Annotated in this window: 53 protein-coding genes (2 of these 53 cut by a window edge); 32 read left to right on the top strand and 21 right to left on the bottom strand. The window is 63.2% G+C overall.

Features of this window, described 5'->3' with window-relative positions:
- Positions 1 to 163 carry the end of a glycolate oxidase subunit GlcF gene (gene glcF, locus AC07PQ_RS05600; protein WP_493185177.1) on the top strand. The gene continues 1,088 nt to the left of window position 1, outside the view, so the window shows 163 of its 1,251 coding nt (coding positions 1,089-1,251); its start codon lies beyond the left edge, outside the window; the stop codon is at positions 161 to 163.
- Positions 164 to 175: 12 nt separating this feature from the next.
- Positions 176 to 577 (top strand): heme-binding protein, encoded by a 402-nt coding sequence (locus AC07PQ_RS05595; protein ID WP_493185178.1) that lies wholly within the window; start codon positions 176 to 178, stop codon positions 575 to 577.
- A 121-nt stretch (positions 578 to 698) separates the two neighbouring features.
- Here AC07PQ_RS05595 and AC07PQ_RS05590 read toward each other — a convergent pair whose 3' ends face one another.
- A complete protein-coding gene (locus AC07PQ_RS05590) occupies positions 699 to 2,018 on the bottom strand; it encodes an Nramp family divalent metal transporter (protein WP_493185179.1) in 1,320 nt (439 codons plus the stop codon).
- Between the two features lie 254 nt (positions 2,019 to 2,272).
- Between AC07PQ_RS05590 and AC07PQ_RS05585 the strand changes: the two genes are divergently transcribed.
- From AC07PQ_RS05585 to AC07PQ_RS05575, 3 genes are all read left to right on the top strand, one after another.
- Positions 2,273 to 3,049, top strand: a complete 777-nt coding sequence (locus tag AC07PQ_RS05585) for a helix-turn-helix domain-containing protein (protein WP_493185180.1) — start codon at positions 2,273 to 2,275, stop codon at positions 3,047 to 3,049.
- A 60-nt stretch (positions 3,050 to 3,109) separates the two neighbouring features.
- Positions 3,110 to 4,015: an aromatic amino acid exporter YddG gene (yddG, locus tag AC07PQ_RS05580; protein ID WP_493185181.1), complete on the top strand. Its 906-nt coding sequence runs from the start codon at positions 3,110 to 3,112 to the stop codon at positions 4,013 to 4,015.
- A gap of 138 nt (positions 4,016 to 4,153) precedes the next feature.
- Positions 4,154 to 4,729, top strand: a complete 576-nt coding sequence (locus AC07PQ_RS05575; protein WP_101337418.1) for a DcrB/PsbP domain-containing protein — start codon at positions 4,154 to 4,156, stop codon at positions 4,727 to 4,729.
- 36 nt (positions 4,730 to 4,765) lie between these two features.
- On the opposite strand, the gene AC07PQ_RS05570 is transcribed toward AC07PQ_RS05575, so the two are convergent.
- The 6 genes from AC07PQ_RS05570 to AC07PQ_RS05545 form a co-directional block, all read right to left on the bottom strand.
- Complete coding sequence (locus AC07PQ_RS05570) at positions 4,766 to 5,482, bottom strand: alpha/beta hydrolase (protein ID WP_493185182.1); 717 nt, start codon at positions 5,480 to 5,482, stop codon at positions 4,766 to 4,768.
- A gap of 139 nt (positions 5,483 to 5,621) precedes the next feature.
- The gene (locus AC07PQ_RS05565; RefSeq protein WP_150050075.1) at positions 5,622 to 6,734 is read right to left on the bottom strand and encodes a succinylglutamate desuccinylase/aspartoacylase family protein; all 1,113 of its coding nucleotides are present in this window, start codon (positions 6,732 to 6,734) and stop codon (positions 5,622 to 5,624) included.
- A gap of 295 nt (positions 6,735 to 7,029) precedes the next feature.
- Positions 7,030 to 7,809 carry an ABC transporter substrate-binding protein gene (locus tag AC07PQ_RS05560; RefSeq protein ID WP_007932592.1) on the bottom strand — a complete coding sequence of 260 codons (780 nt, stop codon included), beginning with the start codon at positions 7,807 to 7,809 and terminating at the stop codon, positions 7,030 to 7,032.
- Between the two features lie 365 nt (positions 7,810 to 8,174).
- Complete coding sequence (gene cobF, locus AC07PQ_RS05555) at positions 8,175 to 8,939, bottom strand: precorrin-6A synthase (deacetylating) (protein ID WP_457276044.1); 765 nt, start codon at positions 8,937 to 8,939, stop codon at positions 8,175 to 8,177.
- 170 nt (positions 8,940 to 9,109) lie between these two features.
- Positions 9,110 to 9,673 (bottom strand): histidine phosphatase family protein, encoded by a 564-nt coding sequence (locus AC07PQ_RS05550; RefSeq protein WP_493185183.1) that lies wholly within the window; start codon positions 9,671 to 9,673, stop codon positions 9,110 to 9,112.
- 94 nt (positions 9,674 to 9,767) lie between these two features.
- Positions 9,768 to 10,331: a DUF4865 family protein gene (locus tag AC07PQ_RS05545; protein ID WP_493185184.1), complete on the bottom strand. Its 564-nt coding sequence runs from the start codon at positions 10,329 to 10,331 to the stop codon at positions 9,768 to 9,770.
- A gap of 94 nt (positions 10,332 to 10,425) precedes the next feature.
- On the opposite strand from AC07PQ_RS05545, the gene AC07PQ_RS05540 reads away from it, so the two are divergent.
- The 8 genes from AC07PQ_RS05540 (at position 10,426) to astA (ending at position 18,912) form a co-directional block, all read left to right on the top strand.
- Positions 10,426 to 11,292, top strand: a complete 867-nt coding sequence (locus AC07PQ_RS05540) for a LysR family transcriptional regulator (RefSeq protein WP_007932587.1) — start codon at positions 10,426 to 10,428, stop codon at positions 11,290 to 11,292.
- Between the two features lie 169 nt (positions 11,293 to 11,461).
- A complete protein-coding gene (locus AC07PQ_RS05535) occupies positions 11,462 to 12,316 on the top strand; it encodes a MurR/RpiR family transcriptional regulator (RefSeq protein ID WP_007932586.1) in 855 nt (284 codons plus the stop codon).
- Between the two features lie 2 nt (positions 12,317 to 12,318).
- Positions 12,319 to 12,963: a cysteine hydrolase family protein gene (locus tag AC07PQ_RS05530; protein ID WP_007932585.1), complete on the top strand. Its 645-nt coding sequence runs from the start codon at positions 12,319 to 12,321 to the stop codon at positions 12,961 to 12,963.
- On the top strand, positions 12,960 to 14,306 hold the full coding sequence (locus AC07PQ_RS05525) for a type I glutamate--ammonia ligase (protein ID WP_493185185.1): 1,347 nt from the start codon (positions 12,960 to 12,962) through the stop codon (positions 14,304 to 14,306). The genes AC07PQ_RS05530 and AC07PQ_RS05525 overlap by 4 nt, the downstream gene beginning before the upstream one ends.
- A complete protein-coding gene (locus tag AC07PQ_RS05520; RefSeq protein ID WP_007932583.1) occupies positions 14,290 to 15,042 on the top strand; it encodes an N-formylglutamate amidohydrolase in 753 nt (250 codons plus the stop codon). The genes AC07PQ_RS05525 and AC07PQ_RS05520 overlap by 17 nt, the downstream gene beginning before the upstream one ends.
- 194 nt (positions 15,043 to 15,236) lie before the next feature.
- A complete protein-coding gene (locus AC07PQ_RS05515; protein WP_493185186.1) occupies positions 15,237 to 16,580 on the top strand; it encodes an APC family permease in 1,344 nt (447 codons plus the stop codon).
- A 192-nt stretch (positions 16,581 to 16,772) separates the two neighbouring features.
- Entirely contained in the window at positions 16,773 to 17,789 is a 1,017-nt protein-coding gene (locus AC07PQ_RS05510) for an arginine N-succinyltransferase (protein WP_493185187.1), read from the top strand.
- A gap of 58 nt (positions 17,790 to 17,847) precedes the next feature.
- On the top strand, positions 17,848 to 18,912 hold the full coding sequence (gene astA / locus AC07PQ_RS05505) for an arginine N-succinyltransferase (protein WP_493185188.1): 1,065 nt from the start codon (positions 17,848 to 17,850) through the stop codon (positions 18,910 to 18,912).
- A 24-nt stretch (positions 18,913 to 18,936) separates the two neighbouring features.
- Here astA and AC07PQ_RS05500 read toward each other — a convergent pair whose 3' ends face one another.
- From AC07PQ_RS05500 to AC07PQ_RS05490, 3 genes are all read right to left on the bottom strand, one after another.
- On the bottom strand, positions 18,937 to 19,332 hold the full coding sequence (locus AC07PQ_RS05500) for a carboxymuconolactone decarboxylase family protein (RefSeq protein WP_007932579.1): 396 nt from the start codon (positions 19,330 to 19,332) through the stop codon (positions 18,937 to 18,939).
- 231 nt (positions 19,333 to 19,563) lie between these two features.
- The gene (locus AC07PQ_RS05495; protein WP_493185189.1) at positions 19,564 to 20,808 is read right to left on the bottom strand and encodes a M20/M25/M40 family metallo-hydrolase; all 1,245 of its coding nucleotides are present in this window, start codon (positions 20,806 to 20,808) and stop codon (positions 19,564 to 19,566) included.
- A 93-nt stretch (positions 20,809 to 20,901) separates the two neighbouring features.
- Positions 20,902 to 22,026: a diguanylate cyclase gene (locus AC07PQ_RS05490; RefSeq protein WP_052034467.1), complete on the bottom strand. Its 1,125-nt coding sequence runs from the start codon at positions 22,024 to 22,026 to the stop codon at positions 20,902 to 20,904.
- Positions 22,027 to 22,290: 264 nt separating this feature from the next.
- Here AC07PQ_RS05490 and hglS point away from each other — a divergent pair, with 264 nt between their 5' ends.
- The 3 genes from hglS to AC07PQ_RS05475 all read left to right on the top strand — a co-directional run bounded on the left by hglS (position 22,291) and on the right by AC07PQ_RS05475 (position 24,506).
- Positions 22,291 to 23,685, top strand: a complete 1,395-nt coding sequence (hglS, locus tag AC07PQ_RS05485) for a 2-oxoadipate dioxygenase/decarboxylase HglS (RefSeq protein ID WP_493185190.1) — start codon at positions 22,291 to 22,293, stop codon at positions 23,683 to 23,685.
- A gap of 235 nt (positions 23,686 to 23,920) precedes the next feature.
- Positions 23,921 to 24,214 (top strand): type II toxin-antitoxin system RelE/ParE family toxin, encoded by a 294-nt coding sequence (locus AC07PQ_RS05480; RefSeq protein WP_492571496.1) that lies wholly within the window; start codon positions 23,921 to 23,923, stop codon positions 24,212 to 24,214.
- A 1-nt stretch (position 24,215) separates the two neighbouring features.
- A complete protein-coding gene (locus tag AC07PQ_RS05475) occupies positions 24,216 to 24,506 on the top strand; it encodes an addiction module antidote protein (protein WP_007923531.1) in 291 nt (96 codons plus the stop codon).
- A 396-nt stretch (positions 24,507 to 24,902) separates the two neighbouring features.
- On the opposite strand, the gene AC07PQ_RS05470 is transcribed toward AC07PQ_RS05475, so the two are convergent.
- The 6 genes from AC07PQ_RS05470 to AC07PQ_RS05445 all read right to left on the bottom strand — a co-directional run bounded on the left by AC07PQ_RS05470 (position 24,903) and on the right by AC07PQ_RS05445 (position 33,061).
- Positions 24,903 to 25,490, bottom strand: coding sequence for a hypothetical protein (locus AC07PQ_RS05470; protein WP_007923530.1), 588 nt, complete (start codon positions 25,488 to 25,490; stop codon positions 24,903 to 24,905).
- A gap of 123 nt (positions 25,491 to 25,613) precedes the next feature.
- Entirely contained in the window at positions 25,614 to 26,690 is a 1,077-nt protein-coding gene (locus AC07PQ_RS05465) for a lipocalin-like domain-containing protein (protein WP_493185191.1), read from the bottom strand.
- Positions 26,680 to 29,196, bottom strand: a complete 2,517-nt coding sequence (locus AC07PQ_RS05460; protein ID WP_493185192.1) for an ABC transporter permease — start codon at positions 29,194 to 29,196, stop codon at positions 26,680 to 26,682. Before AC07PQ_RS05460 ends, AC07PQ_RS05465 begins: the two co-directional genes overlap by 11 nt.
- Positions 29,162 to 29,830, bottom strand: coding sequence for an ABC transporter ATP-binding protein (locus tag AC07PQ_RS05455; RefSeq protein ID WP_493185193.1), 669 nt, complete (start codon positions 29,828 to 29,830; stop codon positions 29,162 to 29,164). Before AC07PQ_RS05455 ends, AC07PQ_RS05460 begins: the two co-directional genes overlap by 35 nt.
- 269 nt (positions 29,831 to 30,099) lie before the next feature.
- Positions 30,100 to 30,753 (bottom strand): peroxiredoxin, encoded by a 654-nt coding sequence (locus AC07PQ_RS05450; RefSeq protein WP_493185194.1) that lies wholly within the window; start codon positions 30,751 to 30,753, stop codon positions 30,100 to 30,102.
- A 184-nt stretch (positions 30,754 to 30,937) separates the two neighbouring features.
- Positions 30,938 to 33,061, bottom strand: a complete 2,124-nt coding sequence (locus tag AC07PQ_RS05445; protein ID WP_493185195.1) for a TonB-dependent receptor — start codon at positions 33,059 to 33,061, stop codon at positions 30,938 to 30,940.
- A 362-nt stretch (positions 33,062 to 33,423) separates the two neighbouring features.
- On the opposite strand from AC07PQ_RS05445, the gene AC07PQ_RS05440 reads away from it, so the two are divergent.
- Positions 33,424 to 33,972: a YniB family protein gene (locus AC07PQ_RS05440; protein WP_493185196.1), complete on the top strand. Its 549-nt coding sequence runs from the start codon at positions 33,424 to 33,426 to the stop codon at positions 33,970 to 33,972.
- Between the two features lie 375 nt (positions 33,973 to 34,347).
- Complete coding sequence (locus tag AC07PQ_RS05435; RefSeq protein ID WP_493185197.1) at positions 34,348 to 35,448, top strand: hypothetical protein; 1,101 nt, start codon at positions 34,348 to 34,350, stop codon at positions 35,446 to 35,448.
- A gap of 344 nt (positions 35,449 to 35,792) precedes the next feature.
- On the opposite strand, the gene AC07PQ_RS05430 is transcribed toward AC07PQ_RS05435, so the two are convergent.
- Complete coding sequence (locus tag AC07PQ_RS05430) at positions 35,793 to 38,312, bottom strand: DEAD/DEAH box helicase (protein WP_490620733.1); 2,520 nt, start codon at positions 38,310 to 38,312, stop codon at positions 35,793 to 35,795.
- Between the two features lie 353 nt (positions 38,313 to 38,665).
- Positions 38,666 to 40,039, bottom strand: a complete 1,374-nt coding sequence (locus tag AC07PQ_RS05425) for a transposase (RefSeq protein ID WP_493185198.1) — start codon at positions 40,037 to 40,039, stop codon at positions 38,666 to 38,668.
- Positions 40,040 to 40,602: 563 nt separating this feature from the next.
- Here AC07PQ_RS05425 and AC07PQ_RS05420 point away from each other — a divergent pair.
- Together AC07PQ_RS05420 and AC07PQ_RS05415 are read left to right on the top strand one after the other, a co-directional pair.
- Positions 40,603 to 40,884 (top strand): hypothetical protein, encoded by a 282-nt coding sequence (locus AC07PQ_RS05420; RefSeq protein WP_493185199.1) that lies wholly within the window; start codon positions 40,603 to 40,605, stop codon positions 40,882 to 40,884.
- 240 nt (positions 40,885 to 41,124) lie between these two features.
- Positions 41,125 to 41,526 (top strand): type II toxin-antitoxin system HicB family antitoxin, encoded by a 402-nt coding sequence (locus tag AC07PQ_RS05415; protein ID WP_007923747.1) that lies wholly within the window; start codon positions 41,125 to 41,127, stop codon positions 41,524 to 41,526.
- A 467-nt stretch (positions 41,527 to 41,993) separates the two neighbouring features.
- Here the strand turns inward: AC07PQ_RS05415 and AC07PQ_RS05410 are convergent, their stop codons facing one another.
- Entirely contained in the window at positions 41,994 to 42,758 is a 765-nt protein-coding gene (locus AC07PQ_RS05410; RefSeq protein WP_493185326.1) for a hypothetical protein, read from the bottom strand.
- A gap of 302 nt (positions 42,759 to 43,060) precedes the next feature.
- On the opposite strand from AC07PQ_RS05410, the gene AC07PQ_RS05405 reads away from it, so the two are divergent.
- Positions 43,061 to 43,708, top strand: coding sequence for a hypothetical protein (locus AC07PQ_RS05405; RefSeq protein ID WP_493185200.1), 648 nt, complete (start codon positions 43,061 to 43,063; stop codon positions 43,706 to 43,708).
- A gap of 92 nt (positions 43,709 to 43,800) precedes the next feature.
- Positions 43,801 to 44,424: an HAD family hydrolase gene (locus tag AC07PQ_RS05400; RefSeq protein ID WP_493185201.1), complete on the top strand. Its 624-nt coding sequence runs from the start codon at positions 43,801 to 43,803 to the stop codon at positions 44,422 to 44,424.
- A 23-nt stretch (positions 44,425 to 44,447) separates the two neighbouring features.
- Here the strand turns inward: AC07PQ_RS05400 and AC07PQ_RS05395 are convergent, their stop codons facing one another.
- Positions 44,448 to 45,461, bottom strand: a complete 1,014-nt coding sequence (locus tag AC07PQ_RS05395; RefSeq protein WP_493185327.1) for an AraC family transcriptional regulator — start codon at positions 45,459 to 45,461, stop codon at positions 44,448 to 44,450.
- 171 nt (positions 45,462 to 45,632) lie between these two features.
- On the opposite strand from AC07PQ_RS05395, the gene AC07PQ_RS05390 reads away from it, so the two are divergent.
- The 7 genes from AC07PQ_RS05390 (at position 45,633) to AC07PQ_RS05360 (ending at position 51,263) form a co-directional block, all read left to right on the top strand.
- Complete coding sequence (locus tag AC07PQ_RS05390; RefSeq protein WP_493185202.1) at positions 45,633 to 46,484, top strand: 3-hydroxybutyryl-CoA dehydrogenase; 852 nt, start codon at positions 45,633 to 45,635, stop codon at positions 46,482 to 46,484.
- Positions 46,477 to 47,073: a TetR/AcrR family transcriptional regulator gene (locus tag AC07PQ_RS05385; protein WP_493185203.1), complete on the top strand. Its 597-nt coding sequence runs from the start codon at positions 46,477 to 46,479 to the stop codon at positions 47,071 to 47,073. Before AC07PQ_RS05390 ends, AC07PQ_RS05385 begins: the two co-directional genes overlap by 8 nt.
- Before the next feature lie 450 nt (positions 47,074 to 47,523).
- Entirely contained in the window at positions 47,524 to 47,712 is a 189-nt protein-coding gene (locus AC07PQ_RS05380; RefSeq protein WP_007932306.1) for a DUF1843 domain-containing protein, read from the top strand.
- A gap of 35 nt (positions 47,713 to 47,747) precedes the next feature.
- Positions 47,748 to 48,383: a DUF1842 domain-containing protein gene (locus tag AC07PQ_RS05375; RefSeq protein WP_007932307.1), complete on the top strand. Its 636-nt coding sequence runs from the start codon at positions 47,748 to 47,750 to the stop codon at positions 48,381 to 48,383.
- Between the two features lie 52 nt (positions 48,384 to 48,435).
- Positions 48,436 to 49,017 (top strand): DUF1842 domain-containing protein, encoded by a 582-nt coding sequence (locus AC07PQ_RS05370; RefSeq protein WP_493185204.1) that lies wholly within the window; start codon positions 48,436 to 48,438, stop codon positions 49,015 to 49,017.
- A 152-nt stretch (positions 49,018 to 49,169) separates the two neighbouring features.
- Complete coding sequence (locus AC07PQ_RS05365) at positions 49,170 to 50,633, top strand: GDL motif peptide-associated radical SAM/SPASM maturase (protein ID WP_007932309.1); 1,464 nt, start codon at positions 49,170 to 49,172, stop codon at positions 50,631 to 50,633.
- 216 nt (positions 50,634 to 50,849) lie between these two features.
- On the top strand, positions 50,850 to 51,263 hold the full coding sequence (locus AC07PQ_RS05360) for a VOC family protein (RefSeq protein ID WP_007932310.1): 414 nt from the start codon (positions 50,850 to 50,852) through the stop codon (positions 51,261 to 51,263).
- Between the two features lie 47 nt (positions 51,264 to 51,310).
- Here the strand turns inward: AC07PQ_RS05360 and AC07PQ_RS05355 are convergent, their stop codons facing one another.
- Positions 51,311 to 51,817, bottom strand: a complete 507-nt coding sequence (locus AC07PQ_RS05355) for a winged helix-turn-helix transcriptional regulator (protein WP_493185205.1) — start codon at positions 51,815 to 51,817, stop codon at positions 51,311 to 51,313.
- A gap of 115 nt (positions 51,818 to 51,932) precedes the next feature.
- Between AC07PQ_RS05355 and fabF the strand changes: the two genes are divergently transcribed.
- The 3 genes from fabF to AC07PQ_RS05340 form a co-directional block, all read left to right on the top strand.
- Positions 51,933 to 53,201 carry a beta-ketoacyl-ACP synthase II gene (fabF, locus tag AC07PQ_RS05350; protein WP_101337375.1) on the top strand — a complete coding sequence of 423 codons (1,269 nt, stop codon included), beginning with the start codon at positions 51,933 to 51,935 and terminating at the stop codon, positions 53,199 to 53,201.
- Positions 53,202 to 53,528: 327 nt separating this feature from the next.
- Positions 53,529 to 55,337, top strand: a complete 1,809-nt coding sequence (locus AC07PQ_RS05345; protein ID WP_493185206.1) for a calcium-binding protein — start codon at positions 53,529 to 53,531, stop codon at positions 55,335 to 55,337.
- Positions 55,338 to 55,888: 551 nt separating this feature from the next.
- Positions 55,889 to 56,504, top strand: the 5' end (the start) of a protein-coding gene (locus AC07PQ_RS05340; protein ID WP_493185207.1) for an amino acid adenylation domain-containing protein. The gene runs 6,674 nt beyond the window's last position; 616 of the gene's 7,290 nt are visible here — the first part of the coding sequence; the start codon lies at positions 55,889 to 55,891; its stop codon lies beyond the right edge, outside the window.

Below are 56,504 nucleotides of genomic sequence, written 5' to 3'. Positions count from 1 at the left end.
CAATGCCCTGGAAAGCGGCCGGCCCGAAGTCATAGCCACCGCCAATATCGGCTGCCAGACCCACCTCGACGGTGCCGGGCGCACCCCGGTGCGGCATTGGATCGAGCTGGTCGAGGCCGCCCTGCCACCCCTGAATGTTTCCCATCAATCAGCTACGCCCTGAAAGGAGCACGCCATGCACAGCAAAGCCGTACTGGGTCAGCGCGAAGTCCAACGCATCCTGATCGCCGCGCGGGACGAGGCCGAGCGCAACCAATGGGCGGTGAGCATCGCCATCGTCGACGACGGCGGCCATCCGCTGGCCCTCGAACGCCTGGACGGCGCCTCGCCGGTCAGCGCTTACATCGCCGTGGAAAAAGCCCGCACCGCGGCCCTCGGCCGACGCGAGTCCAAGGGTTATGAAGAGATGGTCAACGGCGGGCGCACGGCGTTTCTCTCAGCGCCCTTGCTGACCTCGCTGGAGGGCGGCGTGCCCGTGGTGTTCGACGGCCAGGTGATCGGCGCGGTCGGGGTGTCCGGGGTCAAGTCCGAGGAGGATGCCCAGGTGGCGCGGTTCGCCGCTCGGGCACTGGATTGAAAATCTGGACCGCTGCGCGGTCCATCGCGAGCAAGCTCGCTCCTACAGCGTTCTGCGCCGTCCATGTAGGAGCGAGCTTGCTCGCGATAGGGCCGGAAAATCCGCCGCCCCGACGCCTGCCTCACATCACCAACTGCGCGATCAACCAGGCATTGGCGCCGCTGATAATCGCGAACAGGCTCCAGGCGAGGACGCGGGTCGGCCAGCGGTTGACGAACACGCCCATCAACTGTGGGTCGCTGGTCATGCGGATCAACGGGTACAGGGCGAACGGCAGTTGCAGGCTGAGCACCACCTGGCTCAGCACCAGCAACTGGCCGACCGCGCCGTCGCCCATCAGCCACACGCCGACGAACGCCGGCACCAGAGCCAGGCCGCGGGTGATCAGGCGCCGCTGCCAGCACGGCAGGCGCAGGTTCAGGTAGCCCTCCATGATCACCTGGCCGGCGATGGTGCCGGTGAAGGTCGAGCTCTGCCCCGAGGCCAGCAAGGCCACGCCGAACAGCACGCTGGCCAGCGCCCCGCCCACCAGCGGGTCGAGCAGGTGATAGGCGTCCTGCAACTCCACCACCTCGGTGTGCCCGGTACCATGGAAGGCCGCGGCGGCGAGGATCAGGATCGCCGCGTTGACCAGCAGCGCCAGGGCCAGGGAGCCGATGGTGTCGATGCGCGCCAGCTTGATCGCATCCCGCCGGCTGGCCTCGTCCCGGCCCACCAGGCGGGTCTGCACGATGGAGGTGTGCAGGTACAGGTTATGCGGCATCACGGTGGCGCCGAGGATACCGATCGCCAGGTACAGCGGCGCGGCCTCGCCGATTGCCGCCAGCGACGGCGTGAAGCCCCGCGCCACGTCCGGCCAGTAGGGCTTGATCAACAGCAACTCGACGAAAAAGCACAGGCCGATGGTGCCCACCAGCACCAGCATGATCGCCTCCAGGCGGCGGAAGCCGCGGTTCTGCAGAGCGAGAATCAACAGGGTGTCGAAGGCGGTGATGACAATCCCGGTGGTCAGCGAAACGCCGAGCAACAGATGGAACGCCAGGGCGCAACCCAGGACCTCGGCCAGGTCGGTGGCGATGATCGACACCTCCGCCAGCAGCCACTGGGTGCGCGCCGTGCGGGTGCTGTAGCGCTGCCGGCAAAGCTGTGCCAGGTCGCGCCCGGTGGCGATGCCCAGGCGCGAGCACAGGCACTGCACGGCCATGCCCGCAAGGCTCGCCAGCAGCACCACGAACAGCAGGTTGTAGCCATAGCGCGAACCGGCCTCGATGGCGGTGGCCCAGTTGCCCGGGTCCATGTAGCCGATGGAAATCAGCAGGCCGGGGCCGGCGAAGCGCAGGATGCGCTTGAACAGTGGCGCCTTGGGATCGACGACGATGGTGCCGGCGACTTCCGGCGGGCAAAAGGGTGCGGTACCGATTTTCGGGAGGGTGAATTTCACGCGGGCATCCGGAAGGCTGGAACGGTGGCCCAGCTTAGACGTTTCAGCGAACCGGCCCAAGCCTTGATAGCGCCCTGCTCCGGCCTTTTGCAGCCTGCCTCTGTAGGTGCGAAGCTTGCTCGCGATAGCGGCATATCAGTCACCACCACAGATGAGCCGGCCCCTTTTCCCAAACCACCCTGCACCGACCGGCCGCTCCTACAGCGCCAGTGTTTTCAGGCATGATGCAGGGCAGCCATCCGCGGAGCCGCGCCATGAACACTCCAGCCCAACCCACTGTCGCCCTGGCGATGCGTTCGTATTCCGGGCAGGTCGAGCTGCACCATCACGATTTTCCGCAGATCGTGCTGCCGCAGTCGGGGGCGATGGAGATCGAGGTGGACGGCCGTGGCGGCAAGGTCGATGCCAGCCAGGGCGTGGTGATTGCACCGGGAGCCCGGCATAGCTTCCTGGCCGAGCGCCGTAACACCTTTCTGGTGCTCGACCTGGATAGCCCCAGCAACGAGGCGCCTCTGGCCGATAGCCGCTTCTTCGCCATCGACCCGCAGATCCGCCACCTGCTCGGCTATGCCAGCCACAGCGGCGCGTTGCTCAGCTCCTCCAGCCCGGTCGCCAGCGCCTGGAGCGCCCTGCTGCTGGCCTGCCTGGCCCGCCCGACGCCGAGCGCGCCGCAACGCCAGACGCTGGTGCGGGCCCTGACCTACATCGAGCAGCACCTGGGCAGCCCGCTGAGCGCCCGCGCCATCGCCCAGGCCGCGGGGGTCAGCGAGCGCAGCCTGTACCTGCTGTTCGAGCGGGACATGCACAGCACGCCTTTCGCCTACATTTCGACCCTGCGCCTGGACCGCGCCATCGACCTGCTCGGCCGTACCCTGCTGCCCATCAGCGAGATCGCCCAGCGGGTCGGCTACGCCGATCAGAGTGCCCTGACCCACGCCTTGAAGAAGGCGCGCAACCAGACCCCGGCCGCCCTGCGCAAAGCCGCTCGCAACGCCCAGGCGCAGGCTGCGACAAGACTTCGGCAGGCCTGATCAATACCGCCGTCGCGGCGACTTCTATGCTGGCCACACCGCCCTTGCCTCGGTGTGCCTATGACCGCGATCCATTCAACCAGCCTCACTCCCTCCCGCAGCGGCGCCGCCACCGCCATCGGCGTGATCGCGGTGTTCCTCTGGTCATGCCTGGCGCTGCTGACCACCCTCACCGCCGGCATTCCCCCCTTCCAGTTGCTAGCCCTGAGCTTTGCCGTGGCCTGCGGTGCCAGCCTGGTATTGCTCGGCTTGCGGGGGCGCGCCGGTTTTCGTGGCTGGCGCCAGCCCTGGCCGGTCTGGGCCCTGGGGTTCGGCGGGATCTTTGCCTACCACGCGCTGTATTTCTTCGCCCTGAAAGCCGCGCCGGCCGCCGAGGCCAGCCTGATCGCCTACCTCTGGCCGTTGCTGATCGTGTTACTGGCGGCCAGGGCCGGCGGCGAACCGCTGCGCGGCCGGCAACTGACCGGTGCCTTGCTGGGGCTGGCCGGCACCGCGTTCATCATGCAGCAGCGCGCTTCCAGCCAGGTCGGCGCGATGCCGGTGGCGGGTTACCTGGCGGCGTTCGGCTGCGCCCTGGTGTGGTCCGGCTACTCGGTGCTCAACCGCCGTTTCAGCAGCGTGCCCAGCAGCCTGATCGGTGGCATCTGCGGGCTGGTGGCGCTGGCCGGGCTGCTCTGCCACCTGATGTTCGAAAACCCGGTGCAACCGGACCTCAAGCAATGGCTGGCGATCCTCGGCCTGGGGCTGGGCCCGGTCGGCCTGGCCTTCTTCGCCTGGGACCACGCCACCAAACACGGCAACCTGGCCACGCTCGGCGCACTGTCGTACCTGGCGCCGTTGATCTCCACCCTGCTGCTGATCGTCATCGGGCAAAGCCCGGCCAGTGTGTGGCTGCTGGTGCCGGCGTTGCTGATTATCGCCGGGGCGGTGCTGGCGACGTCGGGAGCCCGTTCTGCCCAGGGTTGAGGAGCGTCCGATAAGCCCCACGAAGCCGCTCCCGCGCCCTTTTATCCGAAATTTCGTGGCACCGCATATCCCGCTGGAGTGCCCCGCGACAGCCATGGGAAGATGCGCGCCCCAACGCGCTCACTCTGGAGAATCTGCATGTCCCTGTTCGGTAAACACGCCGCGGTCCTGGTCCTCGCGGCGCTGGCCGGTTTCAGCACCCTGGAGGTGTCCGCGGCCCAGCCGACGAACAACAAGGCCAAGGTCGAGACCGTCTCGATGCTTGGCGGCAAGTTCAAGTTCAGCCTGCCCAAGGGCTTCATCGCCAACCCGCTGCCGGCCGGCGACGAAGCCAGCGGCACCGCCGGCGCCACCGGCACTATGTACACCAACGCCAGCACCAAGACCGTGGTCATCGCCGCACAGAACCTGATCCCCGATGCGGTGCAGGCCAAGGACAACGACGCACAGTTCCTCGACAGCGCGGTGTCGGGCTTCCTCTCGCAACAGGCGGCAGCCCTGCCGGATTTCAGCAAGCAGAGCGAAAAAAGCATGACCCGCGGCGGCCTCGGCCTGCGCCAGATCGACAGCACCGCGACCCAGGGCGGCGGCATGACCCAGAGCTCCACCCTGCTGGCCGGCTCGGGCAACCGCATGGCGGTGGTGCAGGTGATTTCGCGGATCGGCGACAAGGCCAATCACGACAAGCTGGTCAGCCAGATCGTCGGCAAGTAAGCGCAGCGGCACAGCGGCCGCGGCGGGTTCACGGCTTCAAGGGTTGAGGCTGAGCAACCAGCGGTTCAGGTCCTGGAGCTCGGTGTCGCTGATGGTATGACCGATGCCCGGGTAGGCATGGAATTGCGGAGCCAGGCCCAGGCCGCGCAACAGGCTGTCGGCCTCGGAGCCGTCGCTGTAAGGCAGGCGCATGTCCGCGGTGCCATGGGCGATGAAGATCGCCAGCCGCTCCAGGCCCGTGCCGCTCTTGAGCTGCGAGCGCAGCACCGGCAGGATCTTCCCGCTCAGGGCGGCAATCCCGCGGACCGCCTGGGGATGGCGCAGGCCCAGCTCGTAGGCCATGATCGCGCCCTGGCTGAAGCCCACCAGGAACACCCGGTCGGCGCGGGTGTGGTACTTGGCGAGCGCCTGCCGCACGAATTCGTCGATCAGCTTCGCACTGTCGGCCAGCTCGGCGGTCACCCCGTCGTAAGCGCCTTCGCCCTGCTTGTGAAACCACTGGTAACTGCCCTCTTCAACGGTCTGCGGCGCCCGTACCGAGAGGTAGGTGTAATCCGCCGGCAACCCATCCTTGAGGCCGAACAGGTCTTCTTCGTTGCTGCCGTAGCCATGGAGGAAAATCACCAAAGGCCGGTCGCGGGAATCGGCCGGGGCCTGTTCCAGATAGCGCAGCGGCAGGTCGTCGTGCAGCACCGTCTGCGCCTGGGCAGTGGCACCCACACACAGCAGCAACAGCGCCAGAAACTTGAACATGGGACGTCCTTGCGGGTGAGAGGAGCTCGCGGTCACCAAGGGCAAAAGCGTTGCCTGATGGTCTGGCCGCGGAGCGGCCATCGCGAGCCAGCTCGCTCCTATAGTGAGGAGCAGTGAGGAGCAGTGAGGAGCGGTTCGCTCAATCGTTGGTCAGCTTGCCGCTGCGGATCGGCTCGCGGCCGGCGACCTTGGCCTGCCAGATGCCCGGCTCGGTGTAGCGGCTGCGGTCCAGGGCGAACAGCACGCCGCTGGTGGCGGCGCGTACCACGCTGACAATGTCGTTCAACGGGTCGACCACCTCGAAGATCGCATCGCCCCGCTCCACCCATTCGCCAGCCTCGCGCAGGAAGCTGACCACCCCATGGTGCGGGGCGAACAGGTATTGGGTGCCTTCGAACGGCATGCCCTCGCAGCAGGCGTCCGGGGTCGCCGGCCATTGGCCGTCGATAAACCCTTGCTCGGCGAGAAAACCGAGGATCGCTTCGCAGTTGGCCTGGGCCTGTTCGACCCGGGTGTCGCCCATGCTGCCCAGCTCCAGGGTGGTGGCGAGGTTGGCCGGGGGAATCGCCGCCCGCGGGAAGTCGCGGGCCAGGCGCAGCCAGGGCGTGGAGCAGGATTCGTCGAACGAGCTGCCGCCGGAGTCTTCGCAGAGCAGCGCCACGCCGGCCTTCAGCCGCGCGGCCAGGGATTGCCAGCGTGGCCAGTGCTGAGGCAGTGCATAGAGGTGGATCGCCGCTTCGAAATCGCAGTGCAGGTCGAGGGTGATCTCGGCGTCGCAGGCATGGCGCAGCAGCAGGCGTTGCAGGGCCTGGAGCTGCGAGGTCGGGGCTGGAAGAGCGTCGAGGACGTCGCCCATGGTCTGGCGGATCAAGGCGACGTTGGCCGCCGCATCGCTGCCCAGGCGGTCACCGATCAGGTCGCCCACCGGGCCACTGAGTTCGACGAAGGCGCGGTTGAAGTTCTTCCCGCTGCCGCTTTCGAAACGTCCCAGGTGGCTGCTTTGCAGGTGCTGGTCGAGGCCGATGGGGTTGGCCACCGGCACCAGCTCGATCACGCCCTTGAGTTGCCCCTGGGCTTCCAGTTCGCTCAGGCGTTTTTTCAGTTCCCAGGCGGTGCGCATGCCCGGCAATTCGTCGGCGTGCAGGCTGGCCTGGATATAGACCTTGCGGCTGCCGCCGCCAAAACGGAACACGCTGAGCTGGCGCTGGGTGCCCAGGTGGCTCCAGGGCAGGGAATGGTCGATGCGTTGCATGAAGGGCTCCGGAAGAAAAATGGAGTTCGGCGGGGGCCGTAGCCTGAGGCATTTGCGCAGCCATGAAAAGGTCGTCGTCCACTGCCGGGTGGCGCGGGCTTCTGTAGCCGCTGCCGCAGGCTGCGATAAGGCCGAAGGTCTTCAGCGATCTCAAGGTCCCTGCGCCCCCTGCGGGGTCGATCACAGCCTCGCGGGCTCGGCAGCGGCTACAGGAGCGCCCCATCGCACGGGGTAAATAGCACTCATGAAAAAGGCGGCCCCGGTAAACGGTAGCCGCCTTTTTCAGCCCGGCGAATTACTCGCCGTAGACGTCGAACTTGAAGTACTTGTCCTGCACGGCCTTGTACTTGCCGTTGGCGCGGATCTCAGTAATGGCAGTGTTGAATTTCTCGGCCAGGGCGGTATCGCCCTTGCGCACGGCGATGCCGGCGCCGCCACCGAAGTACTTCGGATCGTTGTACTCGGGACCGACGAAGGCGAAGCCCTTGCCGGCGTCGGTTTTCAGGAAGCCGTCATCGAGGTTGACCGAGTCGGCCAGCAGCGCGTCGATGCGACCGGACACCATGTCCAGGTTGGCTTCCTGCTGGGAGCCGTAACGCACCAGGTTGATCCCGGCCGGCACCAGCACCTCGGTGGCGAAACGGTCATGGGTACTGGCGCGCAGCACCCCGACTTTCTTGCCCTTGAGCTCGGTCAGCGGGTCCTTGACCTCGGTGCCTTCCTTCATCACGAAGCGCGCTGGGGTGTGGTAGTACTTGATGGTGAAATCGACGTTCTTCTTGCGGTCGTCGGTGATGGTCATGGACGACAGGATGGCGTCGATCTTGCGCACTTTCAGCGCCGGGATCAGGCCGTCGAATTCCTGCTCGACCCAGGTGCATTTGACGTTCATCTGCTCGCACAGCGCGTCGCCGATATCCACGTCGAAACCGGTGAGCTTGCCGTCGGGGGTTTTCATCGAGAATGGCGGATAGCCGGCTTCGATACCGATGCGGATCGGCTTGGCATCGTCAGCCACGGCGGTCAGGGACAGCATGGACAGTGCCAGGGCACCGAACAGTACAAGCTTCTTCATTTATAACTCCCGTAGACGGAGGCTTTTATTGGCAGAAAGGTTCGATTGGGGGAAATCGAAGTGGCCAGCAGTCTAGAGCGGCGTCCGGGAGGCAAATTGTGTTTATGCGACAAATACTTATATAAAATCCACCTCCGCATTCAGGCGTCGGGCAAGCCGCCCTGCTGCCGTCGTCGGCGTACCGCGAACGGTTCGGGCGTGGGGAGAAGGTGGTCGCCGAGTGATGGGCCGAGCGGGAGAACGTCATCGCGGGCCAGCCTCGCGCCTACAGAAGCCTGTTTCGTTGGCGTGACTGAAGGGCTGCTCCCGTAGGAGCGAGCGGGCGGCGATCCGACTTGCCCGCGAAAGGGCCAGCTCAGCCCTCCTCAATCCTCGGGCTTGCGCAGCAGGTAGGTGTCCATGATCCAGCCATTGGCCTGCCGCGCCGCCTTGCGCACTTGCTGGATCTGCCCCGCGACCTCCTTGAGCCGGCCGGCGATCAGGATTTCCTCCGGCGTGCCGAGGTAGGCGCCCCAGTAGATCTCCAGGTCCTGGTCCGCCACCTGGCGATAGGAGTCCTCGGCGTCGAGCATCACCACCAGGCTGTCGGCATCGCTCACCTGCCCCGCCGCCAGGCGCCGGCCGGTGGTGATCTCCACTGAGCGGCCAATGCGGTTCAACGGCACCTTGTGCTGCGCCGCCAGGGCCTGGACGCTGGTGATGCCGGGGATCACCTCGAACTCGAACGCACAGCGGCCGCTGGCCAGGATCGCCTGCAGGATGCGAATGGTGCTGTCGTAGAGCGCCGGATCGCCCCAGGCCAGGAAAGCCCCGGTTTCGCCGTCCGCCAGTTCCTCGTCGATCAGCCGCTCGAAAGTGCGCTGCTTGTCGCGGTTCAGCTCGGCGACGCTGGCCTGGTAATCCACCTCGGCGCCGCGCAGTCGCTCCGGGCTTTGCGCTTCGACAAAACGGTAGCCGGGCCGCTCGATGTAGCGCTCGCAGATTTCCCGGCGCAGGTCGATCAGCGCGTCCTTGCTCTGGCCCTTGTCCATCAGGAAGAACACGTCGGTGCGATTGAGCGCCTTGACCGCCTGCAGGGTGATGTAGTCGGGGTTGCCGGCGCCGATGCCGATGATCAGGAGGGTTTTCACGTGGGGCAGGTCTCGATGGCGAATCGGAAATGGAGTATGGCCGGGTTGTCGCGGCGCGTCACAAAGCGGCCGCCGGGCGGCCTATCGCGAGCAATCTCGCTCCTACAAGGGGTTGCACTGTCTATGTAGGAGCGAGCTTGCTCGCGAAAAATCGCCAAGCCACGCCACCTCTAGCCCCGCTGATCCAGACGCAAACGCCAGCGCCCGTTGAAGCGCAGTTCGACCTGGGCCAGCGGCTCGACATCGATGGCATTGAAACTGGCCAGCGGGCACTGCATGACGTGCACCAACGCCGCGCGGATGACCAGCGGATGGGTCACCGCCAGCACATGCCCGGGCTGCTCGCACAGCGACGCCAGCCACGCCGCGACCCGCTCGCACAGCTGCGCCACCGACTCGCCGCCATGGGGCGCCAACTGGCTGTCGGCCAGCCAGGCTTGCACGGCCTCGGGCTGCTCGCGCTGCAGAGAGTCAATGGACAGGCCCTGCCAGCGGCCCATGTCACAGTCGCGCAACGCCGCCACCGCCTCCACGCTGGCGCCATACAGGGCGGCGGTCTGCCGCGTCCGTTGCTCCGGCCCGCTGAGCAGCCGCGGCGCCCCCTTGAACGCGCCGGCCCGCGAGCCCGCCAGCGCCTGCCAGTCCATCTCCAGCGGTTCGTCCAGCGGGAAACGCGCCAGCTTCTGGGCGACGGTCCGGGCATGGCAGATCAGGGTCAAGCGGGTGGCCGGCACGGGGAATCTCTCGACGTTGAATGGACGCAGTGGGCAATGTGGCTGCGTTTGTATCATGGGCCGCCGAGGGATTCCCAACTTGTCGCAGCCGAACCTAGGCGCTGGCGATCCCCGGCCGGGCCAGGTACAGCACCTCGTAGCGTTCGGCGCCGCGTGCGCTGTCGGGCGCGCTGGCCGACAGGGTGAAGCGCACCAGCTCCCAGGCCTGCAGGTCGAGGGCGACGAACACGGCGAAGGTGTCCGGGTCATCGGCCAGCCGCTGGTTGTGTTCGACCTGCTCGGCCAGCAACCTGGCCCGGTCCGCCAGCGGATCGATCGCCAGCGCCTCGCGATAGAGCGTCCGTGCCTGGTTGGCGCGTCCGCGACGCCAGTCCAGGGGCAACCAGGACTCGATGTGCGGCCGGCCGAAGGAGTCGATCACGCTGTCGAAACCGCTGCCCATGAGAAACCGTGCGGCGCCCGCCGGATCGGCCCAGAGGTAGATCGAGGCGTACAGGTTATGCCGCGCGCCGTGCACGCCCCGCTCCCGCCCGGCGAAGACTTTGAACAGCAGCCCGTCGACCTCGTCCCACAAGGGCCCGCGATCCGCGGCGCGGTGGCGGATCACGCCCATGTCGTAATCGGCGGGCAAGCGGTGTGAATACTGTTTGGCCAACATGGCGGTGCTCCTGTGCTTGAGGGTGTGGCCAGCTTGCGCGGGGCCAACCATTACAACAAGATATCGACACATATATCTGCGATAAGCATTCGATATGAGCGAACCCGTCAAGCCGCTGGACATCGACACCGTGCACGCCTTCGTGCTGATCGCCGACTTCGGCAGTTTCACCCGCGCCGCCCAGGCGCTGGACACCTCCCAGGCCGCCATCAGCCTCAAGCTCAAGCGCCTGGAGGAACGCCTCGGCTATCGCCTGCTGGAGCGCACGCCCCGGCATGTGCGCCTGACGCCGGTCGGCGAGCAGTTCATGCAGGCCGCCCGCGACCTGCTGCGCGCCCATGAGCGGGCCCTGGGCGACATGCAGGCGGCGCCGGCGCGACGGCTGATCATCGGCATCAGCGACCACGTGGCCGGCGCGGAACTGCCGCACCTGCTGAGCCGCATCGCCGCCTACGATCCGCTGCTGATCATCGAGGTGCGCATCGCCTCCTCCCGAGACCTGACGGCGGCCTTCGACCGTGAGGAGCTGGACGCGGTCATCGTGCGCAACGAAGGCGCGCGCCAGGACGGCGAAGTGCTGGTGGCCGAGCGCTTCGGCTGGTTCGCCGCGCCGGCCTGGCAGCAGGCTCCGGGCACCCCGCTGCGGCTGGCGACTATGGCCGCGCCCTGTGGCGTGCGGCATGTCGCCGTGCGTGTGCTGGACGACGCCGGCATTGCCTGGACCGAGGTCTTTATCGGCGGCGGCGTGATGGCCGTGTGCGCCGCGGTCAGCGCCGGGCTCGGGGTCGCGGCGCTGGCCCATCGGGTGGCGCCGGCCGGCGCGGTGGAAGTCGGTGAACGCCTCGGGCTGCCGGTGCTGCCGGTCAGTGAAATCATCTTGCTTGCGCGGCCCACCGACGCCCGCTCCGAGGAAACCCTGCGCGCCCTCAGCGCCGCTTTTCGCGGCACCCTGCCGCGCTGACGGCGCGCCCCAAAAAACCTCGACCCCCCAATAAACCCGGGCTTTCACGCCCCCTTTTGACGCATTTCAGGGGGCCTTTATTTTTCACTGGACATGTAGCGTAAATTACATAAATACTGTTTTCACTTTCAGTGAAACAAAAACGACATCCACTTGCGAAGGCGTTTTCATGCCGTCTCTCAGAGACCAGATCACCGACCCGGCCCTCGACCTCACGCCTTCGGAGCGCAAGGTCATCCGTGCCCTGCTCGACCATTACCCGCGCAACGGCCTGGGGCCCATGTCGCGGCTGGCCGAACACGCCGGCGTCAGCGACCCGACCATCGTACGGCTGGTGAAAAAACTCGGTTTCGGCGGTTATGCGCAGTTCCAGGAAGCGCTGCTCAGCGACATGGACGCTCGCCTGCGTTCGCCCAGCACCCTGTTGCAACCGCGGGCCCAGGTGCCCCGGGACGATGCCTGGAGCCACTACCTGCAAGGCAGCCTGCGCAGCCTGGAACAGACCCAGGCCCTGACCCAGCCCGAAGACGTGCGCATCCTGGTCGACTGGCTGCTGGACAGCCGGCACGCGCTGTACTGCTACGGCGGGCGCTTCAGCAACTTTCTCGCCAGCTACCTGCTCAATCACCTGCGCCTGATGCGCCCCGGCTGCGTGGCCCTGGACGACAACGCGCAACTGCCCGACCGCCTGTATGACGTGCAGCGCCAGGACATCGTCTTGCTGTTCGACTACCGCCGCTACCAGAGCCAGGCCCTGCGCGTGGCCAGCGCGGCCAAGGCGCGGCACGCGCGGGTGGTGCTGTTCACCGACATCTATGCCTCGCCCCTGCGGGAGCTGGCGGACCTGATCATCAGTGCCCCGGTGGAGTCGGCCTCGGCCTTCGACACCCTGGTGCCGGCGCTGGCCCAGGTCGAGGCGCTGGTCGCCAGCCTGACCCTGCGCAGCACCGACCTGGACCGACGCCTGGAGGGCATCGACGCCCTGCGCAACGAATTCGCCACTCACCTGCTGGAGGACAAATAAGGATGGTCTGCCTTCCCCACCAATCACCCCGCGACCTGCCATTCACCCTCGATCGCACCGCCCTGCTGCTGGTGGACATGCAACGGGCCTGGCTCGAGCCGCAGCTGGATCCGCATTTGCAGGTGCCGGACGCCGAGTACTTCCTCAAGCGCACCCGCGAACAGGTGATTCCCAACCAGCAGAAGCTCCTGGCGGCCATGCGCGGCGCCCGGCAGAACGTGCTGCACACCATTATCGAAAGCCTGACCGCCGATGGCCGCGACCGCTCGCTGGACCACAAGCTGTCGGACATGCACCTGCCCAAGGGCAGCCCGCAGGCGGCGATCATCGATCCGCTCGCGGCGCGGGAGAACGAAATCGTCCTGCCCAAGACCTCCTCCGGGGTCTTCAACTCGACCAACATCGACTACGTGCTGCGCAACCTGCAGACCCGTCACTTGATCGTCGCCGGCATCGTCACCGACCAGTGCGTCGACATGGCGGTACGCGACGCCGCCGACCGCGGTTACCTGGTGACCCTGGTGGAAGACGCCTGCGCCACCTACACCGACGCCCGGCACCAGGCCTGCCTGAACGCGATCAAGGGCTACTGCTGGATCACCGACACCCAGACCGTGCTCGGCCGCCTGCGGGAGATGCAGGCATGAGCCGGAACAGCGAGCCGTTGCGGCCGGTGGCCATGACCACCCTGCTCACCACCGACCTGATCGGCGTCAGCCGTGGCCGCTCGTTCCCCAGCGACGAACTGGACAGCTACACCAGCGCCGGCTGCGGCTGGGTGCCGGCCAACAGCGCGCTGACCCCGCAGGACATCATTGCCGAACCCAACCCCTGGGGCGCCCGTGGCGACCTGCGGCTGATCCCCGACCTGGCCAGCCGAGTCCAGGTCGGCAACGGCCCGGACGCCAGCGCCTCGCCGCTGGACTTCATCCACGCCGACATCTGCGAGACCGACGGCCAGCCCTGGGCCGCCTGCCCGCGCACCCTGCTGCGCAACGAGGTGCAGCGCTACGCCAGCGAGCTGGGGCTGCAGGTCACCGCCGCCTTCGAGCACGAATTCAACCTGCGCGGCGCCACCGCGCAACCGGAGCGCCTGGCCTTCTCCCTGCAGGCCCAGCGCCAGGGCGCGGACTTCGGCGGCTGGCTGCTCAGCGCCTTGCGCGCCGCGGGCGTCGAGCCGGAAATGTTCCTGCCCGAATACGGCAAGCACCAATACGAAATCACCTGCCGCCCGACCCAGGGCGTGGCCGCCGCCGACCGCGCGGTGAACGTGCGCGAGATCACCCGCGAGATCGCCCGGCAACTCGGCCATGGCCTGAGCTTCGCGCCCAAGACCGCGGAGCACGCGGTGTGCAATGGCGTACACCTGCACCTGAGCCTGCAGGACCTGGACGGCGCCCCGGTGCTGTACGACCCACAGAGCGCCGATGGCCTGTCGCTCCTCGGCCAGCGCTGGGCCGCCGGGGTGCTCAAGTACCTGCCGGCGCTCTGCGCCTTTACCGCGCCGACACCGATTTCCTACGCCCGCTTGCAACCCCATCACTGGAGCGCCTCCTACGCCTGCCTGGGCCAGCGCAACCGCGAAGCCTCGCTGCGCATCTGCCCCACCGTGAGCCTCGGCGGCAAGCCGGTGGCGCCGCAGTACAACCTGGAATTTCGCGCGCTGGACGCCACCGCCTCGCCGCACCTGGCCATGGCCGCGGTGCTGATCGCCGGGCGCCTGGGCATCGAACAGAAGTTGCCACTGCGCGCCGTGACCGACGAAGTGCCGGACGAACTGAGCGCGCAGCAGCGCCAGGACCGCGGCATCGTCGCCCTTCCGGCTTCGTTGCCGCAGGCGCTGGACTGCCTGCGCAACTGCCCGGAACTGCTGCAAGCACTGCCAGCCCCGCTGCTGGACACCTATTTCGCCGTCAAACACAAGGAAGTAGAACTGACCGAGCACCTGACCCCTGCCCAACTCTGTGAGCACTATGCACACCTGTACTGAAACCGCTGAACTGGGGCTGTACACCCAACCGGCCTACCGGCTGCTGCGGGAAGATTCCGCGCACCCGCTGATCCTCGTCTGCGAACACGCCAGCCGTTATATCCCGGCGGCGCTCAACGACCTCGGCCTGGACCCGGAAGCGGCGCGTGAACACATCGCCTGGGACCCCGGCGCCCTGGAGCTGGCGCAAAGCCTGTCGCAGACCCTCGGCGCCACCCTGCTGACGGCCAATTATTCGCGGCTGCTGATCGACCTCAACCGCCCGTGCCAGGCCCACGACAGCATTCCGTTGCAGAGCGAGATCTACCAGATCCCGGGCAACCAGCACCTCGACGAAGCCACCCGCGAGTACCGCCGCAAGCAGCTGTTCAGGCCCTTTCATGCGCGCCTGAGCGGGCTGATCGACGCACGCCTGGCCGCGGGCCGGCCGGTGCGGGTGGTGGGCATCCACAGTTTTACCCCGCTGTACTACGGCCAGCGCCGCACGCTGGAGATGGGCGTGCTGTTCGATCGCGCCGAGGGTTACGCTCGGCGCCTGCTGGAAGGCATGTCGGTCCACGACGTGAAGATCGCCGGCAACGAGCCGTACAAGATCGACGCCCTGGGCGACATGACCGTACCGGCCCACGGCGATGCCCGCGGGCTGGATTCGGTATTGATCGAGGTGCGCAACGACCTGCTGCGCACCCCGCAGGCCATACAGTGCTGGACGGATTATCTGGCACCGCTGTTGTAGAAAAAGCTGTACATCAGGATGGAGCTGTCGTTGTAAAAAAGCTGTTTGCTGTACCGGTACAACAACTATAAAAAACCGCCGTGGCGTGTCTTTAAACCTGCCAGGTTCAAATACATTGCTTGCCTCTGCAGGTCGTCCTTCGACCTCAGCGACAGGCTCCCGCCCCCCCTTTGGCTGACAAGGAGAACCTCTTCATGGAGATTGAAGAATTCGGCTACAAACAGGAACTCAAGCGCGGCCTGACGCTGCGCGACCTGGTGGTCTACGGGATGATTTTCATGATCCCCATCGCCCCGTTCGGGGTCTACGGCTATGTAAACCAGGAAGCACCGGGCATGGTGCCGCTGGCCTACATCATCGGCATGCTGGCGATGCTCTTCACCGCCCTCAGCTACGGCAGCATGGCCCGCGCCTTTCCCATCGCCGGCTCGGTCTATTCCTACGCCCAGCGCGGGCTCAACCCCCATGTCGGCTTCATCGCCGGCTGGCTGATGCTGCTCGACTACCTGCTGATTCCGCCGTTGCTGTACGTCTACGCGGCCATGGCGCTGAACCACCTGTACCCGGACATTCCCAAGGTCGGCTTCATCCTCGCGTTCCTGGTCAGCGCCACCTTCGTCAACCTGCGCGGCATCACCTTCACCGCACGGATGAACATCGTGTTCCTCCTGGCGCAACTGGTGGTGCTGGGGATCTTCCTGTTCTACGCCTGGAACGCCCTGCACGGTGGCGCCGGTAACGGCCAGCTGACCCTGGCGCCGCTGTACCACCCGGAGAATTTCCACTTCGGCATGCTGATGCAGGGCGTGTCGATCGCCGTGCTGTCGTTCCTCGGTTTCGATGCCATTTCCACCCTGGCCGAAGAGATCAAGAGCGAGCCGGGCAAGAGCGTCGGCCGCGCCGCGCTGATCACCCTGCTGGTGATGGGCGCGATCTTTGTGGTGCAGACCTGGATCGCCACCGACCTGGCCGCCGGCATGGGCTTCAAATCGGCCGACACCGCCTTCTACGAGATCGCCGAAATCGCCGGCGGCAGCTGGCTGGCGACCCTGACCGCGGTGGCCACCGCGCTGGCCTGGGGCGTGGCGGTGGCCATCACCTCGCAAGCGGCCGTGTCGCGCCTGCTGTTCGGCATGGCCCGCGACGGCAAGCTGCCGAAAATCCTGGCCAAGGTCCATCCCAGGCACAACACGCCACACGTCAGCATCTACCTGGTGGCCGTGCTGTCGCTGCTGATCTGCTACCTGTTCATCAACTCGGTGGACACCCTCACCTCCCTGGTGAACTTCGGCGCCCTCAGCGGTTTCATGCTGTTGCACCTGACCGTGATCAATCACTACTGGCGTCGCAACCAGTCGGCCCAGGTACTGCGGCATCTGATTTGTCCGGTGATCGGCTTTCTAATTGTCTGCGCGATCATGTACAACATGGGGGTCGATGCGCAGAAACTCGGTTGCATCTGGATCGCCATCGGCCTGGTCTACCTGTTTTTCCTCAACAAGCTGGGCGCCAATACGGCGCTGACCGATCCACTTTAATCAACACCCCCGGCCGCCGCGGCACCATGAAGGTGCTCCGGCGAATCCGAGTGGGCGCCGACAGGTGCCTGCGTGCCACCGCCCGCCCATGCGGGCAGTGGCAGTAATGCGTGGAAACCGACAGTGATTGTCAGGTTCGGCGCCCCGGGTTTTGCGACCAGGCGTCGATCATTTTGATACAGGAGTGCATCCATGCTGGTCTTACGCCCAGTTGCGCCAGACGATTTGCCGGAGTTGCAACGGCTGGCCCGTGAAAGCCTGGTGGGGGTGACGTCCCTGCCGGACGATCGACAACACCTTTTGGACAAGATTCTCGACTCCTGCGCCTCCTTCGCCGCCAACGTGCAGGCTCCGGGGCCGGAGAACTATTTTTTTGTCCTGCACGACCCGGCCAGCGGCCAGTTGCGCGGCTGTTCGGAAATCCTCGCCATGGCCGGGTTTTGCGCGCCCTTCTACAGCCTGCGCAACCGGCCCTTCGTCAGCAGCTCGCGGGAGCTGAACGTGCAGCACGGCGTGCCGACCCTGTCGCTGTGCCAGGACCTGAGCAACCACAGCCTGCTGCGCGGCTTTCATATCGACCCGGACCTGGTGGGCACGCCGATGGCGGAGCTGCTTTCCAGGGCCCGCCTGCTGTTCATTGCCGCCCATGGCTCGCGCTTCGCCGACACCAGCATCACCGAGATCGTCGGCTACAGCAGCGACGACGGCCATTCGCCGTTCTGGGATGCCCTGGGCAAGCACTTCTTCGACCTGCCCTATGTCGAGGCCGAACGCCTGTGCGGCCTGCAAAGCCGCAGCTTCCTCGCCGACCTGATGCCGCAGTACCCGATCTACATCCCGATGCTGCCCAAGGCGGCCCAGGACTGTATCGGCCAGGTCCACCCGCAGGGTCGCGAGGCTTACGAGATCCTGCTGCGCGAGGGGTTTGAAGCCAACCACTATGTCGACCTGTTCGACGGCGGCCCAACGCTGTACGCCCGCCACAACGGCGTCCGCTCCATCCGCCAGAGCCTTATCGCCAACGCCTGCCCGGGCCAACAGAGCGGCAGCGGCCGGGCCTGGCTGGCGAGCAACGAACGGCTGGGGCAATACCGGGCCGCCCTGGTGCACCTGGACGAAGCACCGGGGGACCTGGTCAACCTTGACCCGCAAACCTTCCAGGCCCTGCACCTGCAAACCGGCGACCCGGTACGGCTGGTCGCCCTATGAAGAACCCCGGACACGTTTGCATTCGCCGCCTGAACAGGCGCGCAGAAGGAGCTGCATCATGATCGTTCGCCCGGTACGCGTGACCGACCTGCCCGCGTTGATGGCCCTGGCCCGGCGCGCAGGCCTGGGGCTGACCAGCCTGCCGGCCAACCAGGAGCGCCTGACCCACCGGATTCGCTGGGCCCAGCGGACCTTTGCCGAGCAGGTGGAACGGGCCGACGCCGACTACCTGTTCGTGCTCGAGGACGACGACCAGCAAGTGATCGGCATCAGCGCCCTGACCGGCGCCGTGGGCCTGCGCGAACCCTGGTACAGCTACCGGGTCGGCATGACCGTCAATTCGGCGCCGCACCTGGGCATCCGGCGGCAGATCCCGACCCTGTTCCTGAACAACGAAATGACCGGCCAATCGGAACTCTGCTCACTGTTCCTGCGCCCCGACCAGCGCCGTGACACCAACGGCCGCCTGCTGTCCCTGGCGCGCCTGTTGTTCGTCGCCGAGTTCCCGCACCTGTTCGGCGACAAGCTGATCGCCGAGCTGCGCGGCAAGGGCGACGAGAACGGCTGCTCACCGTTCTGGAACAGCCTGGGCCGGCACTTTCTGCAGATGGATTTCGTCCAGGCCGACCACCTGTCCAGCCTTGGCCACAAACCCTTTATCGCCGAACTGCTGCCGCGCCAGCCGCTGTACACCTGCCTGCTCAGCGAACCGGCCCAGGCCGCGATCGGCCAGGCCCACGAAAACGCCGAGGCGGCGCTGGCCATCCTGCGCCACGAAGGTTTTGCCCATCAGGGCCATATCGACATCTTCGACGGCGGGCCAGTGATCGAGGCCGAGCGGAGCAAAGTCCGCGCGGTGCGCGAAAGCCAGGTGCTGCCGCTGCTGGTCGGCACCCCGGACGACGACGCGCCGACCTGGCTGATCCACAACCGCCGGCTGGAAAGCTGCCGCGTCACCCGCGCCCGCGCTCGCCTGGTGTCCGGCTGCCTGCTGGTGGATCGCCTCAGCGCCAAGCGCCTGCAAGTGCAGCCCGGCGATCTGGTGCGCGCCGTGCCGCTGCTGGCCACCCAGGCCAAGGCGGTCGCGGCCGAAAGCCCAAGGACGGCGCTGGCCGATGCCTGAGCGGCGCCAAGGGCCGCATCGGACTCATTCGAGCTTGAACCCGTCATCCAGCGGCACCCGGTAGCCGTTGGCCAGGCGATTGGTTTCGTTGGCCATGCCGACCACCGCCTGCAATTCACCGAACATCGCCTCCGTCATCCCCGCCTTGCGCGCCGCGGCGGTGTGCGAAGCGATGCAATACGGACAGTTGTTGGTGACGCTGACCGCGACGTAGATCAGCTCCTTGGTCAGCGGATCCAGCGCCCCCGGCGCCATGATCTCCTTGAGGCTGTCCCAGGTACGACGCAAGGTCGGCGGATGGGCCGCCAGGCATTTCCAGAAGTTGTTCACCTGGTCGACCCGGCGGGTGCGCATGATGTCGTCGAACACCGCCCGCACTTCCGGGCTGGCGTCGACGTATTCGGTGAGGTGGCTGCTCATTGAAGGCTCCGCTGTGGGGGACGAGGCTTTCGAGTATAGGCAGAGGGATCGCAGGCCCCCGCAGCCATTCCCTTGTAGCCGCTGCCGAGCCTGCGAGGCTGCGATAGGACCGCAGGTCCTCCAGCGGTCTCGAGATCCTTGCGCCTGCTGCGCAGTCGATCGCAGCCTCGCGGGCTCGGCAGCGGCTACAGGTCCGGCCATGCAGACAATGCAGTGCGTCTATTCCTGCAATCAGCGCTTGGCCGACAGCTCCATGATCATCCGCGCCAGCAGATAGATCCGTGGTGCCACGCTCTCGACTTCGGCGTATTCCTCGGGGGTGTGGATATTGCCGCCGACGATGCCGAAGCCATCCAGGGTCGGCGTGCCGACGCCGGCCGAGAGGCTGGAGTCCGCCGCCCCGCCGCTGCCCTCGATGGTCAGCTTGCGCCCCAGTTCGCCGTAGATGCCCTGGGCCATGGCCACCAGTGCATCGGACTTCTCGGTCTGCGGCATCGGCGGCAAACCGCGCTGCAAGGTGGTCTTGACTTCGGTGTCGGCGATCAGCTTGTTGGCCGAGACCCGCACCAGATCCTTCTCGATGCGGTCGAACTCCTCCGGCACCGCCGCCCGCACATCTGCCTTGGCGGTGGCCTGGTCGGGAATCACATTGGTCCGGTCGCCGGCCTTGAGCACGGTGAAATTGATGGTGGTTTTCTTCTCTTCATCCCCCAGCTTGCCCAGTTGCAGGATCTGGTGCGCCGCCTCCATCGCCGCGTTGCGCCCCAGCTCCGGTGCGACGCCGGCGTGAGCCGCCTTGCCCTTGACCTCCACCAGCGCCGTGGCGCTGCCCTTGCGCCACACCACCAGGCCATCGGCCGGGCGCCCCGGTTCCAGGTTCAAGGTCACGTCGTGGGCCTTGGCGGTTTTCTTGATCAGCTCGGTGGCGATTTCCGAACCGGTTTCCTCGCTGGCATCGAGCAGGAAGGTGATCTGTGCATAGTCCTTGAACTTGAGGTTATCCAGGACCTTCAGCGCGTAGATCCCGGCGACGATGCCACCCTTGTCGTCCATCACTCCCGGGCCGTAGGCGCGACCGTCCTGGATACGGAACGGGCGCTCGGCCGCGGTGCCTTCCTTGAACACCGTGTCCATGTGCGCCATCAGCAGGATCCTGGCCTTGCCGGTGCCCTTGAGCGTGGCCAGCACATGGCTGCCGCCGGCCGTGCCGTTGGGGACTTTTTCGATGCTGGCGCCAAGCTTCTTCAGTTCGGCGATGGCGATGTCGCTCACCTGGTCCAGCCCCGCCTCGTAGCCGGAGCCCGAGTCGATATTCACCAGGCGCTCCAGCAGTTTCAGGGCGTCGCCCTGGTATTGCTGCGCATCGTTCTGCACTTGTGGGTGGGGGGCGGCGCTGGCGTGGGTGGCCAGCAGGCCAAGGGCGAGGGTCAGGCCGATACGGGCGGCCAGCAATGAGCGAGGGGGAGTCTGCGTCATGAATCGGTCCTTGTTTCGTGTCGGAAGGTGCCCGCCCACCCTACCTGACAAATTCGCCCCCCTCCATGCTGGCGCAATGCTCTGCGAACGGCCTTACAAGGAGTTCAGCAGGACCTTCGACGAGCAGCCGCCGCGGCGGCAGCTGACCTTGTTGCGGCCGGTGGTCTTGGCCTCGTACAAGGCCTGGTCGGCATCGTTCAACCAGTCCAGGGCATCGCTATGGTCCGGGGAATAGGCGGCCAGGCCGATGCTCAGGCTGACCTCCAGGGCCGGGCTCTGCTCATAGCCCAATCCGCCGAAACGGCAACGCAAAGCCTCCATCAGTTCGGCGGCATGCTCCAGCGGCACGTCCGGCAGGATCACGCAGAACTCGTCGCCGCCATAACGCCCGGCCAGGTCGCTGATCCGCAGGTTCTGCTTGAGCAGCTTGCTCAGCTGGCGCAACACGATGTCGCCGGCGACATGGCCGTAGGTGTCGTTGATGGCCTTGAAATGATCGATGTCGATCAGCGCGATGGCGCCGCCCTGGTTCGGGTTCGTCCCCTGGCGCCGGCAACGCTGGAACTCGATTTCCAACTGGTCCTTCCAGGCCCCGTGGTTGAGCAGGCCTGACAGGCTGTCGGTGCGGCTCAGGGCCAGCAATTCGCGCTTGTGCCGGGACAGGACATTGGCCTGCTGGTAGCAGATAAACCCCAGGGCCAGCGGATACAGGGTCAGCATCGGCAAGCAGGCATAAAGTTGCAGCGCACTGGTCTGGGCCTCGAACCCGATGCCGAACAGCAGCAGCCCGAGCGCGACCCCCAGCATCTGCGCCAGACAACCGGCCAGGAAAAAGGGCACGCCACCCAGGGCGATATTGTTCATCGCCATCAACGACAGGGTGGTGGTGGTCGGCAGCGGGTTGAAGTGCATGGCCGCCACCCAGAACCCACCGAGGAAGGCATCCACCAGCAGGTTGTGATGCTCGCCGCGAAACGGCACTGGCGAGCAGCGCGCCCACTGGTACGCCAGGTGCGGCCAGATGAACGCGTTGAACGACATGAACGCCCAGACCCAGGGCGATGGATGCAGCGGGTATATGCCCGCGGCCACGCAGAAGAACCCCAGGGCCAACCCCAGAATTCGCGTTTTGTACAGCCTCCTGGCCAGTGAAAGTCCCTTTCCTCCGTTGTGCGGCGTCAAGGCCAAGTCGCCTCCGTTGAACGGTACGCAAGCCATGGAATGCGGTCGTGTTCAGAAGTCTATCAGCGCAACGGCAAATCGCCATCACCGCTCAGCCCCCGGAAAGCGCTGCGGGTTGCCTGAGTGAAACCAGCGGATGCCATCGGTCCAGCTGCACGTAGCCACCCTGCCCGCCTGCATTCATTTGCAGAATGAAGTCCGGAAGAAACTTCGTTTGTCAGCACACCCCCGCGCCAACCAGAATCAGGCCCAGCCAACACCGCTACCCTCTTTGTCTCACTACGCCGGGAATCCTTGTTTATGAGCCTGCAGAGCTTCGTCAGCCCAGACCTGATCCGCCAACGTTTTTCACGGGCGATGTCGGACATGTACCGCGAGGAAGTGCCGCTGTACGGTGCCCTGATGGAGCTGGTGACCCAGGTCAACGCCGGGGTCCTGGGCAGCGACGAAAGGATCGCCCGCCAGCTGCGCAGCACCGGCGAAATCCAGCGCCTGGACCTGGAGCGCCACGGCGCCATTCGCGTCGGCACCGCCACCGAACTGGCGACCCTGGGCCGCCTGTTCGCGGTAATGGGCATGCAGCCGGTGGGTTATTACGACCTCACCCCGGCCGGGGTGCCGGTGCATTCCACGGCCTTTCGCGCGGTGCACGAAAGCGCCCTGCAGGTCAGCCCGTTCCGGGTCTTCACTTCGCTGCTGCGCCTGGAACTGATCGACAACCCGCAATTGCGTAGCTTCGCCGAATCGGTGCTGGCCCGCCGGAGCATTTTCACCCCGCGCGCCCTGGCCCTGATCGAACAGGCCGAAACCCAGGGCGGCCTCGACGACAACGCCGCCGGGGAATTCGTCGAGCAGGCCCTGGAAACCTTCCGCTGGCACCACAGCGCCACGGTCACGGCCGGGCAGTACCAGCAACTGAGCGCCCAGCACCGGCTGATCGCCGACGTGGTGGCGTTCAAGGGGCCGCACATCAACCACCTGACGCCGCGTACCCTGGACATCGACCAGGTGCAAGCGCTGATGCCGGCCCGCGGCATCACGCCCAAGGCGGTGATCGAAGGCCCGCCGCGCCGGGAATGCCCGATCCTCTTGCGCCAGACCAGCTTCAAGGCGCTGGAGGAAGCCGTGGCCTTCACCGACCAGCCCGACAGCTGCGGCAGCCACAGCGCGCGCTTCGGCGAGATCGAACAGCGCGGCGCCGCCCTCACCCCCAAGGGCCGGGCGCTGTACGACCAGCTGTTGAACGCCGCCCGCGACGCCCTGGGGGACTTTCCCAACGAAGCCAATGCCCAGCGCTACAACACCCTGATGGCCGAACACTTCCGCGCCTTTCCTGATGACCACGAGGCCATGCGCGAACAGGGCCTGGCGTACTTCCGCTACTTCGCCAGCGAACAAGGCCTGGCCGCGCGCGAACAGGCGGATCGACCGACGAACCTGGAGGCGCTGATCCACGCCGGGCATGTGCGGGCCGAGCCGCTGGTGTACGAGGACTTCCTGCCGGTCAGCGCCGCCGGGATCTTCCAGTCCAACCTGGGCGACGATGCGCAAAGCCATTACGCCGGCCACTCCAACCGGCAGGCTTTCGAGCGGGCCCTGGGGCGCCCGGCCATCGATGAACTGCAGCTGTACGCCGATACCCAACAGCGCTCGCTCCAGGCATGCGCCGCGGCGCTGGGCCTGCCGGCGCTCTGATTCTCCGTCCCACAGCATCAGCCAGAACGGCTGATGCTGGCCCTTTCCCGCCCCCGCCACCGGGCAATGGCTACAGGGTGTTTCGGCAGCCCTGATCGACAACATGCCGATACGAAACAGCCCGCCTCGCCCACTCCCCTCCTGCTTACCTTTCCATAACCCCTTCAAGCGCACCGTCAGTCGCCTGAGGGTCATCACTCCTTTCAATATTGTCTCTATATGGATACAGTCCCTCATGGATTACGAGATCCTGCAGACGACCGCCTTTGCCCGATGGCACACCACGTTACGGGACCTGCGCGCCAGGATAGCCATCGCTCGGCGTATCGAGCGGGCTTCGGCGGGCAACCTGGGCGATGTGAAAAACCTCGGCGGCGGTCTCTCGGAAATGCGCGTGAATATGGGCGCCGGCTACCGCATCTATTTCACGCTTCGCGGCAATACGCTGATCGTCCTGCTGCTGGGCGGCGACAAGTCCACCCAGCCTGCCGATATCTGCCAGGCCCGTTCCCTGGCCAAGGAGTTCTGATATGTCCGACACACTGCTTGCCTTCGACATCGCCACCCTGCTCGACAGCGACCAGGCGATCAGCGAATACCTGTCCCAGGTCCTGGCCGATGGCGATACCGATGAACTGATCCGCGCCTTGGGCCATGTCGCCAGGGCCCGGGGCATGACGCAGATTGCCAAGGCCACCGGCCAGGGCCGGGCCAGCCTCTACAAGGCTTTTGCCCCGGGTGCCAAGCCGCGCTTCGATACCGTGGTCAAGGTCATGCGCGCGCTGGGCCTGCAGCTGTGCACCACCGTGTCCCGAGGCTGAAGCCGACCCGGGCGGCAGGTAATGAAACAACAGGCTGTGTCGGTAAAGAGTCTTGCTGGAGAGAGCCGAGAGTGCTTGGCAACCGCTGGCAACAGGCGTCGAACCTGCGCGAGTCGCATGAACGCAATGGCGGAAATGGTGGGGCGGAAACCCCGAAGAGGGTGTTCGCCCAGTGCTCTGGCCTGGCAATCCATGCACCGGTAAAGAGCCCTTGCACCGGGCGAACGAGAACTATTTTAATCGAACGACAAAAGAAAGTCCGTGCACATATTCTGAAGAATTCTGAACACAAAGCTGGCGGAATTTTTTTTATTTCGCTCACCTTCGTTCAACTCCCCGCACGGACCTCCCGAGATCCGCGCGCCGGCCGCCACAACGACCAGCGCCCGGTCTCAATCAACCTTCGTGCTGCGTCGTAACTTGCAACACATCGGTGTAGGTCACCACCACGCTCTGGCCGACCTTGAGGTCTTTCAGCCGGGCCTGGACTTCCGGTTTTTCCACGGCCAGGACCTTCTTGTTACCCGCCGGCCCCTGGAAGGTCAGCTGGTTGTTCTTCAGGTCGATGTCGGTGATCTTCAGTTGCACCTGCACCTGGCGATAGGCTTCGCCGCCCGGGTTGGGGTTGTCCTTGGTGGCGCGAATCACCCCGGTGCGCTCAGCGGAATCCGGCAGGCCTTTTTCCACATTGGTGTCCAGCACCGCCACCACCGCGTGAGTGACCCGCACATTGACCTGGTCGCCCACCTTCAAATGCCCCAGGTCCTTGGCCTGATCGCTGAGTTGCACATGCACCGGTTGGCCCTGCGCGCCTTCCAGCACCACGCGATGCTTGGCGGCATCCACGGAGAGCACCTTGGTCACCAGTTCATCGGCCTCCACGGTACCGGCCAACGGAATGTCGGCGGCGTAGGCATGCAGGCTGGCAGCAGACAACAGAGTGGCCAAGGCAACGGCTTTGGCCAGAGAGTGAAGCGGCTTCATAGAAGTTCATCCCTGTAATTGAAGACAAGACCCGCGCCGTTCAGGCGCGCGGTGCCGCTTGAGCATAGACGCGGTCCGGAACGACGTTGGTAACTCCCATCGATTTGTTGCACGCAGCCAGTCTCAGTAACCGGTCATTTCCAGATAACCGCTGCCGGCATGGCTGCCGCTCAATTGCACCGGCCCTTCCCAATAAGGAATGCGCAGGTTCATCCAGGCCTTGGGGTTGAGCGCCTCGGCATTGATATCCAGGCCGCGACCGGGAATGCGCAAACGCCAGCGGGTGGGCAGTGTGCGCCCCGCCACCTTGGAGTCCTCCAGCGGGGTGAGCTGGATATCGTCCTTGTGCAGGGTCTGGGTGCGGCCGTCGGGCTCGATCCAGGTGCCGGTGATGTAGGGCGGTTTGTGGTTTTCCCGCACGCGGAACAGCATCAGCCGTTCGCCGCTGTCCAGGTGCAGGGAGAACCAGTCCCACCCGCTCTGCCCGGCCGCCAGGGGCTGGCTGCTCCATTCGCGGTCGAGCCAGGCCGGGCCGCTGACCTGATAGGTCTGGCCGTCGATCTGCAGGCTGCCCTCGGCCTGGAAAAACGGCTGGCTGTAGTAATAGGACGCCTGGCCCTGTTCGGACTTGCGGCTGTAGCCCGCCTCGCCCTGGAGTACCAGGGGCCGGTCGCTGCGCAGTTGCAAGCGGTAGGCGAAACCCGCGCCGCTGGCTTGCAGTTGCATGTGCGCCAGCGGGTCGGCGTCGGCGGACTGGCTGCTGAAACTCCAGTCGTCGATCCAGGCCTTGAACGGCTGCGCGGTCACCCCGGCCTGCCCCACTCCGCCGCGGGCATAACGTTCGGCGGCGTGATGGGCAGTGGCCGAAGTCGCCGCGGCGTGGCCCAGCCAGACATTCGGCGCCTGCCAGCCGGGCTGGTCGGGTTCGGCGCGCAAGGCGCTGCGAAACAGCGTCCACTGCACGCCGAAGCGCTGGCCGTTGCTGGCCCTGAGGTCGGCGGTGAGGTACCACCATTCGATGCGAAAACCGTCATGCACGCCATGGTCCGCCGGGAAGCTGAACACCCGTCCCGGCACCACCTGGGTGAACGCCGCGGCGTCCTCGCCCAGGCCGGCGAAACCTTGCGCCGGCTCGTCGCCTTTATCGCAACCGCACAGGGCCAACACCAGCAACAGGCCAGGCAGCCGTTCAATCTTCATGGGCAAAGGTCCTGAGCAGATCCGCCGGCTGGCTGCGATACAAGCGCAGCAACGGCCAGGCCGATGCAAGCAAGGTGGCCAGCACCGCCAGGGCCAGCAGCTGCACCAGTTGCAGCGGGAACACCCGCAACGGCAGGCGCCAGCCGAAGGCCTGGACATTGATCACCGTGTCCAGGCACCAGGCCAGGGCGATGCCCAGGGGCAGCGCCAGGAGCAAGGTCAGCAGCGCCAGCAGCCAGGTCTGCCCGAGGTTGAGCAGCATCAGCTGGCGCCGGCTCACCCCCAGCGCCCACAGCGGTGCGAGCTGGCCGAGGCGACTCTGGCTCTGGGTCAGCAGGCTGATAAACAGCGCCACCCCGGCCACCCCCAGGGTCAGGCTGTTGAGCGCGGCGGTGGCGGCGAAGGTGCGTTCGAATACCTGGCTCGACCAGCCCTTGAGCTGCGCCTGCTCGACCATGCGGCTGTCGTCGAGACCGAAGCGCTGCTGCAAGGCACTGACCAGCGGCGCCACGGCGGCTGGCTCGATGCGCAGATTAAAGCGGTTGGGCGTCAACTGCGGCCAGTGCGCCAGCAAGTGCTCGGCATTCACCAGCAGATGGCCCCTGGGGTTGCCATAGTCGGCATAGATCGCCACCACTTGCGGCGCCCAATGCCCCCCGGGCACAGGGATATCCAGCCGATCGCCCAGCCGCACCTTGAGCCGGCGCGCCGTCTGCTCGCTGAGCATCAAGGTGTCGGCGCTGGACAGCTGGGTCCAGGGCTGCTCGCCCAGGGCTTCGAGCAAGGGCCAATGCTGGCGGTAGCTGGCATGCTCGATCACCCCGTACAAGTCCGCCGGCCAGCCTTGCAGTTGCAGCGCCACCTGCCAGACCGGCAGCACCGCGGCCACGGCAGGCTGCTCGGGCAGCCAGCGTTGCAGCTCCCGCGCCTGCGCCGGGGTCTGCGGGTTGATGTACAGCTCGGCGCTCAGGCGTTGCTCGAGCCAGTCGGCGAAGGTCTGGCGAAAACCGGCGGTCATGCTGCCGGCGCCGATATTGGCGGCGAGCGCCAGCAGCAGCGCCATCAACGCCAGGCTCAGGGCCGGCAACTGCTGCCGGCAATCGGCGAGAAACCACTGCCCGAGCACCGAACGGCTGCGCCCGAGCAGCGCGCTGAGCAACCCATTGAGCAATACCGGCAGGCCCAGGGCCGCGCCCAGCAGCAAGCCGGCCATCAGCACGAAACCGCTGCCCAGGCTGTCGCCCCAGGCCCAGGCCGCGCCCGCCAGTACGATCAGGGCCGTGGCGACCCAGGCCTGACGCCGCAGCCAGCGTGCATGCGCCTGATGCCAGGCCTGGGGATCGGCCAGCGCCAGCAACGGCAGGCGCGCCGCCCGCAGCAGACTGTTGGCCCCCGCCAGCAAGGCGCCGAGCAGGCTCAGACCGATGCCGCCCAACCACCACCCGGGGCTCAGGCTCAACTGCCCCGCCACCTCGGCGCCATACAGGCCGCGCAGGCTGGCAGCGACATCCGGCAGCAGCACGCTGGCCAGCAGGTACCCGCTAAGCACCCCGGCCAGGCCACCGAGCAAGGCCAGGCCACCGAGTTCGACACACAGGCAGGCGATCAGCATCCGCGCGCTGACCCCGCAGGCACGCAGGGTCCGCAGCAGGCCGCGCCGCTGCTCCAGGGCCAGGCCGATGGCGGCGTGCACGATAAACAGGCCGACCAGGAACGACAGGAAACCCAGGGCATCGAGGTTCAGGTGAAAGCTCTCGGTCAGGCGCGCCAGATCGTTTTCCTCACTGCCGCGCTTGAGCACCAGCAGGCCCTTGAACGCATCGGGCAAGGCCGGCGCGCTGGCGGCGAAATCCGCCGGCAACAGCAGCCGTGAGATCTGCTGCGGCAAGCCCAGCAGCGGCTGGGCAAAACCGATATCCACCAGCAGCAGCCCCGGCGCCATGTCCGCCTGGCTGTGCAGCGGCGGCAGTGACTGGCCGCTCGCGGTCACCGGCCGATCGCCTTCGCGGTAGCCGAGGGCTTCCAGGGTTTGCGGGGCGATCCAGGTGCTGCCCGGCGGGCTGACGAATTCGACCATCCGCGCGGAATCCAGCACCTGGCCGGCGACCGCCGCACCGGCCGGCAACGACAGCGGCTCGATCCCGAGCAATTGCAGGCGCTGCTGTGCATGGCTCTTGAGCGTCAGCCGGCCTTGCACCACCGGCGACACCGGCCAGCCGGCCCGGCGCAGGCCGACGAACAGGTCCTGGGAAAACGGCGCACCATTGGCCGTGGCCAGGCTGGCCTGGGGCGCGCCGCCGATCAACTGGCTGGCCTTGGCGTAACTGTCCCGCGCCTGGCTGTTGAGCGCCTGCACCCCGGTCAACAGGCTGGTGGCCAGCCACAGCCCGGTCAGCACACTGAAGAACTGCACCGGGTGCCGCCGCCAATGGCTGAGCAGCGCCCGCAGGCTGTGCCAGAACACCCGCACCTCAGCGCTCGCCCGCGCCGGCCAGACGCCCGCCATGCAGCAGCGCGATCCGCCCCAGGCGACTGGCGACGCGCTGGCTGTGGGTGACCATCAACAGGCTGGTGGGCGTCTCGGCCAATAGCTCCAGCAACAGCTGCAGCACGTCGTCGCTGGTGGCTTCGTCGAGGCTGCCGGTGGGTTCATCGGCCAACAGCAGCCGCGGTTTGCCGGCCAGGGCGCGACCCAGGGCCACCCGCTGTTGCTGGCCGCCGGACAGTTGTTCCGGGTAGCGCCGCAGCAGGTCCCCCAGGCCCAAACGCTCCACCAGTTGCGCCTGCCAACGCCCATCGAAACGCCCGGCCAGCCGCGCCTGGAACCCCAGGTTGTCCTCCACCCGCAGGCTGCCGATCAGGTTGAACTGCTGGAACACCAGCCCGACTTCGGTGCGCCGCCAGTTGGCCAGCTGGTGTTCGTTCATCCGCTCCAGCTGCTGCCCGCCGATGCGGATGCTGCCGCCATCGACCTTGTCCAGGCCAGCGATCAGATGCAGCAAGGTGCTCTTGCCACTGCCCGACTCGCCCATCAGCGCCAGGCTGCCGCCCTGCTCCAGGTGCAGGTCGACCCCCTGCAACACCATCAACGGGCCCTGGGGCGTGGCGTAGCTTTTGCGGACGGCGTGTACATCGAGCATGGGTGGGCTCTGGCAACGGAAGGAAGGCTCAAGGATAGCGCTTGTCAGAGCACGAGGGTTTGCGCGCGCAACTCCGCCCAGGGTTCGACCTGCGCTCAGCGGTATTAAAACGGACTGTTCGAACCGCGGATGGGCAGTGGCTGCCCATCCTGGCTAAAAGCGACCCATGGAAGTGACTGCGACGCCGCGGCGGCCTGCTGGGTGAACCCTGTCCGGCGCAGCGTCGTTCCCGCAGGCCTGCTCCATGAGCAAGCCTTTGTCGGGGGTCGTTACTTCGGTTGCTCCACGGTACGCAGATAGGGCTTCAACGTCTTGAAGCCTTGCGGGTATTTCTTCCGGGCGTCCTCGTCGGATACCGAGGTAGGAATGATCACGTCCTCGCCCGGGCGCCAGTTCACCGGGGTGGCGACGGTGTGCTTGGCATTCAGTTGCAGGGCATCGAGCAGGCGCAGCACTTCATCGAAATTGCGCCCGGCGCTCATCGGGTAGACCAGCATGGCCTTGACCTTCTTGTCCGGGCCGATGATGAACACCGAACGCACGGTGGCGTTCTCCACGGCAGTGCGCGCGCCACCACTGGCATTGGGGTGGATCATGTCGTAGAGCTTGGCCACCACCAGGTTTTCGTCACCGATCATCGGGTAGTTGACGGCATGCCCCTGGGTCTCCTGGATGTCGCCGACCCAGGCCTTATGGTCGCTGACCGGGTCGATGCTGAGCCCGACAATCCGGGTATTGCGTTTGTCGAACTCCGGCTTGAGCCTGGCCATATAACCGAGCTCGGTGGTGCACACCGGGGTGAAGTCCTTGGGGTGGGAGAACAGGATTGCCCACTTATCGCCGATCCACTCGTGGAAGTGCAGCGGACCTTCGGTCGTGTCGGCAGTGAAATCGGGTGCTTCGTCGCCAATGCGGATTGCCATGGTTGGTCTCCTTGCAGTGACTGGGAGGGGTAGTTGTCAGGGAACTGACGGCTGTTGCGGCGGCGTTCGGGTACGGCTGAACCTGTCGGCGCGAATGAGTATAGGAGACACATCAGGCAAGGCGAGCGCAGACAAAAAAGCCCGGCAGTGTCGCACTGCCGGGCTTTGGTCTCAGGGTAGGCCTTCAAAACCGGTAGTTGGCGCTCAGTTCCAGGGTGCGTGGCGCGCCCGGCGTGATCAGGTCCACCGAGCCATGCGCCGAGGCGTAATAGTCTTTGTCGAAGACGTTACGCAGGCGCAGGGCCATGTCCCATTTCGGCAGGTTGTACAGCAAGGCCGCGTCCACCGTGGTGTAGGCCGGCATGACCACCTGGTTGTCCAGGGCGGTGTAACGGTCATCGACATAGTTCGCTCCCATGCCGACACGCCACTCCTGGGTCAAGGAACGCACCAGCCACAGATTGGCGCTGTGGCGCGGGGTCAGGGTCGGGGTCTGGCCTTCGTTGGCGACCCCGTTGGTACGGCTGTTGGACTTGGTGATCTCGGCATCCAGGTAGGCGTAGCCGGCATAGACCTGCCATTTGTCGCTCAACTGTCCGCTGGCGGTCAGCTCCAGACCATCGGTACGCTGCTCACCCGCCAGCACCAGCTTGCTCGGGTTCGCCGGATCGGTGGTTTTCATATTGGTGCGTTCCAGGCGGAACAGCGCCGCGGTCAAGGCCAGGCGATTGTCGAACAGGTCCCACTTGCCGCCGATCTCGAAGTTGGTGGTTTCTTCCGGCTCCAGGTCCTGGTTGCTGGTGCTCAGGGCAAACATTTCCGCGGACGGCTGGTAGGAACGGCTGACCGAGATGTAATAGGACTGGATGGGATCAGGCTGATAAACCAGGCCGACGCGCGGGCTCCAGGTGGTGTCCGTGCGGGACAGGCTGCTGTGGGTCAGGTCGTCGGAGTATTCCTGGTCGAACACGTCATAGCGCACGCCCACCAGGGCTTTCCAGTGTGGCGTCAGTTCGATCAGGTCCTGCACGTAGAACCCGGCGGTGTCCTGGGTGTTGCTGCCCTTGGCGGTCTGCCGGTTGGCCTGGAACGGCACATCGACCAGGGCATCGCGATACACCGGCACCTGCGCCACGTTGGACTGGCTGAACACCGACTGATCCTTCACCTGGCGCCCCAGCTCCACCCCATAGAGCAGGCTGTGGTTCATCCCGGCGAGCACGGCCTGTTGCTTGAGTTCGGTCTGGTTGAACCAGCCGTCTTCCTTGCGCTGCACATTGCCACGGTTGAGCTTCACCAGCAGTTCGCCATTGGGCGCGGTGACAAAGCGCGTCGGGCTGGAGTCGGCGAGCGTGTTGTTGCGATCCAGGTCGTAGTGGTAGTAGCGGCTGGTGTTGCTCAGGCTGAAATCGTCGTTGATGCGGTAGTCGATACCGGCCGTGAACGAGAACACCTCGCTGCGGGTGTAATCGTCATCCGGGTCGGCGGAACCGAAGCGCTTGTCGCGGTCCACATCGACCGGGCGATTGCCGCGCGCCGGGATACCGAAGTCTATCAGGCGCTTGTCGTACAGATAGGTCGCGCCCAGGTTCAGCTCCAGATCGTCCGAGAGCTTGAAGTAGGCCGACGGCGCGATGGCCTTGCGGTCGATATAGCCGTCATCGCGGAAGGTGTCGCTGTTCTCCAGCGCCCCGGTGACACGGAAAGCCTTGTCGTTGTGCTGCTGGTCAGCCCAGCCGGCATCGAACTGCGTGCGCTTCTTACCCTCGCTGTCGAAACTGACCCCCACTTCCTGCTTGGGAGCAAAGTTGGGCTTCTTGCTGATGCTGTTGATCAGGCCACCGGATGAGCCGCGACCATAAAGCACCGCCGCGGGCCCCTTGATCACCTCCACCCGCTCGACATTGGACAGGTCGCGGAAATACAGGGCGTCGTCGCGTATGCCGTCGACGTACATATCGCCAATGGCACTGAAGCCACGGATGGTGACCTGATCGCGCTGACCATCGCCATTGGACAGGCCGACCCCGGGGACATTTTTCAGCACGTCCTCCATCGACTGCGCGCCCTGATCCTTGATCACGCTCTGGGGGATCACGTTGACGGTTTGCGGGATATCACGCAGCGGCGCATCGATCTTCAACGCACTCCTGCTCTCGGTCGGCATGTAGCTCTGCTCGCTGTACTCACTGTTCACAGCGGTGGCCGGAAGGGTTAGAGCAGACTCCGTTTCTGCCTGTAGATCAGGAACGACCAGAAGACCCAGCAACGACAGAGAGGCTGGGTAAATGCGCGATGAGACCACCATGGATACCTTTTTTTGTAGGAATTATCTGAAGATCGCGCGAATGATAACGATTATCTTTTGTAAGTAAATACAAACGATTACAATTTTTAATATTGACAGCGTTTGGGGCGGGCGTCTCGATTTGGCGGGGGCGCTGTTCAGCTTCAGCTCGTGCTGGTACGGCGCTTATTGCATAGGCAGGAAACTCATTGGTGGCAGGCTTTGCGCGTGGTTCAGGCCGAGGCGCCGGTGGTGTTCGTCGCAGCCCTGCCGGCTGAAACCCTCGAGGCCCATAGGCGGCCCCTGAACCAACGCCGCCCCTATCGGCCAGGGGCAACGAACTATTAGTATTGCGGCCCTTTTCTTCATCGCAGGACGCACAGATGAATTACACCCAGGCCCAACTGAAATACCGGCTGGCCATCGCCGCAGGCGCATTGCTGTTTACCGGCGCCTTGATCTCCACCGTGTTTTCCACCCTGAAAATGCTCCACTGGCGCCTGGACAGCTACACCACCGCCGCGGCGACCATCAACCGCCCGATCAAGAACTTCATGTTCACCGTCTACGAAAACACCCGCCCCCTGGACTGGTTCTGGGACAACAGCCCAACCCCCGACTTCATCCGCCTGAGCAACCCGCCCCACTGGAAATTCCTGGTGATCTACCTGCTGATCTTCATCGGCGCCGCCCTGTTCACCTGGGGCCGGACCCTGATGCGCAAAGTCGAAGCAGTCGAACCGCTGATCCAGGCGCGGCTCAATGCCCCAGCGGAGGAAGGTGTCGCGGTCATGACGTTGCAGCAACTGGAAGAGTCGACCCCGGTGGAAGCTGTGCCTTCGTTCTTTTCGCAGGTTCGGGTGCTTTGTGTGCTGCCGGTGGGGATTGGGGTGGGTTACGTTGGGGTGTTGTGGATGTTGCACATTCTGTGAGGCCGGTAGTGGTGGATTGAGGGCAATTCCCTCGCTGTTGCACTGGCAGACTTCTTTTTGGTCGGCATACATGCACCTCTAGCGACATGTTATGCCCGAACACAAAATTTCTGACAGTCTCCATGCTGCAATGATCATAGTCGGCAGCAAACGGCCGGCCCTAAGCGGCAGTCCGGCCAAAAGCAGTCGTTGGCGGGGGACTGCTTCCAGCTAAAAAAGTCGTTCTAATTAATCTACTTTCGACCCGAACTGGTCGGTCAACAGCGGCAGAAATCGGCCTGACATCGGCCACGGAAATACCGAAGGGAATTCCATGCCACACTGATATAGCTGCACTGCGGCTGGTCAATCAAAAATTGTCACGGAGTAACTCTGATGCCCATAGCCTTCTCAACAGCGCTCTACTACCCACACATCGACATAAAAAATGAGCGTTGGCTACGAAGTGCAGTGTTGTTCTGGGACTCTATCCGAACAATAGTCCCCGTTTCCCATCGTGAACCTTACTCGAATGATTTTGCTCGTGCCCTTTATGATGAAGGCGTACTCAATCCCGTTCGTGTCTCATCGGATATGGAGGAGGTGGAGGATCTTACCGAAAAAGTTCTCGAATTTCTTACGGACCCAGCCTCGGCCGGCGTGATGTTTGATACAGATAAATACCCGACTCGTAAAATTCATCCCGAGAAGATGTCTCGTGAGCTGCACGAGCTTGCTCATATTCATCCGGAAAAGCTGCCATACATGATCCGCTCAGAGCTTGAGCGTGGGCTTAATGATGACGGCTGGCTTCACGTCGCACCTGGCTTCGCAAATTTCTACATGACGCTCCTAGCCTCTCAATTAGCTGAGCGGCTAGGCCTGGGCTTGGTGACCGAGTCTTCCGCAGCAGACAATTTGGCAATCGCTGTGCGTAAAGGAAAGCCGCTTGCCCCCCTTGGCGATCGACGCGCTGGCCGCCAGTTTGACGCGTTTGGACAGAGGCGGTCGTTGCCAACAGATGTTGCCCCTAGTTTGCTCATTGATCTTATGGTGCAAGGAGTGTCTTTGCCTGAGCATCTCTCGGTGGATAAAATTCTCAAGTTCAAAAAGTATCACGTGGAAGAGCTGGCTGTATTCCGGCGAGAAATTTCACGTCTTACTGCGGACTTGCCTAAAGAAGTACCTATCGAGGCGCTGCGACAAGCAGTCTCAGACCAGTATCACGCCAACGTATTGCCAGCGATGCATAGCCTCCGAGAGTCACTGCGGGCTCAACGTTGGGATGCGGGACTTAGTGGCTTGTTAAAAGTTTCATTCTTCACAGCAGCCCCAACCTCAGCAGCAATCCTTGCTGGTATTCCAAACTCTATCGCTTTGGTCGCTGGAGTGGGAATCTCGCTGACAGCATCAGCGGTCTTATTAACAAATCAGAGGCGTCGTACGATAATAGATAGTCCGTATTCTTATTTGCTCTCAATGGAGCGCGAGTGGTGAGGCGCTAACAGATTTATGCTCTGTCCAGAGCAGTCTTTAGGAGAAAAGCTAACACTCCCCGCTGAGTGTTTTTTGCCTATAGCCTACTCACGAGAATGTCTATTTAACATTAAAGATTTAGGGGGGAGGGTTAGGGCTGGCTTCGGGCTGCCATAGGCCTTGGCATACTTAAATAGCATGTGAAAAAATGTGTTGTTAATGGCTTGGAGAGGCCATAAGAAACACGAAGGGATTGAATCCCTTTGTAAGGGTTGTCACGCAATGTTCAAAATGCTGGTCGTTGTTGTAGTGGTGATATGTGGAGGAATTTTGAATTCCTCCACAACACCTAAGGCGGTTGTTTTTTATTTATTGTGAGGCTCTGAATACATTGTAGTTAGGTTGACTGGGTCTAAGCTGTGAAAGCTGAGCAGCTTATTAATTTGCTCCGTTGAAATGCTATGGATATCAAATTTTTGTAGTTCCATAATGAACGCTCGAAAGTTTTCTTTTAGCTTGTTAAGCGAGCGTTTTCGCATGATCGAGACGTCATGAGTAAAGTTTCCGTGATACGAAAGTTTTTTGGTGGGGTGCACCAGAATTCTAGTGCATTCTGCTTCGCCGTAAACTTCTTCAAACCAACCGCAGTGCGTATTCATTTGGCCAGCTTCGTTTTTGTTTATTTCCACCCGATTCGATTCGACCTCGTTTTTGCACTCTAGAAATATATACTTATTAACCCCAATACACCAAAGGTTGTCAGGGCCTTTTTTTATTTCTTTGTCTGGCCTCTGACTTTCGAAGCCCAAGCCCAGGCCAAGCTCTTTAAGAGCTAGCTCAAATTTTTCTGAGGCTACACCAAAAGCAAGGTTGTCGAGTATCCCATTAGCAGAAAGTTGGAGCTCTTCGTGAGTGTTAAATGTTTTCAGCCAATTCTGGATTCGTGAAATTCGATTTTCATTAATAAATGATATTTTTTTGTAATTGACACCGGTTTTTGGTTTCAAAAGCTGGGTGTTTAATCTGAAGGCAGTACCTTGAATGGTATTAGCGTCTGATTTGCTAAGCCTGTAGGTGTATCTGGCTAACTGTTGTATATACCACCCTTTTTCGGCAGGTTCCTCCTGGAATTTATCTGATAGTTTCTGAATGATTTCACACGCCCGTGCTTCGTTGCCTGAGGCAAACGCTAATTCTGCATCGAACTCCATTTTCAATACGTCATACAAAGATGAGCTTTGGTTGGCTTTAACTATTTCATCCATTTCTTCGACATAATATTCTTTCCAACCCTCATCTCGACTAAGGGCTTGTTTCATGAGATCAATTAGGACCTCATACTCGTTTGGCTTAGTTTTGAGCTCTGCTTTTGCGTCTTCTGCAATCTGCAGGCCAATTTCAATCTGTTTTTTTGTTTGCGGGGAGAAATATTTGTGAGTGGATTGGCTTTTGATAAATTTTGTAAGATCGCCTCCAACTATCAAGATTACGCTGTAATCTTTTTCACCTCTTACACTGCGCCCCAAGCCTTGTTCTACTTTTTGCGCGATCTTTACATTCATAATATCGCTACCAGTACGACAGTCCTCTTCGTAACGGTCGAGAAGAGAGTCGAAGTAGGGTTTTGAGTCGAGGATAAGAATGCGGCAAGCGTCATCGGGCAGGTCTATACCATCATATCTATTCGCAAAAACCATGGACGAACTCGTTTTTCCAGTTTTCAACTGCTGAACATGCTCAAAAATTGTTTCGGTTTCAGCAACCGTCGCGCCCAAACGTTGGTACTGAGTTTTATTTGAGAAGTCAGGGGTTAAAAATACGATGCCGAAACTGCGATCTTTATCCGGCTTTGCAAGCCAGTCAACAATATTTTCCCTGTCTAAGGATGCGTCTATTAAGGTAGGAATTAAGATCATCTTCTCACCCGACCATTTTAGTACGTTGTTGGTGAGAGGGGTTTTAATTGCCTCAATGTCAAAGCCTAGTCCCTTAATCGAAAAGGAGTCATCTTGCGTAGTAGCTGACATTAAAATTCGGTGCTCTGCTCGAGCGAACGAGCCAAATGCATTTATGGGAATTAATATAGGCGATATTTCGAGGTAGGTTCCAGCTATGAAAGCTTGACAGTTCTCTAAATTATTTTTTATTAGCTCCCATACAAAGACAATTTCTTTATCGTCTTTATGGCTTAGTAGAAGCTGGATCATTTCGTCTTTTCGGTCTACCCATGACCAGTAAGGAATTGGCAGCATAGTGCTGTAACTGCCACTCTCAATTTCAAGGAAGCTGCCCTCCCCCTGCTCTCTTAAGTCTTGTTCGAAAAGCCTTATGAATTTTTCATAAAGAGGATGCTTTCGATCTATCTTGATAGTGAGCGCGCTTTTGATCGAGTCAATGCAAGCATGTGAGTCATCTAAAACGATGGAGCCAACTTCCACAGACTTGTTATTTAGTCCGAACTTTGTTCTTCCATTGAAAAGCTTTTGAATATGTGTGATTAAAAGCGTTTTTCCCGCGATAAACTCGTCGGGAAGCTCACGATCTTTACCAATTTCGCAGAAGGGTATCCCGAATTTTTTGGCTTCAGATGTTACTTGCCTTGCTAGGTAAATGTTGGGGCACAAAAAAACACATGGCTTTCCGGATTCATTTAGCTTCGATTGAAGCATCAAAAGTCCAATCAGAGTTTTGCCTTCACCTGTATGGAGTTTTACAACACTATCCTTCAAATCTCTTCGAGAGCTATGCCATTCTTTTAATAATGTTTCTTGAGAGGGGCGCAGCGGTCCTGCTTCGCTTCTTCGATCCAGTGAATCGTATATTTCAGTTGGATCTATCTTCTTTTCGACACTTTTGTTTTTTAGCTTTTTCTTGAAATCGACCATTTACTACTCCTTGTAATAGTTGAATCTTTAAAAGTACGTCTAGGTTATTTATGCAGCCAGAGTCCACGCCCAACCTTGAGTATGGTGCAGAATACTGCGGATTTTCCGAAAAAAACTACTTAGTCGGATCCTCACTCCCTACTAAGCGGCCTTGTCTGGTAGTTTTTCGCAGTCACGACCGTCTGCTTCTGGCCGACTCTGTTGAAAAAGTCTGATTTGCAGATCGGCTGAACTCACGCACGATCTCCACCGGAGAACCTACTCACCACATTGAGTAGTTTTCTGGCCCTTCGTTGAGCTTTGCAGCTCGGTTATTGGGTTGGTTTGAGGGTTTTTGCTTTGTGCAGACGCACCTATCCCGTGACCGGAGGCCCTTGAGAGGTAAATCTGGCCAGCCGTCGCAGGTTCTGCACCGCGGCGGCCAGCGTGAACTCATCGGTCGCACCACTCATGCCACGTAGTCGCAAGCGATCCAGTTTCAGGATGCGCTTGAGGTGGGCAAACAGCATTTCGACCTTTTTACGTTCGTAGCGAGAGCGCTGATACGCCGGCGTCGCTGCAATACGCCGAGCCACATCACGAGCGGCTTCATGGACGCTGCGAGCAATCTTGCGGAACGCAGTGTTCGGGCAGCACTTGGCTTTCATCGGACACGCTACGCAGTCCGTTTGCCTGGATCGGAAGATGATGGTGTTGGCTTTGGTGACGTGCGAACGCTCGTTCTTGAAAGCTCGCCATTCGCTGCGCAATACGTTGCCGGCTGGGCAGCGGTATTCCTCAGCCTCTTCATTCCAGTGGAAATCGTTACTCGAAAAGCTGTCGTTCTTGCGCTCGGTTTTGTCCCACACCGGCACATGCGGTTCGATGTCTTTTTCCTCCACCATCCAGGCCAGCATCGGCGCTGTGCCGTAAGCGGTGTCGCCAATGAGGCGCTGTGGCTTGATGTCGAACTGCGTTTCGACACGATCGATCATCGTCTTGGTGCTCTCGACCTCGGCTGTCCGATGAGCCGGTGTGGGTTCCACATCCACGATGACGCCGTGCTCGGTATCGATCAGATAGTTTGTGGAATAGGCGTAGAACGCCGGACCACCTGGAGCTGCGGTCCAGCGGGCTTGAGGATCCGTCAGCGATAGGCGCTTGGGTAGCGTTTCGGCCAAAGCCTCTTCATCGAGGCCTTCAAGGTACTCACGCACGGCGCGGCTGCTCAGGGCCGGATCGCTCCAGTCGACCGGCTCATCACCCGGTACGCCGCGCTGTCGACTCGCATCCGCTTTGATGATGCTGGCATCCACGGCAAAGCCTTCACCCTTGACCAAACCTGCATCCATGCAGCGACGCAGCACTTCATTGAACAACCAGCGAAACAGATCACTGTCCCGAAAACGGCCATGTCGACTCTTGGAAAAGGTTGAGTGATTGGGGACTTCATCCTCAAGGCTCAACCGGCAGAACCAGCGATACGCCAGGTTCAAATGGGCCTCTTCGCACAACCGCCGTTCGGAGCGAATGCCGTAGCAATAGCCCACGATCAGCATGCGGATCATCAGTTCAGGATCAATCGACGGACGCCCGATCGGGCTATAAAAATCGGCGAGGTAATGGCGCAGGTCGTTCAGATCGAGACACTGATCAATGCTGCGCAGTAGGTGATTGGCTGGGATGTGATCTTCAAGGTTGAACGAGTAAAACAGTCGATCCTGCCCACTCGATAACTGTCCCATCATGCTGTGTGCTTCCCTGCTGGCCAATGCAGAGATTTTGCCGCAGGCCAGACAGGGGAGCTACTTTTTCACCAGAATCGGCCGTAAGCCGCCCCCTCATGAACAGTTCTTTCGGCCAAAAACGGCCTCTCATATATACCCGTACAACCAAGTTTGATTCAGTTTCTAAGCTGCTGAGTTATAAACCTCATTCGTAGTAGAAAGCCTCGACTGGAGGTAGTCCGACGCAAATGAGTGTGCCAAGTCAGGGCAATTACTCACCCATCACTGTCGCTGCCAACTCTCCGACACAACCACTCAAACATCCCCTCCAATGCACGGTTGCGCCGCTCAAGCGCGGCCCCTATAGTTCGCGCTCGCGGCAAAATCCGCGAACGACCTTGGCCGGTCGAGCATAGGAACGCTTCAGCGTCCACAACACCTTTGCAGTCGCCTATCGGGTGCCCGCGACAGGATGTTATGACGGCTGTGCGCGGTGAATCTCCGGTCATCACATACGCATACAGCGGTCATTTTCTTCGTCGTCGGCAACACAGGTGATTGCTCCCTGTACAGGAGCTGTACCTATGATTGACCAGCCACTCTCGCGCTTCACCCCCGTCGATACCCACGACGCTGACTCTCCTGTTTTCTACCTCGATACCGACGCCCCCTTGAGCGACCTGGCGGCTAGCGCAGCCCATCGTTTCACCGTGGTGCGCGACCTGATGGACAGCCTGTCCACGCTTAACCTGAAAGACATTTCCGACTGCGACCTGGCGCGGGTGACCCGAGGGGTGCATTTGCTGACCCGGGAAGGTTGTGCGGTGTTGGAAGTGATTCAGTGGCGCACGGCGCAGGAGGCCTGAGCGCTATTGAGCCTGGGAGGCTGTTTGTAGCCGCTGCCGAAGAATGAGGCTGCGATCGGCTGCGCAGCAGACGCTAATTCTGCCTCCCGGCTTTACCTGTTACACCGCGTCGTCAGGTTTGGCGGGCGCTTCGTCGGAATGCCGCCCAACCCGATCGCAGCCTCATTCTTCGGCAGCGGCTACAGGGAGCGTCAACCCCAAGCCGCCGACTCAGCCTTCGCACCTTATGAGGAGATCCCCGTGCAATATCCCATCTGCATCGAGTGGGGCGACGAGCACACGGCTACCGGCATCCAGATTCCCGACATTCCTGGCGCGGTCACCGCCGGCGATACCTTCGAGGCCGCGTATAGCGCCGCCATCGAAATCGCCCACGTCATGCTCGAAGAACTGGCCCGTGAGGGACAAGCCATTCCCCTGCCCTCGCCCACCGGCACACACCGCGCCAACCCCGACTTCGAAGGGATGGGCTGGGGCATGCTGGATATCGATATCACGCCTTACCTGGGCAAAACCGAGAAGGTCAATGTGACCCTGCCGGGCTACGTGATTCAACGCATCGACCGCTTTGTGCGCGAGCACAACATCAAGAGCCGGTCGTCTTTCCTGGCGGATGCGGCGATGGAAAAGCTGGGGCGTTAAACACCCCGAAGCCCACATACAGCCCAAAACCCCAGGCCGGCCGGCAGGCCGCCGTCTTGCTTTTGCTTTGGCTTTTGATCCGAAGGCCCCGTTAACCACGCTGGCCGAACGCAGGCATTGAGCCGTGGGTAACCCGGCAGGGATGCCGGGTTAGCTGCCCCAGGCCATGGATGGCCTGTGGCGGCGGCCCACGGATCAATGCCTTCGTTCGGGCATGCCGAGCCTTAGCGAGGGACCGAGTGGTGGGGCAAAGCGTTTTGGTTACTTTGGACTGGGCCGGCTTCCGGATTTTCCAAAGTGACCCGCTGTAAGAGCGGAACCATAAGTAGCCGTTACCGCAGGAACGGATATGCACCCCGTCCAACATCACCAGCGAAACCACTACCGCTATCGCGAGCAAGCTTCGCTCCTACAAAAGCCCATGCAGCAACAGATATGTACCCAAGAAGATCACGGACGACAGCGCCCTACTGCACCGGCAAAAAATTCATCAGCAGCAGACTTTGCGCGTAGTTCAGGCCAATACGCCGGTAACGTTCGTCGAGCATCTGGGTCAGCAGGTCGAGGCGCGCCACAATCTTCCCAAACTCCACAGCAAAACTCAGATTGCTGCCCTCCTCCGAAATCTCATTGGAAAACAGCAACAGCTCCCCATTGGCCCCCTGCCGCTGGCTGAGCATCCAAGTAGCCTTTTCAATATTGCGCGCCGCGTTACTGACAAACTGCGGATCGATAGTGTCGGTCATAAAAAACTCGGTGCGCCCGCCATGGGCGGTCACCAGCATGCTGCCGATCGCATAGATAAAGGCCCCGACCCGATCGCCACGAAACTCCGGGCTCAGGGCATAACTCAACGCGGCCAGGTCGCGACGGTTGCCCAGGGCCGGCAAGGCCTTCTGCTGCTCGATGGCCTGGCGGATATCCCGCGCGGCACTGGTAGCGTCGGTATACCCCCACTCGCGCCACTGGTTGGGGTTGCGCAGGTAGAGCTTGTTCATCAGCAGGTACAGGCTTTGCAGGTTATCGCGCATGCTCAGGGTGGCCATGCGGTCGACGCTGGTCTGGAAGAACTCCTGGGGTTTGCCATTGCTGAACTGGTGGACCATGTCGCGCCCCTGCTGCTGGCTGCAGCCACTGGCGCAGACCATCAAGACAGCGGCCAGCCACAGTGGCTGGCGCGGCATGCGCAGGCAAAACACGCGCAAGGAATAACGAGAAAGCGGATAAACCATCGGCACCATTCTGGACTCTGGCCACGCGGGGAGTCGGCGCGGCCTGGCCCTGAATAGAACCGCAAAAACGCAAAAAGTGCGGTGGCCGGGCCAACCGTGTATCGCAGGCCAACCCCGCCGAAGCCCTGGCCGGCAGCGTGCAGGCTCGCCCCAAAACACCATCAAGGCGCCGACGCCAGCCCGCCAATGGCCACGCGCGCCACCCCGCCCATGGCGGCTCGCCGATACGGCTTCGACGACTGATGCAAAACCGGCGGCGGCCTTGCATACTGCGCGCCCCGCACACTGCCCAAGGAAGAAACGTGTTGGCGCCCGCCCCCTCTTTGTCGAACCTGCTTATCCGTCGCCTGTTCACCCTGTGCTCATGGATCAACGCGCTCCTGAGCGGCATCGCCGTGGCCGCCCCGCTGGCGGTGATGGTGATCACCGACCTGCAACTGATCGTCCCGCGGGACGTCAGCGGCACGCTATTTGGTGGGGCCATGGGCTTTCAGCTGTACCTCGGAATCTGGCTCCTCTGCGCCCTTGGCCTGGGCCTGGCCCTGCTCACGCGCATGCCCGGCGCCCGCCTGGCCTGGATCGTCGCCGGCCTGGTGCCGCTGCTGCTGGGCGCCTGGTGGCGGATCAATTACCCGGACGATGCCGACGGCAACCTGATCTTCAGCCCGCAATCCTGGGAGCTGGACTACGCGATGGCGATCGGCTGCGGCCTGGTCCTCAGCGGGCTGCACTGGTATCGGCGCGGGCGCCTCAAACCCCGGCCAGCCGCCACCAGCGCGGATGTACTGTTGCCCCGAATCGTGGGCGCGCTGATCCTGACCGGTGTGTTCATCCTCCCGGCGCTGAATTTCATCAAGCAACCCTTGCCCACCTGTGCGTTCAACAAGGCCGGGCAACAGTTGAGCGTGTGCCTGAGCGATGACCCGAACGAACGGGTGATTGTCGATTGAGGGACGGCGCTGGTCCCGCCAGCAAATTGCATTGCATCGCCTACCGTCGCAGGATGTCGCCCTGACCCACAACCGCTCAAAAGGACGTGCTGATGACAATTCGTGCTGTGGTTTTCGATTTTGGTGGCGTGCTGTTCGACTGGAGCCCGCACCATCTGTACCGCCAACTGATCCCCGACGATGCCCGCCGCCAATGGTTCCTCGAGACCATTTGCACCCAGGCCTGGAATACCCAGCAGGACGCCGGGCGGCCACTGGCCGAAGCGACCCGCAGCCTGCTGGCCGAACACCCGGAGCATGCGCCGCTGATCGAGGCCTATTACGGGCGCTGGCCGGAAATGCTCCGCGGCCAGCTGGATGACGGCGTGGCCTTGCTGGAAGAGCTGCACCAGGCGCAGATGCCGCTGTTCGGGCTGACCAACTGGTCCCAGGAGACCTTCCCCTACGCCTGGGACAACTATCCGTTCCTCCAGCGTTTTCGCGACATCGTGGTGTCCGGGCAAGAGCGGCAGATCAAGCCTGACGCCGAAATCTACCAGACCACGCTGCAGCGCATTCGCGTGCACCTGCCAGACGTGGCGCCGCAGGAGTTGGTGTTCATCGACGACCACGCGCCGAATATCGTCGCCGCCAAGGCCCTGGGCTGGAATGCGATTGAGCACCGGTCGGCGGCAGAGACGCGGCGGCAGTTGCAGGTCTTGGGGTTGGCAGTTTGAACTGACGCAGGCGCGCCAGCCTGTCAGGTCGCAGGCTGGTAGCGCGCGCGGTAGCGTCCGGGGCTTTCACCGGTCCATTTCTTGAACGCGCGGTGGAAGGCGCTGGGCTCCTGGAAACCGGTGCGCTCGGCGATTTCGCCGATGCTCGCGCGGCTCTGGCGCAGCAGTTCGACGGCCATGGCGCGGCGCACTTCGTCCTTGATCTCCTGGTACGACACGCCCTCGCGTTCCAGGCGCCGACGCAGGGTGCTGGGGCTGACCTGCACCTCGCCGGCGAAGGCTTCCAGGGTCGGCCACTGGCTGTAATGACTGCGACGCAGGCGTTGATAGACCTGGGTCGCCAGGCCGTGCTGGTTGCGAAAACGGATCACCAGCCACTGCGGCGCGCTGCGCAGAAAGACCTTGAGCGAGGCCAGGTCCTGGACCACCGGCAGGCGCAGGAAACGGCTGGCGAATTCGATTTCGGTGCGCTCGGCGCCGAAGGTCAGGTTCGGCCCCCAGAGCAAGGCATCGTCGCTCAGGGACAGGCGCGGATAACGAAAGTCGGCGCGGTCGATGGCAATGCGCCGCCCGCCGAGCCAGCACAGCAGGCTGATCATCAGCACCAGGAAGGTCTCTTCGCCAAAACGCCCGGCGGCGTCATCGCGAGGCTGGCTGTCGAGGCTCAGCACCGCGCGCTTGCCGCGCACGCTGAGGCTGCCACGGAAGTCGCGCAGGAACAGGCCGAAGTTGGCCAGGCATTGGCGCAGGGCCTTTTCCAGGGTCGGCTCCTGGATCAGCCCGCGGCAGATCAGGGCGAACGCCCCCGGCGGCAGGCCGTGGGAATCGAGCTGGAAAAACTCGTCGCCCAGCTCGCGGATCTGGATCAGCCACAGGGCCGCGAACGCGCTGGCCGGCACCCGCGCCTCGGGCTGGCCGAGCAAGGCCGGATCGATGCCCGCTTCGGCCAGCACCGCGGCCAGGCGCTCGGGCCGCTCACGCAAGGCGTGGACCATGACCTGCACGAAGTAGACCGCGACCGAATCCTTTTCCCGCATGGAATGACTGCTCTCTGTGGCTGTGGACATGGCAAAAAACGCCAGCGCGGCTGAGCGCTTTTGGCATAGGCCGGGGTCGGCGCGAGCACTAGACTCGCGCCTCGAAGGTTGCATTGCAAGACGCGCTCGCGCTGCGCTGCGACACGTCCGGACGAAGAAAGAGAAGCCAAGATGAATCTGCAGAATATCGGTGTGATCGGCGCCGGCACCATGGGTAACGGTATCGCCCAGGTCTGTGCCCAGGCCGGGTTCGAAGTGACCTTGCTGGACATCAGCGACAGCGCCCTGCAAAAGGCCCTGGCCACCGTGGCCAAGAACCTCGACCGGCAGATTGCCAAGGGCAGCCTGGACGAAGCGCAGAAACAGGCGACCCTGGGGCGCATCCGCACCAGCACCGACTATGCCAGCCTGGTCGACGCACAACTGGTGATCGAAGCGGCCACGGAAAACCTCGAGCTGAAACGGCGGGTGCTGCAACAGATCGCCGCCCAGGTTGCCAGCACCTGTGTCATTGCCTCCAACACCTCGTCGCTGTCGATCACCCAGCTCGCCGCCAGCGTCAGCGCGCCCGAGCGCTTTATCGGCCTGCACTTCTTCAACCCGGTGCCGGTGATGGGCCTGATCGAAGTGATCCGCGGCCTGCAGACCAGCGACGCGACCCACACCCTGGCCCTGGACATGGCCACCCGCCTGGGCAAGGTCGCGATCACCGCCGGCAACCGCCCGGGCTTCGTGGTCAACCGGATCCTGGTGCCGATGATCAACGAGGCGATCCTGGTATTGCAGGAAGGCCTGGCCAGCGCCGAGGACATCGACGCCGGCATGCGCCTGGGCTGCAACCAGCCGATCGGCCCGCTGGCCCTGGCCGACCTGATCGGCCTGGACACCCTGCTGGCGATCCTTGAGGCCCTCTACGATGGCTTCAACGACAGCAAATACCGGCCCGCGCCGCTGCTCAAGGAAATGGTCGCCGCCGGTTACCTGGGGCGCAAGACCGAACGCGGCTTCCACCGCTATGACTGAGCGTTGCTCGCGTTTTGCCGAAAGCCGCGACAAGGCTCTGGAGCTGTTCGCCAGCAAAGGGTTCGGCCAGGTCGGCATGCGCGAGCTGGCGAGCCATCTGGGGCTGACCCCGGGCTCGCTGTATCACCATTACCCGAGCAAACAGCACCTGCTGCTGGACCTGATCGAAGAGTTCTACGACGAACTGCTCGGCACCCTGGGGCGCATCGAACGGCGGCGCAAGGCGCCCGATGATCGCCTGCGCACCCTGATCCGCGCCCACCTGAAACTGCACCGGGAACTGCCCCGGCATTTCCGCCTGGTGGAGCGCGACAGCGGCTGCCTGAACCAGGACCAGCAGCAGCGCGTGCGCCAGCTGCGCGAGCAATATGAACGCCGCCTGCTGATGCTCCTCGGCCCGCTGCCGCGGCTCGGCGACGCGGCGCTGCTGGCCACCGGGCATGCCATCGCCAGCCTGCTCAACAGCGCGCCCGGCTGGCTGGACGAGCAGCCACTGACCGAGCACGAGCGTGAAACCCTGCTGGAACACCTGCTCAGCGGCGCCCTGGAACGGCTGTTGAACAGCGCGCCGCAGAGCGCCGTGGCCTGAACCGCGGCGCAACGGCAATCGCCGCCCACCCCACCGCCAAATCACCGCCCCTGCGACCATCGGCTGCCGACCGCATTCCCACAGACAACAACCGCCCCTGTAGCCGCTGCCGCAGGCTGCGATAAGGCCCGCAGGGGCTTCGGCGTCCGTGAGTTCGCCGCGAGCCTGCGGCTCGATCGCAGCCTGCGGCAGCGGCTACAGGTGAGCGGATGGCTGGGCATGTAAGTGGCGGCGCCTGCTTGTATTCATTCCTTGTAAGCGGTGGGTCGCTGATTGCCAAACGCGCTATAGGGCCGCGCCAGTTCCTTGTCCTGCCTGGATATATTTTTTCCCGATAACGGCTATTCAAAGTTATTTGTTCACCCTCGCGTTTGCCCCGTGCCCGGCCTGCTTAACTGCAAAAGCTGCCGGATAGCGCAGTCTCTACAACCTCCCACGGAAGGCAACGCCATGAGTTCATCCTCGCTCCACCCCGTCACGCCTTATGGCGTGGCAATTCAAGAAGCAATCTCCCTCGGCAACCTGCCGCAGATGAAGTCCCTGCTCAAACAACGCGATACATCCCAGAAAGAATCCAAGGATCTGAGCAGCGCTTACGAGCAGTTGGCACAGGAAGTCGCCCGTCTGGAACGGCGCTAACGCCGTTTCCATTTTCTAATGCAATGGAGGCAATCATGTCCGGTTCCACTACGTCCCCTGTTGGCCTGTTTCCCCTCAGCTACCGGATCGGCAATCCGATCCCGGGCGCGCCAAGCCTTGCTCTCAACCTGTTGGTCTACACCCCCGACCAGACTGTGCGCGGCACCTCGCTCATCACCCAGGCCGTCAATCCTCCCCTGGAATTGCCGTCCGATGTGTGGGGGCAATACACCTACCTGACCGTCATGCCGCCCAGCACGAGCAAGATCCTGGTGACCGCCCAGGGCAATCAGGGCGGACCGGGCTCCAACTCGGTCGTCACCTTCAAGATCCAGTTGGTGGTGGGCGAAGACTGGCAAAGCGGCGTCGCCAACTACCAGTACTACAACGGCCATCAATGGGTATCGGTCGAAAACGTTCCGGCCCATCTGGTCGGGCCGGTGCCCTCCTACACCCTGCAAACGCACCAGGAAACCGCTCCGGCCCTGCAGGCGTATCCACCAATCCATCCGCTGTATGCCGCGCCAATCCATGGTGCCATTGCCAGCGGCGACCTGGCCCAGATGAAAACCCTGGCCAGCCAGGCCCAGGAGCAACTGGAGCAGTTGCCACAACTGCGCAACGCGCTGGATGCAGCCAAGGACGAAATCGGCAAGCTCGAGCGCCGCTGACCGCCGCTCGCCCCTGACCCGACTTCCCTGAATACGAACAAGGAGTTGCACCATGCAAACTGGACTGTTCCACACCCGCCTCCACGTCACCACGGCGCTGCTGGGGGCCCCGGTTCTGACCCTCGACCTTCTGGTCAACACCCCGCAGAAAAAAGTCAGCGGCGTGGCCCGCGTGTTCAAGAGCACTTACCCGCCGGTGAACTTCTTCGCCGACGTGTGGGGTGAGTATTCCCAGCTCCACCTGGACCCCTCGACCGAAGGCCACATCATTCTAAAGCTCGACGGCAACCCCAGCGGTCCGACCAGCCAGATCGCCGAGACCTTCCACCTGCAGGGCATTCTCGGGCTCGACTGGGCCAGCGGTTCCGCCAGCTACCGGTACTACTACCAGGGCAGTTGGCAGGACGTGCAGCACGGCACCGTCAGCCAGGCGTCGATCCCGCACCCGGAACCCGTGCCGCATCACCCCATCCCGCTGTATGCCGTCGCGGTACAGCATGCCCAGGCCAGCGGTGACCTGGCGCAACTCAAGGCAGTGGTCCGCCAGGGCGAACAGCAGCTGGCCAACGGCGATGCGCTGCGTAGCGCCTTGCAGCAGTTGAACGCCGAGATCACCCGCCTCGAAGCTCGCTGAAAGGTGGCGTCCGGGCCTGGCCTTCCTTCCCCGGGGCCAGGCCCGGTTCCCCACTGGCAAACCCTTTGTCCGCCCGGGCCGGCATCGCCAGGGACGGCGCGGACATCCGCCAGGTTCGTGCCGCGCGCCTGTGTGCGCGCAAAGGACTGTCCATGTCAGCCAATCGCCCCGCCCGCTACCTCAGCGAAACCGACCTCAAGCGTTACGTACCGGTGCATGTGGTCTGGGAAATCACCCTCGCCTGCGACCTCAAATGCCTGCATTGCGGCTCGCGCGCCGGCCACCGACGCCCCAATGAATTGAACACCCAGGAATGCCTCGACGTGATCGACGCCCTCGCCGCCCTCGGCACGCGGGAAGTCACCCTGATCGGCGGCGAAGCCTATTTGCGCAAGGACTGGACCCGCCTGATCCAGGCCATCCACGACCACGGCATCTACTGCGCGATCCAGACCGGCGGGCGCAACCTGACCCCGGCGAAAATGCAGGCCGCAGTGGAGGCCGGGCTCAACGGCGTGGGGGTTTCGCTGGACGGTCTGGCGCCCCTGCATGACGCCGTGCGCAATGTCCCGGGCTCCTTCGACAAGGCCGTGGACACCCTGCGCCGGGCCAAGCAGGCCGGGCTCGCGGTCAGCGTCAACACGCAGATCGGCGCAGCCACCCTGCCCGACTTGCCGGAGCTGATGAACCAGATCATCGAACTGGGCGCCACCCATTGGCAGATCCAGCTGACGGTGGCCATGGGCAATGCGGTGGACCACCCGGAACTGCTGCTGCAACCCTATCAACTGCTGGAAGTGATGCCGCTGCTCGCGCGTCTCTACCGCGAAGGCCAGGAACGCGGCCTGCTGATGAACGTGGGCAACAACATCGGTTACTACGGCCCTTACGAACATATGTGGCGCGGCTTCGGCGACGAGCGCGTGCACTGGAGCGGCTGCGCCGCCGGGCAAACGGTGCTGGCCCTGGAAGCCGACGGCACGGTCAAGGGCTGCCCTTCGCTGGCGACGGTGGGGTTTTCCGGCGGCAATGTGCGCGACATGAACCTGCACGACATCTGGCACTACAGCGAGGGCATGCATTTTGGCCGCCTGCGCTCGGTCGACGACCTCTGGGGTTATTGCCGCACCTGCTACTACAACGACGTGTGCCGCGGCGGCTGCACCTGGACCTCGCACTCGCTGCTGGGCAAGCCCGGCAACAATCCGTACTGCCACTACCGCGCCCTGGACCTGCAGAAAAAGGGCCTGCGCGAACGCATCGTCAAACTCGAGGACGCCGCCCAGGCGTCGTTCGCGGTCGGTCGCTTCGACCTGATCACCGAACGCATCGACACCGGCGAGACGGTCAGCAGCGTCAGCGACAGCGGCCAGGTGATCAAGCTGGCGTGGATCAACCAGGGGCAGAAATCCCCCGAGGAAGGACGCCTGCCCACCCAGCTGGCGCTGTGCCGCGGCTGCTGGCAGTACATCCATGCCCACGAAACCACCTGCCCGCACTGCTCGGCCGATGTAGCCAGCGCCGAGGCCGACTACCTGGCCGACCGCGCCCGGCAACAGGCGATCATGGACCGCCTGACCGGCCTGCTGGGCATGCCCCAGACCCGGCTGGTGTAGCCACCAGCCTAGGCCCGCCGCCAACCGGGCGGCGGGCCTGACAGGGGGTGCCCCAAGGGTGATAACCCGCCACGGGCCCATGAGAAATCCGTCTAAAAACAAGCCCACTGCCACACAGGTTTAGGCTTTGCTAGTGAAGGCCTCACCCCATCAGCTTTTGCCAGCGGGCCGGCTCACCCGGCGCGCCCGCGGCCCCTGCCATCCGGGAGTCCCAGCATGAAAATCAATCCCTACCTGATCTTCAACGGCGATTGCGCCGCCGCCTTCAAGTTCTACGCCCAGTGCCTGCAAGGCACCCTCGAAGTGATGATGACCTTCGGCGAAAGCCCCGCTCGCGACCATGTTCCCGCCGAGTGTCACGACCTGGTCATCCACACCCGCCTACTAGTGGGCGACCAAGCCATCATGGGTTCGGACAGCACGCCCGACCGGCCATATTCGGGTATCCACGGCTGCTCGATATCGCTGAATGTCGACAGCATCGCCGAGGCCGAGCGGGTGTTCGCCGCGCTGGCGGACCAGGGCACTGTGCAGATGCCGCTGGAGGCCACCTTCTGGGCGGCGCGCTTCGGCATGCTGGTCGACCGCTTCGGCGCCTCGTGGATGGTCAACTGCGAAAAGGACCAGTGACAAGCGCCTGTCGTTAAGCCAAGGGGGCCGCGGCGATTCGCGGCCTCTCAGGCCTCGCCCTCGGCCTCCATCGCCTGCAGCGCTCCCAGGCGCTGACGTATGCCTTCGCTGGCCATCGGCCCGGCCTGGACCGTGCACGCCTCCAGCGGCACCGGGCGGCCATCGGCCAGGTCGGCCATCATCGGCCGCACCGGCCGGCCGGTGGCGCGCTCGACGATCTGCACGCTTTCCCCTTCCGGCGCGTAATGGCGATTGCCCCAGGCGACGAACGCCATCAGCACCACACGAAAATCCTCGCCCCGGGCCGTCGGCACATATTGGTAGCGCAACGGCCGCTGACTGTAGGCCTGACGCTCCAGCAAGCCGTCCTCGACCAGCGAATTCAAACGCCGGGTGAGCATGTTGGGGGCGATCTGCAGGCTGCGGGAAAACTCCTCGAAACGCCGCAGGCCATGCAGGGCGTCGCGCATGATCAGGATGCTCCACCACTCGCCCACCCGTTCCAGACTGCGGGCAATCGGGCATTCGTCGTGAAGGAGGGTCTTGCGTTGCATGGCGGTTCCTCGGATTTCGCAGTTGCGTATTTGTGGTCCTGGCATGTTACTTTCATGATGATAGTGACGTCCATAGAGCGACACACCCCACACGAGATGAAGGAGCACAAAGGTCATGAACAAACGCATTGTCGTCACCGGCATGGGCGCATTGACCCCGCTGGGCTGCGGTGTCGAACAGGTCTGGCAACGCCTGCTGGCCGGGCAGTCGGGTATCCGCCGGCTACCGGAAGCATTGATCGGCGACCTGCCGATCAGCATCGGCGGCCAGGTTCCCGACCGCACCGAGGACCCGCAGGCCGGCTTCGATCCGGACGCGCTGCTGGCGCCCAAGGAACAGCGCAAGATGGACCGCTTCATCCTGTTCGCCCTCGCCGCCGCCCAAGAGGCGCTGGCCCAGGCCGGCTGGGCGCCGCAGACGGCAGAGGCGCAGGAACGTACCGCCACCATCATCGCGTCGGGCGTGGGCGGTTTCCCGGCCATCGCCGACGCCGTGCGCACCACCGACAGCAAGGGGCCGCGCCGTCTTTCACCGTTCACCATTCCATCCTTCCTCAGCAATATGGCCGCCGGTCATGTGTCGATCCAGCATGGCCTGAAGGGGCCGCTGGGCACGCCGGTGACGGCCTGCGCCGCGGGCGTCCAGGCCATCGGCGACGCCGCGCGGATGATTCGCGCCGGGGAGATCGACGTCGCGGTCTGCGGTGGCACGGAAGCCACGATTCACCGGGTCAGCCTGGCCGGTTTCGCGGCCGCGCGCGCCCTGTCGAGCGATTTCAACGACACGCCGGAACGCGCATCGCGGCCCTTCGACCAGGCGCGCGACGGCTTCGTGATGGGCGAAGGCGCCGGGCTGCTGGTGATCGAGGAGCTGGAACACGCCCTGGCCCGGGGCGCCACGCCGATCGCCGAACTGGTGGGCTACGGCACCAGCGCCGACGCCTATCACATGACCGCCGGGCCGGAGGACGGCGACGGTGCCCGCCGCGCCATGCAGCAGGCGTTGCGTCAGGCCGGCGTCGAGCCGTCGCAGGTCCGGCACCTGAACGCCCACGCGACCTCGACCCCGGTGGGCGACAAAGGCGAGCTGGCGGCGATCAAGAGCGTGTTTGGCAACCACAGCGACCTGGCCATCGCCTCGACCAAGTCGGCCACCGGCCACCTGCTGGGCGCCGCCGGCGGGATCGAAGCAATCTTCACCATCCTGGCGCTGCGCGACCAGATCGCCCCCGCCACCCTCAACCTGGAAAACCCGGATGCCGGCGCCGAAGGCCTCAACCTGATTCGTGGCCAGGCCCAGCCGCTGGCGATGGAATACGCCTTGTCCAATGGCTTCGGCTTTGGCGGGGTGAATGCCAGCGTGCTGTTCCGGCGCTGGGGGTAAGCCGGAAAATTCTCGCCGCACAGAAGGAGGTTTCAGCACCGCTTCGCTGAAACCTCAAGGGCCCGGCGCAGTAAACGGCTGCGGGGCCCGCCTCACGGTAACCAAACTGTAATAAACCCAGATTTGTTGCGGCTTGATCCGCCTTTTTCCAGGACGATCGTGCCAATACCCGGCTGCCCGACCCACGCCTTCCAGACGAATGAGTAGCTTGAGCGCAGATTCCGGAGCGCGCAGTCACCAGGCTCCGAAATCCGAGCGAAGAAGAACAAGAAGACTTCAGCTCTTGTTTTTGTTCATGACTTTTTAGTTTGTGAGGGAAAACGAACCATGGCGATATTCGACTACAAGGGCCAAGACGGCCGCGTGCTGATTTCAGATGCCTGGAACCTGGCCACCTACACCAGCGGCGTAGCGACGGTAGGCGCGCTCTACCACTTGCCCGGGGCGGTCCTGGGCGAAGGCAACACCTTTGTCCTGCCCAAGGGCTGGCGCGAGATCAGCGCCAGCGACCTGGGCATCGACGGCAGTCACCTCGACCTGACGGGCAGCTTCAAGGGCGAAAACGTATCCGGCTCCCAGGCCAAGGTATTCGGCCAATACGATGAGAGCGGCAAGCTGGTGAAAATGGGCTTTTCGATTGCCGGCACCAACTCGCCGATGGACTTGCTGGGATACCCGGCAATGATCGACAACTCCTATATCCACGGTTACGACTACCTGCTCGACTCGATCAAGAACTACGCCACCAGCCATAACCTGACGGGCAAGGATGTGCTGGTCACCGGCTACAGCCAGGGCGGCTCCGTGACCAACAGCATGTACCTGGGCAGGGAAAACCTGGCCGACGGCTTTTTCAAGGATTCGGACTACTTCGGCATGGCGTCGCCAAAGGCCAGCAACAGCGACGGCATCTTCAACTTCGGCTTCGAAAACGACATCGTGCACCGGCTCATCGGCGAACAGACCGACCTGAGCGGCGCCATTCTCGCGGCCCTCAAAGGCAGTGATGCCAGCTACACCTCGACCACCGACAACATCGTGCTGTTCGACACGGTCTACGCTTTGCCCACCTGGCCCAACGGCCCCTTCTCCGTGATCAATCCCAACGGTTGGGTGGCGCACCTGGAAGGCGTTTTCATCAACCCCATCCAGCGCATCGGCCAGTCGACGTTCTACGACTACATCGAGCGTGACAGCACCATCGTCATCAGCAACCTCGACCCGGTCAGCCGCAGCTTTACCTGGGTCAGCGACAAATACTCCCCCACCTCCAACCACTTCGGCACACCGGCCTTTCTCCTCGGCACGGACAGCGCGGACAAGCTGCAGGACGGCAGGAACGACGACTTCCTCGACGGCTTCGCCGGCAACGACAGCTTCAGGGTCAGCACCGGCACCGACATCGTCGCCGGCGGCGTGGGCGACGACAAAGTCTTCCTGCAGGGTACGGTCACCAGTTACGAAGCCGTGCGCCTGAGCGATGGCAGCCTGTTTCTCAACGACACCAACGGACGTTACGGCCTCAAGGAGCTGCACGACGTCGAGCATGTCGAGTTCGAAGGCCTCCTGGGCCAGGCCTTGACCCCGGCCTTTACCGTGACCGGCAGCAAGCTCGATTTCGAAGGCCTGTTCGGGTCGGACAAGAGCTACGCCAAGGCCACCGAAGGCACACAGTTGGCAGACCTGCTGAAGGGTACCGCCTCCCGCGACCTGATCTTCGGCCAGGGCGGCGACGACCTTATCGAAGGCGGCGCGGGCAATGACCTGCTGCACGGTGGAAACGGCAACGACACCCTGCTCGGCGGCAATGGCAACGACGCACTCTACGGCGGCGCGCACAACGACATCCTGGTGGGTGGCCTGGGCAACGACACCCTCAGCGGCGGTGTGGGCAGCGATCTGTTTGTCTTCGACGTGGGCGGCTTCGGCCATGACGTGATCAGCGACTTCAACGTTCACCAGAACGGGTTCGATCAGTTGGTGTTCTCCAAATCCCTGTTCGCTTCTGCCGCCGCTGTCATCGGCGCCACCAGCCAACAAGGCAGCGACAGCCTGATCGTGGCAGGAGACAGCAGCATCACCCTGGTAGGGTTCAACCCCGCGCAACTGAGCGCGGACATGATCAGCCTGGTCTGACGCTCGACGGGCACACCCTCCATTCGTGGGAGGGTGTTGCCTCGACCGGCACTGGATCGACACGCCGCCCACTCTCCGCAGCCCATTGGCCCCTGGCTCGGAAAATCGACAAAAACTCGACTGAGGCTGACAGCAAAAGGCTTGCCCTGTTCCTACTATGGAACCGGTGACATCCACCCTCGAACCGGCCCCGCGGCTGTACCGGGCCACCTCGACCGCAAGTGCCCGGACCGAGCGCAAGCGAGCCCACAGGAGTTATCAAAGTGGAATGCATACCGGCAACCATGAAGACCTCTGCTGTCCAGTTGATTTACGACTGACCCTCTCTCGGGCCTATCGCCTGAGCTAGTGCTCCAGCACTTCCAATTACCTCTTTCAAGACCGCGCCCTCGGCACCGTCTCACGGCTCCCGCGATGGCGGGGTATTCATCCGCCACCTGGATCGGGAGGCGCGATCGAACGCCCACGCCGAACGGACGTGCGACGCCTTGGAATCGACTGTCAACGCCCAACCTTTTCTCGCCGGCCATGCCGGCACGCGGAGAACCAAAATGACTCAGGCGACGCCGTTTTCCCGTCAAGACATTGCTTTTCATCCGCTCACGGCTGCGCAGCTTGAGATCTGGCTCGACCAGATGCTGCAAGGCGCCGTGCCCCTTTACAACATCGGCGGGTATGTGCGGATCGAAGGTGTGCTCGACCCGCAAAGACTGGAACAAGCCGTCAACCTGGTCATTGGCCGACATGATGCATTGCGGACCGTCCTGGTTCCGGGGTTGTCGGACGCTCACCTGCCCAGGCAGCGTTTCATGGAAGCTCTGGACTTCCAGATGCCGGTGCACGATGTCTCGCAGCAAGACAACCCCGAAGCCGCAGCACAGGCCCTGATGCAAGCAAACCTGCGACAGCCGTTCGAACTTGAAGGACGGCCCCTGTTTCGCATGGAACTGCTGAAAGTCCGTGAAGACGCCTGTTATTTCTTTATGAACTGCCATCACTTGATCGCCGATGGCTGGGCCGTCGCCATGATCAGCCGCGCTGTCGGCCAGGCTTACACCGCCCTGGAACAAAACCGGGAAATCCCCGCAACGGCACCGGCCTACGTCGACTACATCAGGCAGGGCAAATCCCGCCGGGCATCGGATCAACTCCAGCGCCAGTACTGGC

It is taken from the genome of Pseudomonas sp. GW821-FHT09E12, from assembly GCF_059416085.1.
The sequence above is the reverse complement of the archived record's forward strand: the minus strand, read 5'-3'. Positions and strand labels throughout refer to the sequence as shown.

Coding starts and splice junctions, on each gene's coding strand:
- AC07PQ_RS05365 (WP_007932309.1), top strand. CDS start 49,170: ATGTCAGCCAATCGCCCCGCCCGCTACCTCAGCGAAACCGACCTCAAG.
- AC07PQ_RS05540 (WP_007932587.1), top strand. CDS start 10,426: ATGAGCGAACCCGTCAAGCCGCTGGACATCGACACCGTGCACGCCTTC.
- AC07PQ_RS05345 (WP_493185206.1), top strand. CDS start 53,529: ATGGCGATATTCGACTACAAGGGCCAAGACGGCCGCGTGCTGATTTCA.
- AC07PQ_RS05525 (WP_493185185.1), top strand. CDS start 12,960: ATGAGCCGGAACAGCGAGCCGTTGCGGCCGGTGGCCATGACCACCCTG.
- AC07PQ_RS05470 (WP_007923530.1), bottom strand. CDS start 25,490: ATGAAGCCGCTTCACTCTCTGGCCAAAGCCGTTGCCTTGGCCACTCTG.
- AC07PQ_RS05390 (WP_493185202.1), top strand. CDS start 45,633: ATGAATCTGCAGAATATCGGTGTGATCGGCGCCGGCACCATGGGTAAC.
- AC07PQ_RS05530 (WP_007932585.1), top strand. CDS start 12,319: ATGGTCTGCCTTCCCCACCAATCACCCCGCGACCTGCCATTCACCCTC.
- AC07PQ_RS05370 (WP_493185204.1), top strand. CDS start 48,436: ATGCAAACTGGACTGTTCCACACCCGCCTCCACGTCACCACGGCGCTG.
- AC07PQ_RS05395 (WP_493185327.1), bottom strand. CDS start 45,461: ATGCGGGAAAAGGATTCGGTCGCGGTCTACTTCGTGCAGGTCATGGTC.
- AC07PQ_RS05480 (WP_492571496.1), top strand. CDS start 23,921: ATGGATTACGAGATCCTGCAGACGACCGCCTTTGCCCGATGGCACACC.
- AC07PQ_RS05380 (WP_007932306.1), top strand. CDS start 47,524: ATGAGTTCATCCTCGCTCCACCCCGTCACGCCTTATGGCGTGGCAATT.
- AC07PQ_RS05355 (WP_493185205.1), bottom strand. CDS start 51,817: ATGCAACGCAAGACCCTCCTTCACGACGAATGCCCGATTGCCCGCAGT.
- AC07PQ_RS05425 (WP_493185198.1), bottom strand. CDS start 40,039: ATGATGGGACAGTTATCGAGTGGGCAGGATCGACTGTTTTACTCGTTC.
- AC07PQ_RS05585 (WP_493185180.1), top strand. CDS start 2,273: ATGAACACTCCAGCCCAACCCACTGTCGCCCTGGCGATGCGTTCGTAT.
- AC07PQ_RS05500 (WP_007932579.1), bottom strand. CDS start 19,332: ATGAGCAGCCACCTCACCGAATACGTCGACGCCAGCCCGGAAGTGCGG.
- AC07PQ_RS05360 (WP_007932310.1), top strand. CDS start 50,850: ATGAAAATCAATCCCTACCTGATCTTCAACGGCGATTGCGCCGCCGCC.
- AC07PQ_RS05565 (WP_150050075.1), bottom strand. CDS start 6,734: ATGCAACGCATCGACCATTCCCTGCCCTGGAGCCACCTGGGCACCCAG.
- AC07PQ_RS05570 (WP_493185182.1), bottom strand. CDS start 5,482: ATGTTCAAGTTTCTGGCGCTGTTGCTGCTGTGTGTGGGTGCCACTGCC.
- AC07PQ_RS05575 (WP_101337418.1), top strand. CDS start 4,154: ATGTCCCTGTTCGGTAAACACGCCGCGGTCCTGGTCCTCGCGGCGCTG.
- AC07PQ_RS05430 (WP_490620733.1), bottom strand. CDS start 38,312: ATGGTCGATTTCAAGAAAAAGCTAAAAAACAAAAGTGTCGAAAAGAAG.
- AC07PQ_RS05515 (WP_493185186.1), top strand. CDS start 15,237: ATGGAGATTGAAGAATTCGGCTACAAACAGGAACTCAAGCGCGGCCTG.
- fabF (WP_101337375.1), top strand. CDS start 51,933: ATGAACAAACGCATTGTCGTCACCGGCATGGGCGCATTGACCCCGCTG.
- AC07PQ_RS05400 (WP_493185201.1), top strand. CDS start 43,801: ATGACAATTCGTGCTGTGGTTTTCGATTTTGGTGGCGTGCTGTTCGAC.
- AC07PQ_RS05510 (WP_493185187.1), top strand. CDS start 16,773: ATGCTGGTCTTACGCCCAGTTGCGCCAGACGATTTGCCGGAGTTGCAA.
- astA (WP_493185188.1), top strand. CDS start 17,848: ATGATCGTTCGCCCGGTACGCGTGACCGACCTGCCCGCGTTGATGGCC.
- AC07PQ_RS05595 (WP_493185178.1), top strand. CDS start 176: ATGCACAGCAAAGCCGTACTGGGTCAGCGCGAAGTCCAACGCATCCTG.
- AC07PQ_RS05465 (WP_493185191.1), bottom strand. CDS start 26,690: ATGAAGATTGAACGGCTGCCTGGCCTGTTGCTGGTGTTGGCCCTGTGC.
- hglS (WP_493185190.1), top strand. CDS start 22,291: ATGAGCCTGCAGAGCTTCGTCAGCCCAGACCTGATCCGCCAACGTTTT.
- AC07PQ_RS05560 (WP_007932592.1), bottom strand. CDS start 7,809: ATGAAGAAGCTTGTACTGTTCGGTGCCCTGGCACTGTCCATGCTGTCC.
- AC07PQ_RS05440 (WP_493185196.1), top strand. CDS start 33,424: ATGAATTACACCCAGGCCCAACTGAAATACCGGCTGGCCATCGCCGCA.
- yddG (WP_493185181.1), top strand. CDS start 3,110: ATGACCGCGATCCATTCAACCAGCCTCACTCCCTCCCGCAGCGGCGCC.
- AC07PQ_RS05495 (WP_493185189.1), bottom strand. CDS start 20,808: ATGACGCAGACTCCCCCTCGCTCATTGCTGGCCGCCCGTATCGGCCTG.
- AC07PQ_RS05455 (WP_493185193.1), bottom strand. CDS start 29,830: ATGCTCGATGTACACGCCGTCCGCAAAAGCTACGCCACGCCCCAGGGC.
- AC07PQ_RS05450 (WP_493185194.1), bottom strand. CDS start 30,753: ATGGCAATCCGCATTGGCGACGAAGCACCCGATTTCACTGCCGACACG.
- AC07PQ_RS05420 (WP_493185199.1), top strand. CDS start 40,603: ATGATTGACCAGCCACTCTCGCGCTTCACCCCCGTCGATACCCACGAC.
- AC07PQ_RS05435 (WP_493185197.1), top strand. CDS start 34,348: ATGCCCATAGCCTTCTCAACAGCGCTCTACTACCCACACATCGACATA.
- AC07PQ_RS05535 (WP_007932586.1), top strand. CDS start 11,462: ATGCCGTCTCTCAGAGACCAGATCACCGACCCGGCCCTCGACCTCACG.
- AC07PQ_RS05460 (WP_493185192.1), bottom strand. CDS start 29,196: ATGGCGGGCGTCTGGCCGGCGCGGGCGAGCGCTGAGGTGCGGGTGTTC.
- AC07PQ_RS05375 (WP_007932307.1), top strand. CDS start 47,748: ATGTCCGGTTCCACTACGTCCCCTGTTGGCCTGTTTCCCCTCAGCTAC.
- AC07PQ_RS05385 (WP_493185203.1), top strand. CDS start 46,477: ATGACTGAGCGTTGCTCGCGTTTTGCCGAAAGCCGCGACAAGGCTCTG.
- AC07PQ_RS05475 (WP_007923531.1), top strand. CDS start 24,216: ATGTCCGACACACTGCTTGCCTTCGACATCGCCACCCTGCTCGACAGC.
- AC07PQ_RS05490 (WP_052034467.1), bottom strand. CDS start 22,026: ATGGCTTGCGTACCGTTCAACGGAGGCGACTTGGCCTTGACGCCGCAC.
- AC07PQ_RS05410 (WP_493185326.1), bottom strand. CDS start 42,758: ATGGTTTATCCGCTTTCTCGTTATTCCTTGCGCGTGTTTTGCCTGCGC.
- AC07PQ_RS05545 (WP_493185184.1), bottom strand. CDS start 10,331: ATGTTGGCCAAACAGTATTCACACCGCTTGCCCGCCGATTACGACATG.
- AC07PQ_RS05445 (WP_493185195.1), bottom strand. CDS start 33,061: ATGGTGGTCTCATCGCGCATTTACCCAGCCTCTCTGTCGTTGCTGGGT.
- AC07PQ_RS05520 (WP_007932583.1), top strand. CDS start 14,290: ATGCACACCTGTACTGAAACCGCTGAACTGGGGCTGTACACCCAACCG.